Source organism: Streptomyces sp. NPDC079020 (assembly GCF_044542225.1).
Lineage (GTDB): Bacteria > Actinomycetota > Actinomycetes > Streptomycetales > Streptomycetaceae > Streptomyces.
Genome location: NZ_JBITUB010000011.1, coordinates 219,703 through 276,798, shown reverse-complemented (window position 1 = coordinate 276,798; position 57,096 = coordinate 219,703). Strand labels below are relative to the sequence as shown.

Here is a 57,096-nt window from a genome sequence, read left to right as displayed (position 1 = left end):
ACGGAATCCACCGAGGTGCCGCCGAGCACCAGGGTGCGCGGCTGGTCGCGGGTGGCGCTCTCCTCGGCCACGAACGCGGGCACCTGCACGGGGTCGCGCCGCTCCAGCGGACCGTCGGCGCCGCCGAACATCCAGCCGAAGGCGGCCAGTACGGGAGCCGCGGCGGCGGCCAGCGCGATCAGCGCGGCGACGGGCTGGCGCCAGCCGAAGCTGAGCGCGGCGACGCGCACCCGGGCACCGTCCGCCCCGAGCAGGGCGGCGGCGATCAGCGCGATGCCGTAGACGAGGGTGGCGGGTCCGGCCCAGCTGGAGCCGTTGGTGATGCCCGCGAAGAGCAGCGCGACGAGCGCGACGGCCCACGCGGTACGGATGGCGAACTGACGCTCCCCGCGCATCAGCGCGGCCAGCGCCGCCAGCACGATGCCGAGAAGCAGGATGCCGCCCGCGGCCTTGGGGCCGCCGGGGCTGATCCCGAGCAGGTCGAGCGCGGAGGCCGTGCCCGTACCGAGGTCCAGGCCCGCCTCCTTCAGGAAGGCGGACGGGCTGGTCAGCAGGGACAGCGACCAGGGGGCGAGGATCAGCATCGGCGTGCCGACCGCGGCGAGGAAGCGGAGCCCGTACGCCGTGATGTCCTTCCGGCGCAGCGCCAGCACACCGAGGCCGAGGACCACGGCGAGCGGCCAGACGACGGGCGTGAAGGCCATCGTGAAGGTGAGCAGCAGGGCGTAGGCCCAGGTGGCACGCCAGCTGCCGCGTGCGGGACCGCTGCCCGTGCCGGTGTCCGCGCGCATCCCGTGGGCGGCGACGGCGGCGCGGGCGATCAGCGGGAGCAGCACGGCCAGTACGGCGGTGCCGAGGCGGCCGGTGGCCAGTGCTCCGGTCGCGGCGGGCAGGAAGGCGTACGCGATGCTCGCCCAGGCCCGCAGCAGCCGCGATTCGAGCAGCGGCCGGGAGGCGAAGTAGGCGGTGAGTCCGGCCAGCGGGACGGAGCAGACCAGCAGCAGGGTGAGCGCGAAGCCGGTGGAGCCGAGGAACAGCGCGGACAGCGCCGAGATCACGGCGAGGTACGGCGGCGCGGACTCGGTGTTGCCGGTGCCGACCGGGTGCCAGCCGTCGGCGTACCGCCCCCAGAGGTCGGCGACGTCACCGGGCGCGGGCAGCAGTGCGCCGCCCGCGAGCGCGCCGCCGCTCAGCAGGCCGCGGCAGGCGATGAGGGAGACCACGAGCAGCAGCGCGAAGAGGACCGGGCCCGGCTTGCGGCCGACCTTCTTGAGCCGGGCGAACTGGTCGATCTCCAGGAAGTCGGCGTCGTCCCCGCCCGGTCCGGACTCCACGGCTCCGTGCCGGGAGCCGCCGGAGTCGGCGTCGGTGCGGCGGCCGAAGTTGCCCGCGACCTGATCGACGGTGGCGCGGACGGTGGCGCCCGGCGGCGGGAAGAGCGCGCGCAGTTCGGCGGCGTCCACCGTCCCCTTGCCCCGGCTCCGGCGCGCGGCGAGGATCCGTCCGGGCCGCAGCAGGGTGCCGAGGAGTCCGGCGACCTCGTCGACCGCCTGGCCGGGCACCTTGCCGACCAGGTAGGCGAGGGTGCGCAGCAGGGTGCCGACGACGAGCCGGAGCAGGACCCAGGGCAGGGTCTTGCCCGTGGCGTTGACGAGCATGGTGTAGGCCGCGCCCGCCTTGTCGACGCGGTGCGGGCTGGAGACCGAGCGGCCGGCGCAGTCGATGGGACGGCGTTCCCGAGCGGATGCCTCGGCGTGCCGCAGGACGGCGTCGGGGGCGACGAGCACCCGGTGTCCCGCCATGTGGGCGCGCCAGCAGAGGTCGACGTCGTCGCGCATCAGCGGGAGACCGCGGTCGAAACCGCCGAGTTCCTCCCACACATCACGGCGGATCAGCATGCCGGCGGAGGAGACGGAGAGCACGGTGCGGACCTGGTCGTGCTGGCCCTGGTCCTGTTCGCGGCGGTCGAGCCCGGTCCAGCGGCGCCCGCTGTTGGCGATGGAGACGCCGACTTCGAGGAGCTGCTTGCGGTCGTACCAGCCGCGCAGTTTGGGTCCGACGATCGCCGCGTGCCGGTCGGTGTCCACGACGCGCAGCATCGCGGCGAGCGCGTCGGGCGCGGGTGCGCAGTCGTCGTGCAGCAGCCAGAGCCACTGGACGGGTTCGCCGTGGGGCAGTTCCGGCAGGTCGTAGTTCTCGTCGACCCAGGTCCGGCTGACGGGGTCCCAGCCGCTGGGGCGCTTGAGGTACGGCAGGTCGTCGGGGGTGAGGACTCCGGCCGTGCGGGCCGCCTCGTCGACGGCGGTGCCGAAGCTCGTACGGCGTGCGAGGTGCAGGACGCGTTCGTCGCCGAGCGCCTCGGTGACCAGCCGCGCGGAGTCGTCGGCGCTGCCGGTGTCGGCGGCGACGGCGTTCTGTACGGGGCGTTCCTGCCCGAGCAGCCCGGAGAGCGCGTCGGGGAGCCAGCGTGCGCCGTCATGGGAGACGAGCACGGCGGTGACGACGTGCCGGGGGAACTCTGGGGCGGCGGCGACCGCGTTCGGCGCCGCCGAGTGGCTGTGCACGGACATCGGGGTACGGGCCCTCCGGCCGGGTCCGGGGGGCGTCCCCCCGGGGGCTGCATCGGTGTACACGCGCGCCCCGGCGGGGCGTTGGCGTGTCTCGGACGGGGCCCCACACTAACGGTACGGGTGGGTGGGGGTGTCGCCGAGCAGCGGAACGGGGGCGGACACACGGACGGCCCGGCGCCCGGACCCTGCGGAAGGATACGGAGGACGGGCCGTCGGCGTGGCCGGGTGCGGGCCCGGCCGGGGCAACGGGGACAACTGCCCCGACGGGGCCGCGGGCGGCGATCCGGGCGGGCCCTGTGGCGTCGGCCTCGGACAACCGCCCCGTCCGGCCGCGCCGCTGCGGCGGCCCTGTGTGCCGCCCTCATATGCCGTTCCCGGACGGTGCATCGGACGGCGCATCGGACGGTGCCTCAGGTGGCACCTCTAGATGGCGGCCTTCTTGAGGCGCCGTCGCTCCCGCTCGGAGAGCCCGCCCCAGATACCGAAACGTTCGTCGTTGGCAAGTGCGTACTCAAGGCATTCCGAACGGACTTCACAGGCGAGGCAGACCTTCTTCGCCTCGCGGGTGGATCCGCCCTTCTCGGGAAAGAAGGACTCGGGATCGGTCTGGGCGCACAGTGCGCGCTCCTGCCAGCCGAGTTCCTCGTCCGCGTCCTCGACCAGCAGTTGCTGGAACAGCTCGGTCATGTGCGCCCCTCGTCTGTCTCTTGCGTCCCGTGATGCGGCCGTTACTGATTGCGGCCGAACGACACGAGTGAAATTACAAGTGTGTAGCTCCGAGCCAGTCAAGCGAGGATCTGCTATTGGCCCAGGTATTCACTCTGCGGAACCAAGCCTATGCGGAAAGTGTGCAAATCACCAAAAACCTGACATGTGCCACAGGCCCCTGCCGCGACGCGCCTCACCAGGTGAGACGAGTAAGCGTCTCCCTGTGTTGCGATTCGATCACTGAAGCGATCAGGATCACAGCCAGGTCACGAGATCCCGGCGGCGTTTGAAGGCGCTCTCGATGCGCCACATCTCCGCCACCACAGGTGAACAAACGTTTCTTCACCCCTGGCAACCGGAAGGGGTGAAACATTACCCCCCAAATCGGTCAATGGGTTGACAGCGGGCGATCCGGCCGGTCTCCTTGATGCCATGCCAGCGACCTCAGCGATGCACGTCACCCACGTCCGTGGGTTCCGTACCGCTGTTCAGGCCCGCTGTTGCTGTCACAGCTGTTGAAGCCCTGACGCTCCAGCTCTGATCCAGCACGGATCTCCGCACCGCATCCCGTTTCCGACGGCCGCACCCCGGCCGTCCGCCGCTCTTCGCGGCTCCCCACACATGCACCCCCATGCCGAGGACCACCTCACCCATGAACAGCGACAGCGACCTCCAGATCGCCGGCGACATCCTCGAGGTCCAGCACCTTCTCCAGCCGGCCCGTGAACACCCCTCCACCGTGGCCGAGTTCGCCGGACTCGCGCGGTCCATCGCCGCCGACCGCGCGCAGTGGGCTCCGCTCGTGCGGTTCGACGCGGCCACCCGCTGGTACCACCGCCTGCGCACCGGCCCCGGGTACGAGGTCTGGCTGCTCAGCTGGGTTCCCGGACAGGGCAGCGGCCGGCACGACCACGGTCCGTCCTCCGGCGCGCTGACCGTGCTGGAGGGCGAGTTGACCGAGCACAGCGGGCGCGGCAGCCGCGTCCTGGGCTCCGGCGCGCAGCGGGTCTTCGCCCCCGGGTACGTCCACGAAGTGGTCAACGACTCGCTCGAACCCGCCGTCAGTCTGCACATCTACTACCCGGGTCTGACCGCGATGCCGATGCACTCCGCCCAATGCGCCCCGGCGGCCCTGGATGTCGTACCGGCCTGACAAACTGCTGTCCATGCGCATTGTGGTTCTGGCCGGCGGTATCGGTGGTGCTCGTTTCCTGCGTGGCCTCAAGCAGGCCTCGCCCGACGCGGACATCACGGTGATCGGCAACACGGGTGACGACATCCATCTGTTCGGGCTGAAGGTCTGTCCCGACCTCGACACCGTGATGTACACCCTCGGCGGTGGCATCGACGAGGAGCAGGGCTGGGGGCGTACGGACGAGAGCTTCCACGTCAAGGAGGAGCTGGCGGCCTACGGCGTGGGACCGGACTGGTTCGGGCTCGGCGACCGTGACTTCGCGACCCACATCGTCCGTACGCAGATGCTGGGCGCCGGCTATCCGCTGAGCGCGGTCACCGAGGCGCTCTGCGCGCGCTGGCAGCCGGGGGTCCGGCTGCTGCCGATGTCCGACGACCGGGTCGAGACGCATGTCGCGGTCGATATGGACGGCGAGAGCAGGGCGGTCCACTTCCAGGAGTACTGGGTGAAGCTGCGGGCCTCGGTCGAGGCGCGGGCGATCGTGCCGGTCGGCGCGGAGCAGGCCAAGCCGGCGCCGGGAGTGCTGGAGGCCATCGCCGCGGCCGATGTCATCGTCTTCCCGCCGTCCAACCCCGTGGTGTCGGTGGGGACGATCCTCGCCGTGCCGGGGATCCGGGAGGCCATCGCCGAGGCCGGGGTACCGGTCGTCGGCCTCTCCCCCATCGTCGGGGGCGCCCCCGTGCGGGGCATGGCGGACAAGGTGCTGGCGGCGGTGGGCGTGGAGTCGACGGCCGCGGCGGTGGCCCAGCACTACGGTTCGGGGCTGCTGGACGGCTGGCTGGTCGACACGGTGGACGCCGGGGCGGTCGGCGAGGTCGAGGCGGCGGGGATCCGCTGCCGCGCGGTGCCGCTGATGATGACGGACGTGGACGCGACGGCCGAGATGGCCCGCCAGGCGCTGGCCCTGGCCGAGGAGGTCCGGGCATGAGCGGGGCCGGGATGCCCTCGTTCCGGGTGTGGGCACTGCCCGGGATTCCCGAGGTGCGTGCGGGGGACGACCTCGCGAAGCTGATCGCCGCCGCGGAGCCGGGGCTGGTGGACGGTGATGTCCTGCTCGTCACCTCGAAGATCGTCTCCAAGGCGGAGGGCCGGATCGTCGAGGCGGCGGACCGGGAGGCGGCGATAGACGCCGAGACGGTACGCGTGGTGGCGCGGCGCGGACCCCTGCGGATCGTGGAGAACCGGCAGGGGCTGGTCATGGCCGCGGCCGGCGTCGACGCCTCGAACACCCCCGCCGGGACCGTGCTGCTGCTGCCCGAGGACTCCGACGCCTCGGCGCGGGCGATACGGGACGGGCTGCGGGACACGCTCGGGGTCGAGATCGGCGTGGTCGTCACGGACACCTTCGGGCGCCCCTGGCGCAACGGGCTGACCGATGTGGCGATCGGGGCGGCCGGGGTCCGGGTGCTGGACGATCTGCGCGGCGGGACGGACACGTACGGCAATCCGCTCAGCGCCACGGTCGTCGCGACCGCGGACGAGCTGGCCGCCGCGGGCGACCTGGTCAAGGGCAAGGCGGCGGGGCTGCCGGTCGCGGTCGTACGGGGGCTGCCGCATGTCGTGGGCGCACCCGGTGACGAGGATCCGGGGGCACGGGCCCTGGTGCGGGTCGCGGCCGACGACATGTTCCGGCTCGGGACCTCGGAAGCGGTGCGCGAGGCGGTCGGCCTGCGGCGCACGGTGCGCGAGTTCACGGACGAGCCGGTGGACCCGGGGGCGGTACGGCGTGCCGTGGACTCGGCGCTGACCGCTCCGGCGCCGCACCACACGACGCCGTGGCGGTTCGTCCTGCTGGAGTCCGCCGCGTCGCGGACCCGGCTGCTCGACGCGATGCGGGACGCGTGGACCGCGGATCTGCGGCGCGACGGCAAGGACGAGGAGTCGATCACGAAGCGGGTGCGGCGGGGCGATGTGCTGCGCGACGCGTCGTATCTCGCGGTGCCGTGCCTGGTGATGGACGGCTCCCACACCTATGGGGACGAGCGCCGGGACACGGCGGAGCGCGAGATGTTCGTGGTCGCCGCCGGGGCGGGCGTGCAGAACTTCCTGGTGGCGCTGGCGGGTGAGCGGCTGGGCTCGGCGTGGGTGTCCTCGACGATGTTCTGCCGGGACGTGGTGCGGGAGGTGCTGGAGCTTCCGGAGTCCTGGGATCCGTTGGGCGCGGTGGCGATCGGGCACGCGGCGGGTGCTCCCCGGGAGCGGGGCGTCCGGGAGGTGGCGGACTTCATCACCGTGCGGTGAGCGCGGACTTCATCACCGTGCGGTGAGCAGTGGCCGTGCGGTGAGGGGCGGGGCCGTGCGGTGAGGGCCGCGCGGTGAGGGGGGCGGGGGCCGGCCGCTGTCCGTCACAGGGGCGCGATATTGCCCGGGGTCATCCGGGGTGCGCGCCTCTTCGGGGTGTGGCCCGAGAGCAGGATCAGCCGGGTCGCCCGGTGGCGCTGCCCCTCGTACGGGGCGAGCAGGCTCAGCATGGCCGCGTCGTCCGCGTTCCTGTCGCCGGCGAGCGCGTGGCCGACGATGCCCGGGAGGTGGAGGTCGCCGACCGTGACCGCGTCCGGGGAGCCGTTCGAACGCTGAAGCGTTTCGGCCGAGGTCCAGGGGCCGATGCCGGGGATCAGTTCCAGACGGGCCTTCGCCTCGGGCAGTTCCATCCCGGCCGCCTCCTCCATCCGGCGGGCCACCCGGACCGCGCGCAGGATCGTCGCGGAACGCTTGCTGTCGACGCCCGCCCGGTGCCATTCCCAGGACGGGATCATCGACCAGGTGCGCGGGTCCGGCATGACGTGCAGGCCCAGGTCCGTGACCGGGCCGGGGGCCGGGGTCCCATGCGTCCGGACCAGGTATCGCCAGGCGCGGTACGCCTCGTCGGTGGTGACCTTCTGTTCCAGGACCGACGGGATCAGGGATTCCAGGACCAGGCCCGTGCGCAGCAGCCGCAGACCCGGGCGGTGGTGCCGGGTCAGGGCGAGCAGCCGGTGGCGCGGGACGAAGGCGTCCGGGTCGTCCGCCGCGCCCAGGAGATCCGGGAGCCCGTCCAGCAGCCAGGGGGCGCCCGGCCCCCAGGCCGCCGCCTCGATCCGGCCGCCGCGGGCCGCGACGCGGAGGGTTCCGGGTCCCCGGGGTGTGCGGGTGGCCCGCCAGAAGGTGCCGTCCGCGACCATGCGGAACGTGGGGTCGGCGGGGCCCCGGCGAAGCGGTCCCAGCACCAGGCGCAGGTCCAGGGGGCCCGGCGGGGTCCACTCCCTGGTCACCGCCTGCTCCGCCGGTCCGCCCGGGGCGGTGGTGGACGCGGCGGCCGGGGACGGGGCGGCGCCCGCCGGGGCGGCCTGATGCGGCACAGCCGCTCGCGCGGCGCGGGGTGCGAATCGTCCTGCCACTGATGAGGCCCTCGGTGTGGGTGGGTGTGGTGCTTATCGAGGGTACGGCCGGGCCGGTGTCACTGGTCCGAGGAGAAGCGGACCGACGCGGCCGGTATGACCGCTCCGCACCAGATCCGTACCCCGTCGCGCAGCTCGTTGTCGGCGCCCACCCGGGCCCCGTCACCGATCACCGCGCCCGCCAGCACCGTACGGCTGCCGATCCTGGCGCCGGCCCCGACCAGGGAGTCCGTGATGACCGCGCCCGGTTCCACGACCGCGCCGGGCAGGATCGTGGAGCCGTCGACACGGGCGCCCTCACCGATCAGGGCGCCGTCGCCGATGACCGTACCGCCGGTGAGTTTGGCATCGGGGGCCACGGAGGCGGTGGGCATGACGAGCCGGTCACCGCAGCGGCCGGGGACGGCGGGGGACGGCGCGCGGCCCAGCACCAGGTCGGCGGAGCCGCGGACGAACGCCTGCGGGGTGCCGAGGTCCAGCCAGTAGGTGGAGTCGACCATGCCCTGGAGGTGGGCGCCGGAGGCGAGCAGCCCGGGGAAGGTCTCGCGCTCCACGGAGACCGGGCGGCCGGCCGGGATGGTGTCGATGACCGACCTGCGGAAGATGTACGCCCCCGCGTTGACCTGGTCGGTGACGATCTCCTCGGGTGTCTGCGGCTTCTCCAGGAAGGCCGTCACCCGTCCGGTGCCGTCCGTCGGTACGAGGCCGAAGGCGCGCGGGTCCTCGACCCGGGTGAGGTGGAGGGAGACATCCGCGCCGGAGGTGGCGTGCGCGGTGACCAGGGCCCGGATGTCGAGTCCCGTCAGGATGTCGCCGTTGAAGATGAGGACCGGGTCGTCGGGGTCCGAGGTGAGCCGGGACGCCACATTGCGGATGGCACCGCCGGTCCCCAGCGGCTCGCGCTCGGTGACGTACTCGATGTGGAGTCCGAGCGCGGAACCGTCGCCGAAGTACGGCTCGAAGACCTCCGCGAGGTAGGACGTCGCGAGCACGATGTGCTCGACCCCGGCCGCCCGGGCGCGTGCCAGCTGGTGTGTGAGGAACGGGACGCCCGCCGCCGGGACCATCGGCTTCGGGGTGTGCACCGTGAGCGGGCGCAGCCTGGTGCCCTTGCCACCGACCAGAAGAATCGCTTCTTTTGCCTCTGTCACAGCACCGTCTCTGCTTCCTGCTGGGGCCTGGCCTCGTTTCGGCTGGCCAGTGTATGCAGACCGGTCGGATCGCCCCCGGTCAGCGGCCCTGCAGACGGGCGGAGCTGGTCCGTGCCGTGCCGAGCTTCTTGTAGAGACGCCCTCCGGGGCATTCGGTTGCGAATCCGTCCCGATGACCGGAAATGACGTTGAGTTTGACCTTCTTGCCCTTCTTGTACCGGTTGCCGCCGCCGGAGACGAGGGTGGTCTTGCCCTTGGGGTTGGCTCCGAACAGTCCGAGCTTCCAGGCGGTGAGTTTGGCGATGGCGTTCACCGCCGCGGCGGGCGGGTTCTTGGAGGTGAAGGTGCCCAGGACCGCGACCCCCATGCTGTTGGTGTTGAACCCGAGCGTGTGCGCCCCGAGGACTGCCTTCGTCACGCCCCCGGCGCGCCCCTCGTAGATGTTTCCGCACTTGTCGACGGCGAAGTTGTAGCCGAAGTCGCGCCAGCCGCTGCTCTGGACGTGGTAGCGGTAGATGCTGCGCAGGACCGCGGGCGCCTGGGAGCAGCGGTAGTTGTTGCCGGTGGCGCTGTGGTGCACGAAGGCGGCCTTGACCGACTTGGTGTAGGCGAACCGGCGCTCGCGGAGCTTCTCGTTCGCACCCCAGCCCTTCCGCGTGATGATGCGCGGCCGCGGGCCGATGTACGGCTTCGCACCCGCCGCGGCGAGGGCCTCCGTCCCGGAGTCGGCCTTCGTCGCCGCGGGGATCACCGCGCCGGTGCGGACGGCCCCGCGGGCGCGGCCGGCGGTGGGCTGCCGGGGGTCCTCGCCGGGGTCGACCAGTTCGAGGCGGAGACCTCCGGGGAGCTCGACGGGGGTGGCCGCGCGGTCCTGCGGACCGGGGGCCTCCGGGCTCACGCGGACCTCGATGCCGTCGGAGTCACCGACCCAGAGGGGGGACGTGGAGCCACGGACCGTACGCGCCTTCCCTTCGGCGCTGCCCGGGTCGGCGGCATGCTCGGAGTTGTGCGTCTCGACGCTCTGCCAGTCGGACCAATGGGTGGTGCCGGTGGCGCGGGTCCGGATCTGGACCGTGCCGTGGAGTTCGGTGTCCACGTCGTCCCAGACCACTCCGACCAGGGAGAAGGGCCGGGCGTCGCTCCGGGGCAGTCCCCGTACGGCGCTCCTGGCGGGTGAGCCGGTGGCGCGGGTGGCCGCCGAGGGGAGCGGCGACAGGGGCAGGGACTGCGTCGAGCCCGGCAGTTCGGCGGCGGGCCCGGCCGCGGCGGACGTGGTGGCGGCGGTGGAAGCGGGGCCGTGGGCGGCGGAGGCCCGGCCGGCGGCGGAATCTGACGTGGACGACGCGGGTGCGGCGAGCGGCAGGGTGAGTGCCGCCGCGCAGGTGACGCCGATCGAGGTTGCTAGAAGAGCACGCATACACATGATCCTGGCCATATACGCACAACTACGTCTACCCAGACATACGCCCCGAATTGATGACCCGTCTGCCGAACCGGTGTACGCGAAGCCCGTCGGACCTCCCCCGTCCACCACCGCCGCGTACCCTTGCGCGGATGAACTCCAGCGACCGCACCCCCGCCGACCTGCTGCGATCCGCACTGGCCTCGGACCCGGCCCGCCCACTGGTCACTTTCTACGACGACGCCACCGGAGAGCGCGTCGAACTGTCGGTGGCCACCTTCGCCAATTGGGTGGCCAAGACCGCCAACCTGCTCCAGGGAGACCTGGCCGCGGAGCCCGGCGACCGGCTCGCGCTGCTGCTCCCCGCGCACTGGCAGTCCGCGGTCTGGCTGCTCGCCTGCTCCTCGGTCGGAGTGGTCGCCGATGTACAGGGCGACCCCGCCGCGGCCGGCCTCGTCGTGACCGGCCCGGACACGCTGGAGCGCGCCCGCGCCTGTGGCGGTGAGCGGGTCGCGCTGGCGCTGCGCCCGCTGGGCGGCCGGTTCCCGCAGCCGCCGGAGGGGTTCACGGACTACGCGGTGGAAGTGCCCGGTCAGGGCGACCGCTTCGCTCCGTTCGCACCGGTGGACCCGGACGCCCCCGCGCTGACCGTGGGCGAAGTCGCGCTGACAGGGGCGCAGCTGGTCGCGAAGGCCCGTGAGGATGCCGCCGCCCTGGGGCTCACGCCCGGATCGCGGCTGCTCACAGGACATACGTACGACAGCTGGGAGGGGCTCAGCGCCGGACTCTTCGCGCCGCTGGCCGCCGGAGGCTCCGTGGTCCTGTGCCGGCACCTCGGACAGCTCGGCGAGGACGGCCTCGCCAAGCGCGTCGAGAGCGAGCGCGTCACCAACACCGCGGTATGACAAGCACCCTGAGTGTCACTCGTCCGGCCTACGGCGGGCCGAGTCCCCAGGATTGAGCGGACACTCAGGTACATGATCGGCGATACGGACCACTCTCCCCGGATGCACAACCAAGCGTGAGGTTCAGCCGTCTACTCCTGCGACCGGCGGCCTATCGCGCCGCCGAACGTGAAGGATGGACGCAGACGTGACCGACAGCGCTGGCACGCCGGCCGGCCCGGAGCACCCGGCCGAGGACAAACGGCAGGACGGGGCGCAGGAAGATTCCCGGGCCGCCGCCGCGCAGGACGAGGCGGACGGGACCGGACAGCCGGGCAGGGCCGACGGGAATCAAGAGCCGGGCACGGGGGACGGGGCGGGGACCGCGGGCCCGGACACCGGGGACAGCGGCCCCGGCGGTGCCCCGGGAAGCGGCGCCGCCGAGGACGGCGGCGTGCGGACCTGGGCCGACCGGCCCAAGGACGGCATCGCCGCCGGGCACCGGAGCCACTGGCTCCGCTGGACCGCACTCGCCGCCTCGTTCCTCGTGCTGATCGCCGCGGGAGCCGGCTGGTGGCTGTACAAGAAGCTCGACGGCAACATCAGGACCGACACGAGCGCCGCCGCCGAACTGAAGGCGTACGAGAAGGAACGCCCCACTCCGGTCGCTCAGGACGCCCAGAACATCCTGCTCATCGGGTCCGACAGCAGATCCGGCGACAACCGTGAGTACGGCCGCGACGACGGCGGCAGCCAGCGCTCCGACACCACGATCCTGCTGCACCTCGCGGCGGACCGGAAGAGCGCCACCGCGATGTCCGTCCCGCGTGACCTGATGGTGGAGATCCCGGGCTGCCGCACCGCGGACAAGAAGACCACCGGGGAGCAGTTCGCCCAGTTCAACTCGGCCTTCGAGCTCGGCGGCACGGCCTGCACGATCCGCACGGTGGAGCGGATGACCGGCATCCGCGTCGACCACCACATGGTCGTGGACTTCAACGGTTTCAAGGACATGGTCGACGCCGTGGACGGTGTCGAGATCTGCCTCAAGGAGCCGATCGACGACGCCGACGCGCACCTCAGGCTCCCCTCGGGGCGGCAGAAGCTGGACGGCGAGGAGGCGCTCGGATACGTACGGGTCCGCAAGTCCCTCGGCAACGGCAGCGACACCGAGCGGATGGACCGCCAGCAGCGATTCCTGGGCGCCCTGGTGAACAAGATGCAGAGCAACGGCGTCCTGCTCAACCCGACCCGCCTCTACCCGGTGCTGGACGCGGCGACCAAGTCGCTGACGACGGACCCGGGGCTGGACTCGCTGAGGGACCTGTACGACCTGGTGCGCGGCATGCGCAACGTACCGACGGACAAGGTGCAGTTCCTGACGGTCCCCCGGCAGCCGTACCGCCAGAACGCGAACCGGGACGAACTCGTCGAACCGGACGCCGGACGGCTGTTCAGGCAACTGCGCGAGGACCAGCCGGTCGCCGTGGTACCGGCCGATGAACTCAAGGAAAAGAACGAGGGCGTGGGCACCGGAGACGGTACGCGGGACGGGAAACCGGACGGCACGGGCTCGGGAAGCCCGACGCCCGAACCCACGTATTCGGGCTCGAATGCGGCCGACGACCTGTGTAAGCAGTAAAGCAATTCCCAAGTCACACACGGCAATCGACTCATAATGGGAAGAATGCCCGGTTGTAAGCGGCGTGGAATGTGTCACGCACGTCGCTGGACTCCGAACCGGGCGGATAGTGTGACGCGATCCGGTGCTTCCGGCCATTCGGTCGTGCACTGCTGGAGCGAAAGAACGAGCGCCTTGTCGGGGGAGGCGCCTCGCGTGGCACCGACGGAGGACTCAGGCAACCGTGGATGCGCAAAGCCGTGGGCGGGCGGACGAGATCGACCCCGCAGACCAGTGGGTACTCAACCCGCACACCGGCAACTACGAACTGCGACTGGACCGATCCGCAGAGGAGTCGTCCCGCGCACCAGGCGTGGCGGCCCCCCGCGGATCCGGCCGCGACAGCGGGTCCGGCCGCACCGCCTCCCCCTCCCCCGGCAGATCAGGACGCCCCGGACAGGACGCGGGCGACAGCCCCGACGCTGCGGACGCCCCGCGCCGTGAGGTGCCCGGACAGCGCAGCCGCCGTTCGGCACAGGGCCGCCGCGGTACGCCGGCCGCCGGCCCCGCACCCGCCGGCCGCCGCAAGCGCAAGCCCCCCAAGGCCCGCAAGAAGAAGGCGCTGCTGTGGACGGGCGGGGTGATGGCGTTCGTCGTCGTCGCCGGCTCGGCCGGGGCCTACGCCCTGTACCAGCACTTCAACGGGAACCTCAACACGATCGACGTGGGTGACGCGGGCAGCAAGAGCGTCACCGCCGACGGCCCGATGAACATCCTGATCATCGGCACCGACAAGCGCACCGGCAAGGGCAACGAGGGCTACGGCGACAAGGGCAGTACCGGCCATGCCGACACCAACATCCTCTTCCACGTCTCCGAGGACCGCACCAACGCCACGGCGATGAGCATCCCGCGCGACCTGAAGATCCCGATCCCGGACTGCGAGACGAAGCAGAAGGACGGCACGACCAAGGTCATCCAGGGCAGCGCGAACGACCGTTTCAACACGAGCCTCGGCCAGGAGGGCCGCGACCCGGGCTGCACCATGCGGACGGTGAAGCAGATCACCGGCATACAGGTCGACCACTTCATGATGGTCGACTTCAACGCGGTCAAGGAGCTGTCCACCGCGGTCGGCGGCGTCAAGGTCTGCATGGCCAAGCCGATCGACGACCCGAAGTCCCATCTGAAGCTGCCCAAGGGCGAGTCGACCGTGCAGGGCGAGGAAGCGCTCGCGCTGCTGCGCACCCGGCACAGCTTCGGCAACGAGAGCGACCTCGACCGGATCAAGGTGCAGCAGCAGTTCCTGGGCTCGATGATCCGGCAGATGAAGTCGGACGACACCCTGACCAGTGCCCCGAAGCTGTACAAGCTGGCCGACACGGCGACCAAGGCGCTCACGGTCGACTCCGGCATCGGCAGCGTGACGAAGCTGACGAGCCTCGCCCAGGAGATCGGCAAGGTCGACACGAAGAACATCACCTTCGTGACCCTGCCGGTGATCGACAACCCGGCCGAGCCGACCCCGATCACCGTCGTCCCGGCACCGGGGAAGGCCGAGCAGCTGTTCGCGATGATGCGCTCGGACACCTCGCTCACCGAGGTGAAGAAGAAGGAGAAGGCCGCCAAGAGCAAGCAGGCCAAGCTCCTCAAGGGTCCGAAGGCCGACGCGGCCGACGTACGCGTGGATGTCCTCAACGGCGGCGGCATCGCCGGCGCCGCGGGCGCCACCGTGACCTGGCTCCAGGTCGAGAAGGGCGTACTGAAGTCCACCAACAAGGCCAACGCCTCGAAGATCGACAAGACGACGCTGGCGTACGCGCCCAATCAGGCCGACCAGGCACGCACGCTCGCCGAAATGATGGGACTGCCCGCCACCGCGCTGAAGCAGGGCACCACCGACGCCGAAGGACTTGAGGCGATGGTGCTGACCCTGGGGGCGGACTTCAAGGGCGCGGGAACGCCCATCACCGGTCCGGCGAAGGCGCCGGCCGACATCCAGAGAGCAAGCGCCGACAAGGCGGAATGCGCCAAGTGACACCGGGTCACCGCGCTACAGCAAGAGACTGAGCAGCAGGGGGGATCCGGTGGGACGGAGCAGCACGCCCGGGGAGGGGACGCGACCACGCGTCCGGCAAGCCGATCAACTCGGCTGGGACGAGAGTCTCTACGAGGGTGACGGCGAGGGCGGTAGCGGGAGCGGGAGCAAGGAGAGGGGCCGAGGCCGGAACGCCGGCGGAGGCAACCATTCCGATTCGCCCGGGGGCGGGCACCGGCACGGCGGGCCCAACCGTCGCGGCCGACGCACGGCCAAACGCGGCAAACGGCGCATACTGCGCTGGGTCGCGTCCGTGCTCGCCCTGTTGATACTCGGTGCCGGTGGCGCCGGATACCTCTACTACGAGCACCTCAACGGCAACATCAAGAAGGAGGACCTGACCCTCGGCGACAAGAAGATGGCCGATCACAAGGCCAACGCCGCAGGTCAGACCCCGCTGAACATCCTGCTCATCGGCTCCGACGCGCGGGACTCCAAGGAGAACCAGAAGCTCGGCGGCGCGAAGGAGACCTTCGGCGCCCGGCCGCTCGCGGATGTGCAGATGCTGCTCCATCTCTCCGCGGACCGCAGCAATCTCTCGGTGGTCAGCATGCCGCGCGACACGATGCTGAAGATGCCCAAGTGCACCGACCCCAAGACGGACAAGGTGTATCCGGCCAGCACGGGCAACGTACAGACCAACGAGAGCCTGGGCCGCGGCGGCCCGGGCTGCACGGTGGCCACCTGGTACGAGCTCACCGGCATCACGATCGACCACTTCATGATGATCGACTTCGCGGGCGTGGTCTCGATGGCCGACGCGATCGGCGGGGTCCCCGTCTGTGTCGACGCCAACATCGAATCGCGCTCCAGCGACGGCAAGGGGTCCGGGCTGAAGCTGGAGAAGGGCACCACGCCCATCAAGGGCAAGCAGGCCCTCCAGTGGCTGCGCACCCGGTACGGCTTCGAGGACAACACCGACCTCGGCCGCGCCAAGGCCCAGCACCAGTACATGAACTCGATGGTCCGCGAGCTGCGCAAGGGCACCAAGCTGACCGACCCCACGAAGCTGATGAACCTCGCCGAGGCCGCCACCGACGCGCTGACGGTCGACAAGGGCCTCGACACGGTCAAGAAGCTGTACGACCTGGCCGAGGAGCTCAAGAAGGTCCCGACCAAGCGCATCACCATGTCGACCATGCCGAATGTGTACGGCACGGGCACGCTCAAGGGCCGGGTGTTCCCCAAGGCCGGTGAAGCCGAGCAGCTGTTCCGGATGGTGCGCGAGGACATCCCGCTGGACGGCAAGGCGTCCAAGCGCAAGGCGACGGTCACCAAGGACCCGTCCGCGCCGGTCGGCGAGATCGCGGTCAGCGTCCGCAACGCGACCCGCTCCGAGACCCTCGGTTCGGCCGGGGGGCGGGCCGCTGCGGTGGAGAAGATGCTGAAGGACGCCGGCTTCGCGAAGGCCACGGTCGACTGGCAGAACATGACCGGAGCGGCCCGGACCGGGATCCTGTTCCCGAGCGCCGATATGGAGGGCGATGCCCAGGCGGTCGCCAAGGCACTCGGCATCCCGGTCTCGCTGGTGAGGAAGTCGACCGATGTCTCGGGCATCTCGCTCGCGGTGGGAGCCGACTGGCGTGAGGACGGGGCCTACCCCGCGCCCAAGGGCCAGGAGAAGACCCCGGATTCGGCCGAGGCGCTCAACGGCGAGGAAGAGGCGTGCATGAAGGTCAACCCGAACTACATCTGGTCCTGACCGGCCGCGGCCGGACGGCCCGGCACCCGGCCGCCGCGACCGTACGAAGGGAGGGGCCCACCGCGAACGGTGGGCCCCTCCCTTCGTCGTACGTCGTTCGTCCTCCGGCGGCGCGGGGCCGGTCCGGCGTCAGACGGTCTGCCGGGGAGCCTCCGGGCGGCGGCTGGCGATGACCTTCCGCGCCAGGGAGCGCGGGCTGGTGAGGAAGCCGTACCCCCAGGACATGTGCATGGTGGCGAGGGCCACCGGGATCTGGGCACGGGCCTTCAGCGGCAGGCCCTTCCCCGCGGGCAGCGACCCGGCCGCGATGGCCGCGACGTAACCGGCCGGGACGACGAAGGCCCACGGGGTGACGGCGGCGCCCACCACGATGCCCGCCGCGATGGCGCAGACGGCGGTCGGCGGGGCCAGGTAGCGCAGGTTGATCGAGCCCGAGTGGTAGCGGGCGACGACATGGCGCCAACGGCCGTAGTCCTTGTACTGCTTGGCCAGCGCCCGCACGGAGGGGCGCGGGCGGTACTGGACCTTCAGCTCGGGCGAGAACCAGATCAGCCCGCCCGCCTCGCGGATGCGGAAGTTCAGCTCCCAGTCCTGGGCACGGATGAACTCCACGTTGTAGCCGCCCGCCCGCTCCAGGGCCTCGCGGCGGAAGACGCCCAGGTAGACCGTCTCGGCCGGGCCGGCCTGGCCGCCCGTGTGGAAGGCCGCGTTGCCGACACCGATCTTCGAGGTCATCGCGGCGGCGACGGCGTCCTCCCAGGCGTTCTCGCCCTCGGCGTGCATGATGCCGCCGACGTTCTGCGCCCCGGTCTCCTCCAGCAGCCGGACCGCCGTCGCGATGTAGTTCGGCGAGAGCATGCCGTGCCCGTCGACCCGTACCACGATCGGGTGACTGGAGGCCTCGATCGCGGCGTTGAGGGCGGCAGGGGTACGGCCGGTGGGATTGGGCACGGTGTGGACCCGGGGGTCCTCCGCGACGAGCTCCGCGGCGATCTCGTCGGTCCGGTCCGTGGAGGGGCCGAGCGCGATGACGATCTCCATCTCACCTGCGTACTCCTGCTCCAGGATGTGCCGGACCGAGTTCCTGAGATGGCGCTCCTCGTTGAGTACCGGCATGATCACGGAGACGGAGGGGTGCTGCGCGGCAGACATGTGGTCCTCGGGTGGTCCTCGGGGGCGCCAGGGGTTTCCCACCCCGCAAGGCGTCGTTATTCGGCCGCCACGTTACCGCGAATGGGGGACAGGGGCGCGCGCCGCCGGGTCATGGCCCGTTGTGCAGATCGTATGGGCCTACGGTGCGAACGGTCCCCCTTGCACCGCGGAGGTGTCCCCCCGTGCCCACGCCTCACCGACCGTCCCGACCACCGCGCCCCCGCGCCACTCCCCCGCAGCGCAGACCACCGCGGCACCCGGGTCCCCGCACCCGGAGCCGCAGGCAGGACGAGCGGCCCCGCTGGGGCATGCGGGTGGCCACCGGCCTCTCCGTGCTCGTGCTGGGCGCCGGGGGCATCGGCCATGCCATGGTCAGCAGCCTGGAGACAGGGATCAACCGCGTCGACCCGTTCAAGGACATGAAGAACCGCCCCGCCGGGGGCCACGGCATGAATCTGCTGCTGGTCGGGACCGACGGCCGCGACAGGATCACCAAGGACGAGAAGAAGAAGTACCGGCTGGGCGGCGCCCCCTGCCACTGCACCGACACGATCATGCTGGTGCATCTGTCGGCCGACAAGGAGCGGGCGAGCGTCGTCAGCCTCCCCCGCGACAGCTACGCCGAGGTCCCCGAGCACACCGACCGGAACACGGGCAAGCACCACGCCACCCACCCGGTGAAACTGAACGCGGCGTACGCGGAGGGCGGGCCGACCCTGACCGTGCGGACCGTCGAGCACATGACCGGCGTCAAGATCGACCACTATCTGGAGGTCGACTTCACCAGCTTCATGAAGACGGTCGACACCCTCGGCGGGGTGAAGATCTGCACGGCCGGACCGATGAAGGACTCGTACACCGGGCTCGATCTGGCGGCCGGCACCCATGAGCTGGACGGCGGCCAGGCCCTTCAGTACGTACGGTCCCGGCATATCGACGGGGCCTCCGACCTGGGCCGGATGCAGCGCCAGCAGAAGTTCATGGCGGCGCTGATCAAGCAGGCCACCAGCAGCGGGGTACTGCTGAACCCGGTGAGGTTCCAGCAGGTCTCCTCGTCCGTGCTCAGCTCGCTGCGGGCCGACAAGGAGTTCGGTACGGAGCAGATGCTGGCACTCGGCAAGGCGATGCGCGGCTTCAGCCCGGCGTCCTCCGAGTTCACCTCCGTACCGGTCGGGAACGTCAGCTTCCCCGTCCAGGGCATCGGCTCCACGGTGCAGTGGGACGCGAAGAAGTCGAAGAAGCTGTTCCGGGCGCTGCGCGACGACAAGCCGCTCGCCCCGCACAAGCCGGGCAGGCCACAGCTGCCGAAGGCGACACCGGTCGATGTGGCACCGCAGCAGATCCGGGTGCAGGTCTACAACGGGACCTTGAAGGACGGCCTCGGCAAGGAGGTGGACGCGGCACTGCGCGCCACCGGGTTCAACACCTCGGGCGCCCCGCTGAACGGGGAGCCGCGCGATCTGAAGCGGACGCTGGTGACGTACGACCCCCGGTGGGACCGGTCGGCGAAGTCCCTCGCCACCGCGCTGCCCGGGAGCGAACTGAGGGCGGTGAAGGGGCAGGGCGGCACGATGAAGGTGACGGCGGGCGCGGACTTCGGCACGGTGCAGCGGGTGCGGTCGGAGAACCCGGAGCAGGGGCAGTTCGGCACGGTGACGGGAGACCAGGTGGTCTGCCCGTGACCGTGCCCGCGGGGACCTCGGCGCCGACGCCGGTGCCGACGGTCGGCCCGTCCGGGACCGCTCCCGACGGTCCGACCGTCCGGGGCGGCCCGCCCGGGACCGCTCAGTCGTCGATGCCGTCGGCCACGCGCCGCTCGCGCAGTTCCTTGATCGCGCGGCGCCGGGCCAGCCGGTGCGTGCGCCGGATCTGGGCCTCCTGGTAGCGCCGCTTGTCGCGCTCCGTCTCCGGGATCACGTGCGGTACGGCGCGCGGCTTGCCGTCCCCGTCGACGGCGGCGAACACCAGATAGGCGCTGCCGACCTGCTGGGCGGGGGTCGACTCGTTCCAGCGCTCGGCCATCACGCGGACGCCGACCTCCATGGAGGAGCGGCCGGTCCAGTTCACCTGGGCACGCACATGGACGAGGTCACCGACGCGCACCGGCTCCAGGAAGACCATCTCGTCCATCGACGCGGTCACGGCCGGTCCCCCGGAGTGCCGGCCGGCCACGGCGCCCGCGGCGTCGTCGACCAGCTTCATGATCACGCCGCCGTGCACCGTACCCAGCAGGTTGGTGTCGTTTCCGGTCATGATGTGGCTGAGGGTGGTGCGGGAAGCGGCGGTCGGCTTGCCCGGAATCTCACCCTCCGGGTGCGGGGCCTGATCTGTCATGCCCTCCACCTTATGCGCGGTCTTGTGTCCCGCAGAATGCATCAGCTTGGCAACAGCACTGGACCGATTTCCCTTGCACCCTGTAATAACGATGCGCCCGGACGGCACACTGGTCGACATGAACGATTGGCCCGATCGACGGACCGGTGACCGCAGCAACCGCTACGGGCAGGGAAGTGCGAGCCCCCAGCCCGAAAGCGCCCGCGCGATGCCGCACATCCAGCGTCGACCGGCCCCGCCGCGGCCGCAGGTACCGCCGCAGGGCCAGGGGTACGACGACCGCTACGGCGGCCGCGAAGGTGATTCCGCCTACGACAGCGGTTACAGCACGGGCCAGGTCTACGGCGGCGGCTCCGGCCACAGCGGTGGCGGCGGCCGACGCGGGGGCGGTGGAGGCGACGGCGGCGGTTACGTCCAGGGCGGCCCCGCTCCCGACTGGCGCCGCCGGATCAAGGTGGGCGCGCTGGCCCTGGTGGTCGTCGTGCTCGCCGTCTCCATCTCCACCTACTTCTGGGCCGACTCCAAGCTCAAGCGCGAGGTCGACCTCTCCAAGGTCATCGAGCGGCCCGAGGGCGGCGACGGCACGAACTACCTGATCGTCGGCTCCGACAGCCGGGCCGGCATGACGGCCGAGGACAAGAAGAAGCTCCACACCGGTTCCGCCGAGGGCAAGCGGACCGACTCGATGATGATCCTGCACGACGGATCCAACGGCCCGACGCTGGTCTCCCTGCCGCGCGACTCGAATGTCGAGATCCCCTCGTTCGTGGGCTCGGAGTCGGGCAAGAAGTACGAGGGCCGGGGCCGGACCGTCAAGCTGAACGCGGCGTACGCCGAGGACGGCCCCGAACTGCTGGTCCGGACCGTCGAGTTCAACACCGGGCTGCGCATCGACCACTACGTCGAGATCGGCTTCGGCGGCTTCGCCCAGATCGTGGACGCGATCGGCGGGGTGGAGCTGGACATCCCCAAGGCGTTCAAGGACAAGAAGTCCGGCGCCGACTTCCAGGCGGGCAAGCAGACGCTGAACGGCGAGCAGTCCCTCGCCTTCGTCCGTACCCGGTACGCGTTCGCGGGCAGCGACCTCGACCGTACGAAGAACCAGCAGAAGTTCCTCGCGGCGCTGGCGAGCCAGACGGCGACGGCGTCCACGATCCTCAACCCGTTCAAGCTGTACCCGACGATGGGCGCGGGCCTGGACACCCTGATCGTGGACAAGGACATGTCGCTCTGGTCGCTGAGCCAGATGTTCTTCGCCATGAAGGGCGTCACGGGCGGCGACGGCACGTCGATGAACATGCCGATCTCGGGCAGCGTCGGCGGGAACCTGGTCTGGGACAAGGAAAAGGTCAAGCAGCTCGTCCAGCAGCTCAAGAACGACGAGAAGGTCACCGTCACCGGAAACTGACGGCAGGTAGCGCGTACGGCCCCCGGCATCATGCCGGGGGCCGTACTTCTTGTGCGGTCCAGACGCGGTCCGGGGCCGGCTCCGAGCCCGGATCCGGAACCCCGCTACGGCAGGTTGCGGGCCATGACGATGCGCTGGACCTGATTCGTGCCTTCATAAATCTGCGTGATCTTCGCGTCGCGCATCATCCGCTCCACCGGGTAGTCCCGCGTGTAGCCGTAGCCGCCGAGCAGCTGGACCGCGTCCGTGGTGACCTCCATCGCCACGTCGGAGGCGAAGCACTTGGCCGCGGCGCCGAAGAAGGTGAGGTCGCCGTCGAGGCGCTCGGACTTGGCGGCTGCCGCGTAGGTGAGCTGGCGGGCGGCCTCCAGCTTCATCGCCATGTCGGCCAGCATGAACTGGATGCCCTGGAAGTCGGCGATCGGCTTGCCGAACTGCTTGCGCTCCTGGACGTAGCCCTTGGCGTAGTCCAGGGCGCCCTGGGCGATGCCGATGGCCTGGGCCGCGATCGTGATGCGGGTGTGGTCCAGGGTCTTCATCGCGGTGGCGAAGCCGGTGCCCTCCTCGCCGATCATGCGGTCGGCGGGGATACGGACGTTGTCGAGGTAGACCTCGCGGGTCGGGGAGCCCTTGATACCGAGCTTCTTCTCCGGGGCGCCGAAGGAGACACCCTCGTCCGACTTCTCGACGACGAACGCCGAGATGCCCTTGGAGCGCTTGGTCGGGTCGGTGACGGCCATGACCGTGTAGTACTCGGAGACGCCCGCGTTGGTGATCCAGCGCTTCACCCCGTTGAGGACCCAGAAGTCACCGTCGCGGACGGCCTTGGTCTTCATGCCCGCCGCGTCCGATCCTGCGTCCGGCTCGGAGAGCGCGTACGAGAACATCGCGTCGCCCTTGGCGAGCGGGCCCAGGTACTTCTTCTTCAGCGCCTCGGACCCGGAGAGGATCACCGGGAGCGAGCCCAGCTTGTTCACGGCGGGGATGAGGGAGGAGGACGCGCAGGCGCGGGCCACCTCCTCGATCACGATGACCGTGGCCAGTGCGTCGGCACCCGCGCCGCCGTACTCCTCCGGGACGTGGACGGCGTGCAGGTCCGAGGCGACCAGGGCGTCCAGTGCCTCCTGCGGGAAGCGGCCCTCCTCGTCCACCGCGGCGGCGAACGGAGCGATCTTCGCCTCGGCGAGGGAACGGATCGTCTCGCGGAGCATGTCGTGCTCCTCCGCCGGACGGTACAGGTCGAAATCGGTCGAACCCGCCAAGACGCTCACTCCCCAGGGTGCTAACTACCGTTAAGTAACCCAATTTTAGTGGCCCGGCCGCGCGATGGCCTACGAGAACGGCGAGTGAGCTTCGCGACAGGGGTGGGGCATAAGGGGCACCCAGGGCAAATAGAGAGGGAAATTCCCGTGACGGGGGGCCCGACTATGCTCGGCTCCGCACGTCCGTCCGCATCTTCCAGGAGCACTCCATGGCCCTCAGGATCACCGTGATCGGCACCGGCTACCTCGGCGCCACCCATGCCGCGGCCATGGCGGAGCTGGGCTTCGAAGTCCTCGGGCTGGACGTCGTGCCGGAGAAGATCGCGCTGCTCTCGGCCGGCAGAGTGCCGATGTACGAACCGGGGCTGGAGGAGATCCTCCAGAAGCATGTCGAGGGCATCGAGGGCTCCACCGGCCGGCTGCGGTTCACCACCTCCTGGGAGGAGGTGGGCGCCTTCGGCGACGTCCACTTCGTCTGTGTGAACACACCGCAGAAGCACGGCGAGTACGCCTGCGACATGAGCTACGTGGACAGCGCCTTCGAGTCGCTCGCACCGCACCTCACCCGGCCCGCCCTCGTCGTCGGGAAGTCGACCGTGCCCGTGGGCTCCGCCGCCCGGCTGGCGGCCCGGCTCGCGGAGCTGGCGCCCGCGGGCGAGGCCGCCGAGCTGGCCTGGAACCCGGAGTTCCTGCGCGAGGGCTTCGCCGTGCGGGACACCCTGCACCCGGACCGGCTCGTCGTCGGCGTGGCGAGCGAGGGGGCCGAGAAGCTGCTGCGCGAGGTGTACGCGACGCCGATCGCCGAGGGGTCGCCGTTCGTGGTGACCGACTTCCCGACCGCCGAGCTGGTGAAGACCTCCGCCAACTCGTTCCTCGCGACCAAGATCTCGTTCATCAACGCCATGGCCGAGGTCTGCGAGGCCGCCGACGGCGATGTGGTGAAGCTGGCCGAGGCCATCGGGCACGACGAGCGGATCGGGAAGAAGTTCCTGCGGGCCGGGATCGGCTTCGGGGGCGGCTGCCTGCCCAAGGACATCCGGGCGTTCATGGCGCGCGCCGGTGAGCTGGGCGCGGACCAGGCGCTGACCTTCCTCCGCGAGGTCGACTCCATCAACATGCGGCGCCGCGGCCACATGGTGGAGCTCGCCCGGGAGGCCGTGGGCGGCAGTTCCTTCCTGGGCAGGCGGGTGGCGGTGCTGGGCGCGACGTTCAAGCCGGACTCCGACGACGTACGGGACTCGCCCGCCCTGAACGTGGCCGGTCAGATCCACCTCCAGGGCGGCCAGGTCACGGTCTTCGACCCGAAGGGCATGGACAACGCCCGGCGGCTGTTCCCGACGCTCGGCTACGCGGACTCGGCGCTGGACGCCGTGCGCGGCGCGGATGTGGTGCTGCACCTCACGGAGTGGCGCGAGTTCCGTGAGCTGGACCCGGCGGCGCTGGGCGAGGCCGTGTCCCACCGGATCATCCTGGACGGCCGCAATGCGCTGGACGGCTCGGTGTGGCGCGAGGCCGGCTGGACGTACCGGGCGATGGGCCGCCCGAAGGCCTGAGGACGCCGCGGGCCGGGCTCTTCCGGCCGGAGTGACGGGCCACGGCCCGCCCGGCCGCGCCCGTCACCCCGGCGGGCGCCCGGCGGCGGGTGCCCGACGGCACAGCGCGCGGTTGCCCTCAGCCGCGCCTGGCCCGGTACGCACGCATCTTGGCGCGGGCGCCGCACACGGACATGGAGCACCAGCGGCGCCGCCCCGCCGGGCTGCGGTCGTAGTAGGCCCAGCGGCAGCTCTCCGCCTCGCAGGCCTTGAGCCTCGGCCAGGTCCCGTCGGCCGCCGCGGCGGCGATGACCTCGGCGACCCGTGCGGTGAGGGCCGCGGTGCCGGTGGCCCCGGCGGCGGCGGTGACGGGCCGGAGCGACGCCGCGCCCGCCGCGTCCACCGATACGCGCAGCGGCGCGGCGGCCAGCAGTTCGTCGAGCGGGGGCGGCGCCGGGGCGCCCGCGGGGGTCCGGTGGCCCGCGTGGGCCAGACAGGCGGCGCGCAGCGCCTCGCGGAGGTCGCGGGCGCCGGGCACCCCGTCCGCGGTGAGGCCGAACGCCGCGCGGCCGTCCGCCGTGTCCAGGGCATCCGCACCGGTCTCGATGTCCAGCGTGTTCACCAGGTCCTCGATCAGTACGAGTGCTCCGGGTGCGGCGGCCCTCTCATTCATGGTTGCGACGTTACCTCCGATACGGGAGCATGGGGTAACGGTTACCCCATGCCCCGGGTATACAGGTAACCGTGTCGACGCTCGGTTCCGACCCTGGAGGAGACGCATCATGGCCATCGCCACCTTGGGCACCGTCGTACTGGACTGCCCCGATCCCGTCGCACTCGCCGGTTTCTACGCCGCCGTGCTGGGCGGCACCGTCGAGAGGGCCGAGGACTACGGGGACAGCTGGGTGGAGCTCTCCGGGGGCACGGGCACTCCGCTCGCGTTCCAGGCCGCGCCCGGCTTCGTACCGCCGAGCTGGCCACGCGCGGACGGCTCCCAGCAGTTCCACCTGGACCTGACGGTGCCGGATCTGGACACGGCGGAGAGCGAGGTGCTCGCGCTGGGTGCGCGGGTGCTGGACGCGGCGGACCGGGAGCGGTCGTTCCGGGTCTACGCGGACCCCGCCGGTCACCCGTTCTGTCTCTGCGCGGGCTGACGGCCGGACGGTTCGGCCGCTCGGCCGCCTGACGGCCGTCGCCTGACGGCCGGCCGCCATACGTGTGCGGGGACCGGGTCCGGCCCGGACCCGGTCCCCGCGACAACGGGTCAGACGACCGGACCGTCCAGCACGTCGATCGTGGCGTGCGACGGGCCGCGGCGGGTCTGGATGTCCCGGGCGACGGCCTCCGCGTCCCGCAGCACCCGTACGGCGTTCCGCCAGGTCAGCTTGGCCAGGTCGGTCTCCGACCAGCCTCGGGCGAGGAGTTCGGCGATCAGGCGCGGGTAGCCGGAGACATCCTCCAGACCCCGCGGGAGGAACGCCGTGCCGTCGAAGTCGCCGCCGATGCCGATGTGGTCGATACCGGCGACCGCGCGCATGTGGTCGAGGTGGTCGGCGATGGTCGCCACGGTGGCCACCGGGCGGGGGTAGGCCGCCTCGAAGTCCTCGTGGACACGCATGGCCTGCGGGGTGGTGTCCAAGTGGTGCAGGCCGTGCTCACGCATGTTCCGGTCGGCGGCCAGCGTCCAGGCACCGGCCGCGGGCAGCACGAACTTCGGGACGAACGTCGCCATCGCGACACCGCCGTTGGCCCGCAGCGCGCCCAGCACGTCGTCCGGGATGTTGCGCGGGTGGTCGCAGACCGCACGGGCGGAGGAGTGCGAGAAGATCACCGGCGCGGTGCTGGTGGCGAGCGCGTCCCGCATCGTGGTGGCCGCGACATGGGAGAGGTCGACCAGCATGCCGATGCGGTTCATCTCCCGTACGACCTCGCGGCCGAACTTCGAGAGGCCACCGAGGCGCGGGGAGTCGGTCGCCGAGTCCGCCCAGTCGATGTTGTCGTTGTGGGTCAGCGTCATGTAGCGGACGCCGAGCCGGTACAGGCCGCGCAGGGTGCCCAGCGAGTTGTTGATGGAGTGGCCGCCCTCGGCACCCATCAGGGAGGCGATCCGGCCCTCGGAGCGGGCGCGCTCCATGTCGTCGGCGCTCCGCGCACGCCGCAGGTACTGGGGGTGGCGGGCCAGCAGCTCGACGACCACGTCGATCTGTTCGAGGGTGGCACTGACGGCTTCGTCGCCACGCATGTCCGAACGCACGTAGACCGACCAGAACTGCGCGCCGACGCCGCCGGCCCGCAGCCGGGGGATGTCGGTGTGCAGGAGGCCGGTCTGATCAGTGGCGATGTCGCGTGCGTCGAGGTCGTAGCCGACCTGTTCGCGCAGCGCCCACGGCAGGTCGTTGTGGCCGTCGACGACGGGGTGGGCGGCGAGGAGCTCCCGGGCCCGGTCCAGGTGGTCCACCGGGCGCCTACTTTCCGAAGCCGAAGGAGTCCGAACCCTCTACCTTGGACCGCAGTCTTCTGCCCTTCTCGGTCGCCTGGTCGTTGAGCTCCTGAAGGAAGTCCTCCATCCGGGTCCGGAGCTCGCTGTCATGGGCGGCGAGGATGCGCGCGGCGAGCAGGCCCGCGTTGCGCGCTCCGCCGACCGAGACGGTGGCGACGGGAATCCCCGCGGGCATCTGCACGATGGAGAGCAGGCTGTCCATGCCGTCCAGGTACTTCAGCGGGACCGGGACACCGATGACGGGCAGCGGGGTGACGGAGGCCAGCATGCCGGGCAGGTGGGCCGCGCCGCCCGCGCCCGCGATGATCGCCCTCAGCCCGCGGCCGGCCGCCTGCTCGCCGTACGCGATCATTTCGCGCGGCATGCGGTGCGCGGAGACGACGTCGACCTCGTACGGGATCTCGAACTCGTCGAGCGCCTTCGCGGCCGCTTCCATCACGGGCCAGTCGGAGTCCGAGCCCATGACGATGCCGATGACGGGGCCGGTGGCGGGCGAGGTGCCCGCGGGGGTGCCGGTGGCGGTGCCGGGGGAAGTCATTCGGTGATCGTTCCTCGCAGGTAGTCGGCCGCGTGCCGGGCGCGCTCCCGCACGTCCGCCAGATCGTCGCCGTAGGTGTTGACATGTCCGACCTTGCGGCCGGGCTTCACGTCCTTGCCGTACATATGGATCTTGAGCTGCGGATCGCGGGCCATGCAGTGCAGATACGCCTGGTACATGTCCGGGTAGTCGCCGCCCAGGACGTTGCACATGACCGTCCAGGGGGCGCGCGGGCGCGGGTCGCCCAGCGGCAGGTCCAGCACGGCCCGTACGTGGTTGGCGAACTGCGAGGTGATCGCGCCGTCCTGGGTCCAGTGCCCGGAGTTGTGCGGGCGCATCGCCAGTTCGTTGACCAGGATGCCGGGCTTGCCGTCGGGCCCCCGGGTCTCGAACAGCTCCACCGCGAGGTGGCCGACGACGCCGAGCTCGGCCGCGATGCGCAGGGCGAGCTGCTGGGCCTCTCCGGCCAGCGTCTCGTCGAGCCCGGGTGCCGGGGCGATGACCGTGTCGCAGACGCCGTCGGTCTGGATCGACTCGACGACCGGGTAGGCGACGGCCTGGCCGTGCGGCGAGCGGACGATGTTGGCCGCCAGCTCCCGTACGAAGTCGACCTTCTCCTCCGCCAGGACCGGGACCCCGGCCCGGAACGGGTCGGCGGCGTCGGCCTCGGAGCGGACCACCCACACGCCCTTGCCGTCGTAGCCGCCGCGCACGGTCTTGAGGACGACGGGGAAGCCCCCGACCTCCTCGGCGAACGCCGCGGCGTCGGCCGGGTCGCTCACGATGCGGTGGCGGGGGCAGGGCACGCCGATCTCCGTGAGCTTGGCACGCATCACCCCCTTGTCCTGGGCGTGCACCAGGGCCTCGGGGCCGGGGCGCACGGGGATGCCGTCCGCCTCCAGGGCACGCAGATGCTCGGTCGGGACGTGTTCGTGATCGAAGGTGATCACGTCACAGCCCTGAGCGAAGGCACGCAGCGTGTCCAGGTCGCGATAGTCGCCGATGACGACCTCGCTCACCACCTGGGCGGCCGAGTCCTGGGGAGTGTCACTGAGGAGCTTGAATTTCAGGCCGAGGGGGATGCCCGCCTCGTGGGTCATACGGGCGAGCTGACCGCCGCCGACCATGCCGACTACCGGGAACGTCACGCTCCCAGGGTATCCGCCGTGCCGGAGCTCCCCCGCCGCTGTCCGGATCGTCCCCCGCTCACAGGCATCACACAGGCATCTTCGCCGCTCACACGCATCACAGGGGCATCACACGGGAGTGCTGGATAGCATGACGGGGTTGACGGGACCTACGGACGGGGCTGAGCGATCACCATGAGCGAACGGGGCGCACTGCGGACCCGGCTTGATCTGCTGGCCCGGGAGGTCGCCAAGTTCGGCGCGGTCGGCGCGTTCGGCCTCGTGGTCAATATCGCCGTCTCCAACCTGATCTGGCGCACCACGGACATTCCGGTGGTGCGGGCCGGTCTGATGGCGACCTGTGTCGCCATCCTCTTCAATTACGTGGGCTTCCGTCACTGGACCTACCGGGACCGTGACAAGACCGGCCGGACCCGCGAACTGATGCTGTTCCTGCTGTTCAGCGCGGTGGGCGCGGTCATCGAGACGGGTGTGCTGTACGTGGCGACGTACGGCTTCGGCTGGAACAGCCCGGTCCAGAGCAATGTCTTCAAGATCCTCGGTATCGGGATCGCGACGCTGTTCCGCTTCTGGTCCTACCGCACCTGGGTGTTCAAGGCGCTGCCCGCCGAGGAGGCCGTGCTCAGCGCGGAGAGGTTTCTGGAACAGCGAGGACCCTCCGACCCGATGACCCCGGACACCGCCGCGCCGGACCCCGTACGCCACTGAACCCGTACGCCACCGACGCCGTGAGCCACTGACCGCGTACGCCACTGCCGTCGGCTGTGGGCGTTCAGCGGACCGGGCGCTCCGGGTCCTTGCGGTTGAGGGCGACCCGGCTGAGGAAGAGCGCGAAGACCGCCGGCTGCTGCTGGAGCAGTTCGAGCCGCCCGCCGTCCGCCTCCGCGAGATCCCTGGCGACGGCCAGGCCGATTCCCGTGGAGTTGCGGCCGCTGATGGTGCGCTCGAAGATCCGTGCCCCGAGGTCGGCGGGGACGCCGGGACCCTCGTCCGTCACCTCGATGACCGCCTGGTTGCCGGTGACCCGGGTCCGCAGGGCGACGGTGCCGCCGCCGTGCATCAGGGAGTTCTCGATCAGCGCCGCCAGGACCTGGGCGACCGCGCCGGGGGTGCCGACGGCCCGCATCCCGTGCTTGCCCGAGCAGACGATGGCCCGGCCCGCGCTGCGGTAGGCCGGGCGCCACTCCTCGATCTGCTGCTTGACGACCTCGTCCAGATCGAAGACGACGGCGGAGCCCGTACGCGGGTCCCGGGAGTTGGTCAGCAGCCGCTCCACCACGTCGGTGAGCCGCTCGACCTGGGTGAGGGCGATGTTCGCCTCCTCCTTCACCGTGTCCGGATCGTCGGTGACGGAGATCTCCTCGATCCTCATGGAGAGCGCGGTGAGCGGGGTGCGCAGCTGGTGCGAGGCGTCGGCGGCGAGCCGCCGCTCGGCCGTCAGCATCCGGGCGATCCGCTCGGCCGAGGAGTCCAGCACATCGGCGACCCGGTCCAGCTCCGGCACCCCGTAGCGCTTGTGGCGGGGGCGTGGGTCGCCCGAGCCGAGGCGTTCGGCGGTCTCGGCGAGGTCGGTGAGGGGCGAGGCCAGCCTGTTGGCCTGGCGTACGGCGAGGAGCACCGCGGAGACGATCGCGAGCAGCGCCACCGCGCCGATGATCAGCAGGGTCCGGCCGACCTCACGGGTGACGGCCGAGCGGGACTCCTCGACGGTGACCTTCTCGCCCTGCTCACCCCGCTCCGAGCTGCGGATGACACTCCCGGAGGGGCGCTCCCCGACCTCGATGGGGTCGCGGCCGGGGATCTCGACCAGCGCGTAGCGGCTGGAGTCGACCTGCTCGGCCAGCACCCGGGGGTTGATCCGCTCCTCCCCCAGCAGCCGGCTCTCGACGACGCTGATCAGCCGCAGCGCCTCGGTGTCCACGCTCTCCTGGGCGCCCGCGCTGATGGTGCGGGTCTCCACGATGACCAGGGAGACGCCGAAGACGGCGATCACGACGAGCACCACGGCGAGCGTGGAATTGATCAGTCGACGGCGCATGGGGGCTTCGCCTCGTCAGCTCTTTCTCGGAACGACTCTCGGATCCCGGACTTCCCGCTCCGGCTCTTCCCGGACCGGCTCCTCCGCGCGGACCGGCTCCTCCGCGCGGACCGGCTCTTCCCGGACAGGCTCTGCCCGGGTCAGCTCTTCTCGAACCGGAAGCCGACGCCCCGGACGGTCGCGATGTAGCGCGGGTTGGCCGCGTCGTCGCCGAGCTTCTTGCGGAGCCAGGAGATGTGCATGTCGAGCGTCTTGGTGGAGGACCACCACGTGGTGTCCCAGACCTCGCGCATCAGCTGGTCGCGGGTGACGACCCGGCCGGCGTCCCGGACCAGGACCCGCAGCAGGTCGAACTCCTTCGCCGTGAGCTGGAGCTCCTCCTCGCCCATCCAGGCCCGGTGGGACTCGACGTCGATCCTGACCCCGTGGGTGGCGGGCTGCGGGGCGGGCTCGGTGGCGCCGCGGCGCAGCAGGGCGCGGACCCGGGCCAGCAGTTCGGCGAGGCGGAACGGCTTGGTGACGTAGTCGTCGGCCCCCGCGTCCAGGCCGACCACCGTGTCGACCTCGTCGGCGCGGGCGGTCAGCACCAGGATCGGCACGGTGTGACCATCGGCACGGAGCCTGCGGGCGACTTCGAGGCCGTCCATCCCGGGCAGGCCCAGGTCGAGGACGACCAGGTCGACACCGCCCTGGAGTCCGGCGTCGAGCGCGGTCGGACCGTCCTGACGGACCTCGACCTCGTAACCCTCCCGACGCAGTGCGCGGGCCAGCGGCTCCGAGATGGATGCGTCGTCCTCGGCGAGCAGTACACGGGTCATGTGGTGATGGTAGACCGCACGGGCCGCCGGGGGTGAGGCGCTCGCCAAGGCCTGCGGGTCAGACCTGTAAGGCGGTGTGAACCTTCGAATGGACGACTGCCATCCCACTCACACCTGTGATCCACATCTCATGTCCTTCCATATCGGGGCGTGGCGTGTCGTATGGTGTCTCGACGCCTGTTGCACTACTCAAAGACCTTTGGGCAGCTTTAAGCGCCAAAGGTCTTTTTTGTATGCGGGCCGGCCGAGCGCCGGTCCTGACCTGAGTGAATGACCTGTGGGCCGGGCCCGGAGCGCGAGAACGCGCGCCGGGCGTGGATCCCGACGCGGTTCTTCCCCCGCCCACGGCGCCGGACTCTCCCCAACGGAGTCCGGTGCACGGGGCGAATCCCCCTTGCAGGCGCGGGGACGGGGCTCGCCGTGCCGGTGCCGGCCACCCCCCACCGGGCGCGTAACGCAGACCAGGCGACGCGTCCCGACCAGCAAGGATCGACCATGGCGTCCAGCCTGACGAAGGATTCGGCCAGTACTACCGGCGGAAAGACCTTCTTCGGCCACCCCCGCGGCCTGGCCACTCTCTTCATGACCGAGATGTGGGAGCGCTTCAGCTTCTACGGCATGCGGGCCCTGCTCCCGCTCTACCTCGTCTCCAGCTCCGGGCTGGACATGAACGTGGCCACCGCCACCGCGATCTACTCCATCTACATGGCGATGGTCTACCTGCTCGCCATGCCCGGCGGCTGGTTCGGCGACCGCGTCTGGGGGCCGCGCAAGACGGTCACCGTCTCGGCCTCGGTCATCATGCTCGGCCATCTGACGCTGGCCCTGCCCGGCACCGGGACCTTCTTCGCCGGTCTGGGACTGGTCGCGCTCGGTTCCGGGCTGCTGAAGGCCAACATCTCGACGATGGTCGGCCACCTCTACTCCGGCCCGGACGACCCGCGCCGCGACGGCGGCTTCACCGTCTTCTACATGGGCATCAACCTCGGTGCCTTCGCCGCCCCGCTGGTCATCGGCACGATCGGCGAGAAGGTGAACTGGCACCTCGGCTTCGCCATCGCCGCGCTCGGCATGGCGCTGGGACTGGCCCAGTTCCTCATCGGTACGCGGCACCTGGACGCGCGCTCCAGCGTCGTCCCGAAGCCGCTGTCGGACCAGGAACGCCGCTCCACCCTGCGCAAGGGTCTGCTGTGGCTGATCGCCGCCGTCGTCTTCTACGGCGTCCTGGTGGCCACGGATGTCTACACGCTGAACTGGGCACTCGTCCCGATCACCGTCGCCGGTCTGGTCATTCCGGTCGCCGTGCTGGCGCGGATCAAGCGGGACAAGGACCTCTCCGCCACCGAGCAGTCGAAGATGTCCGGATACATCTGGTTCTTCGTGGCGGCGGCCGTCTTCTGGATGATCTACGACCAGGGCGGCTCGACGCTGTCGCTGTTCGGCGAGTCCTCGACCACGAACAGCCTGTTCGGCCTGGACTTCCCGACCTCCTGGTACCAGTCGGTGAACCCGGTCTTCATCATGGCGCTGGCTCCGGTGGTGGCCTGGATCTGGCTGGCGCTCAACCGGCGCGGCAAGGAGCCGAGCACGGTCGTCAAGTTCGGCTCGGGCCTGTTCCTGGTCGGTGTGTCCTTCCTCGTCTTCATGATGCCGCTGACGCTGACCTCGGACGGCGACAAGGTCAGCCCGATGTGGCTGGTCTCGATCTACTTCCTCCAGACCGTCGGTGAGCTGTGCCTCTCCCCCGTCGGCCTCTCGGTCACCACGAAGATGGCTCCGGCGAAGTACGGCAGCCAGATGATGGGTGTCTGGTTCCTGGCCGTCACCGCGGGCGACTGCACCACCAGCCTGCTCTCGCTGGCCGGGGTGGACCTGAACAGGACCGGGATGGTGGGGCTGGAAGCGGCGCTCGCGATCCTGGCCGGGTTCGCGATCTGGATGTACCGCAAGAAGGTCACCGCCCTCATGGGCGATGTGCGCTGACGCGTACCGGCCCGCACTGACGCGTACCGGCCCGTACGAGGCATCTGGCCTGTACGGGGATGTCTGAGGGGTACGGGGACGTCCGAGGCGTACGGAAACGCCGAGCCGTACGGGGAAGGGCCGCCGCACCGGGAGACCGGTGCGGCGGCCCTTCGTCGTGTGCTGCCTCAGCGGGTCCCGCGGAGCCTGCGCCACGGGGTGAACGTGAACACCGCGCCGCCCAGCAGGATCGCCGTACCGGCGACCAGGCCGAGTGCCCGCAGGGCGCCGTCGCTCTCGGCCCCGGTGTCGGCCAGACCGCCGCCCGAGTCCGTACCGCCTCCGGATGCCCCGGCGCCGCCGGAGCCCGCCGTGTCACCGCCGGACGCGCCGCCCGGCTGGGCGGAGGTGTCCAGTTCCAGCGAGACCGCGACCCCGGAGGGCGGGGTGCAGGTCGTCGTCGTACCGGCGGCCATCACGGTCAGGACACCGGGGCTGAGCGTGGACTTCCCGCTCGCGCCCGGCTTGTACGTACCGGTGAGATCGGGGATGTCAATCGGTGCGCCGGTCTTGATGACCTCCTTGTTCAGGGGGCCCTCGACATGGACGGTCCCCTTGTCCGCGCCGCCGAGCCTGACCTCCATCGAGGGCTTCACCTGGTTCGCCGGGATGTCGATCGGGCTGTCCATCACCGACTTGCTGAACTTCACGGTGAGGGCGTAACTGCCGCCGCTCTTCTTGGCGCTGATCTTCACCGGGGAGGTCGCGTTCTTGTCGCCGATGGGCGTCTTGCACGCGTACGCGACGGACACCTCCTTGCCGGGGAAGTCCGACTCGCCACCGCCGCCCCCGGTGGAACCGCCGGACGCGGTGGAGCCCCCGGAGTCCGTACCGCCGGCCGCCGTACCGCCGGAGGTCGTCCCTCCGGCGTTCGTACCGCCGTCCGTCGTACCGCCGTCCGTGGTGCCACCATTCGTTGTGCCGCCGTCGGACGTGCCGCCGGTGGTGGTGCCGCCGCCCTCCGTCACCTTGATCGTGGCCCCGGGCCGGACGGCCTCCTTCGGGGCGCACTTGGTGTCCGTGGAGATCGGCTTGGACACGTTGATGCTGTACGCGTCCGGAGTCAGCGTGATCTCGCCGGCCTTGTCCAGCTTCAGCGTGCCCTTCATGTCCGGCAGCAGCATGGCGCTGTTCTTCGGGATCGGCGGGTTCTGCCGCGGCCCCTCCATCTTCAGGTCACCGCTCGCCGCGCCGCCCACCTTGACGGTGCCGGTCGGCTTCACCGTGTTCTCGTCCAGGTCGAGGATGTCGGGGTTCTTGGAAGCGGCCGCCACCGTCTTCCAGACGACCTCGATCTCGTCGCCCACCTTGGCTTCGGCGGGCGCGGTCAGCTGCACCTCGGTGGTGCCCTGCACGGCGGGCAGTCCCGAAATGGGCGGCGGAATGCACTCCGTCGCGTACGAGACGTCAGCGGCCTGGACCGGACTCGCGGCCAGCAGTATGCCCGCGCCGCCGAGCATCAGCGCGACTCCGGCCGCGCTCATCCTCCGTTGCGTACTCACGAATGTCCCTTCGTCGTGGGTCTGTTGTCTGACGGTGCGGAATCCCGGGTGAACCACGGCAGCGCGGCCGTGGTCGTGGTCGTGGCTGCCGGGTCCGCGGCGGACGGCCGCGCGGGCGCGGTGCCGTCCCCGCGGCGCAGGCCGGGCAGTCTCGCGGTCACCTCGGACAGCTGCGGATGGCGGTGGCGTCCCGTCCTGGCCCCCGCCCCGTCCGGGCGGGGCCGTACCTTGTCCACGACCGCCATGCCGATACGGAAGACGGCGGCCGGCACAACGGCACAGAGCAGGGTCCAGAAGAGCGGGACGCCCCAGGGGCGGCCCACTCCCCAGGGCTGCTCGGCCAGCACCTTCGTGCCGTACTTCAGCGAGATCCGGTAGTCGCCGTGCGCTCCGGCGGCCAGTTCGACGGGGAGCTCGATCCGCGCCTTGCGGCCGGGCGCGACGGTGCCGCGCCACTGGTGTTCCTCCCACTGCGGGGCGTACACACCGTGGGAGGTGCCGACCTGGAACACGGGGTCCTCGACCGGAGCGGAGCCGAGGTTGCCGACGGTGAGGACCAGCCGCCGGGAGGCCGGGGCGCCGAACCAGGTGAGGAGCGAGCTGTCCCCTTCCAGGCGGGTGGTGGCCAGCACCGCGAGCTTCCCGCCGTCCGGTTTCGGCAACGGTGCCGTCGGGTGCCCGGCGACCGTGAACACCGCCTCGGTCAGGGCCTGTTCCCCGGTGACCGTGGCGACATGCACCACGCACGGGCAGGGTTTCGGCGGCTCGGAGACCGGCATCTTCTTGCTGAAAGCACCCGACTTGTCGGTGGTGACGGCCCGCCCCTCGGCGTTGGCGCAGGAGTTGGTGCCGCCGATCACCCCCCTGTCCGGTGTGGACTGCCCGCAGATCAGGAGCGTCAGCAGTGTGTCGGCGCGCCAGCCGCTGCCCCTGACGGTGATCTCACCGCCCTTGCCCGCCTCGTCCTTGGAGAGGGTGACCTTCGGTTCACCGTCCGCCGCGCGGGCACCGGAGGAACCCAGGAGCAGCAGCACGGGGAGCAGGGGGACGAGCAGCAGCGTGGCGAGCAGCGCGGGCAGCGCGGGCAGCGGTGCGAAGCCTCCGCGACGGCCGATCCGTGCCGGGCGGGACGGCCCGGCCGGCTCCCTCATGCCCCTCATGCCTCCCACACCTCCCGCACCCCCCGCACACCGCATGTCCGTCTCATCCCTCACGTCTCATCCCTCACGTCTCCGCTCCCGCCTTCGCCACGTGCCTGTCGTCGGAGTCCTGTTCATGCCCGGAGGCCGTCTCGTCCCCCGTACCGCCGTCCGGCGCGGGATGTCTCCGCCCGCGTCCGGGCCGGGGACGAAGCCGGAGCCCGCGCCCGGGTCGGCGCCCGCGCCGGTACGCGCCCGCGGCGGCGAGGAGGGCGAGGACCAGCAGCGCGCCGCCGGCCAGCGGGGCCGGGGAGAGGTACGTCGCGGAGGCCGACGCCTCGCCGTGCGCGCCGCCCGCGGCCGTCGCCCGCAGCCGGACGGTGACGGAGTCGAGGGCGGGGGCGTCCCGCCAGGGCTCGGTGAGCTTCACCCGCTCTCCGGGCAGCAGTTCCCTCGGCAGCGTGCGGGCCTCACGGCGCAGCAGCGCGCCGAACATCCCGTCGGCGCTCACCGACAGACGAGGGGTCAGGGCCGCGTTGCCACGGTTGACCAGCGTGTAGCGGATGGTCCGCCCGGACACCGCGACGTCCTCCACACTGAGCGCCGCCAGTGTCGGGCCGCTGACCCGCAGATGGACCCGGACGCCCACCGCACGGCCCCCGCTCTCCGCCAGGATCGCCCCGGGATGGTCGCCGGGCTCCGTGTCCGGCGGCACGGTCAGGGCGAACGGCACCTCGGCGCGGGTCCGGGCGGGCACGGTCACCTTCCGCGAGGCGAAACGCAGCCACGCCCCGGCGCCCGCGCCCTTCCCCGCATCCCGTACGACCGGCTCCCCGTCCCCGTCCCGCCCCCGGTCCGCGTCGGCCCCCCGCAGCCGTACGGTGAGCGGGGACCGGCCGGGATTGGTCACCGTGAGCCGGTCCTGGAGGACCGTTCCGGGCGCGCCCTCCAGGTAGAAGTAGGGCCGCCCGCCCTCGCCCGTACGAGTGGTCCCGGACGTCGGCCGCGCCTCCCAGGCGGACGGCGCGGAGGAACGCGGAGCGCTGTCGGCCGCCGTCGCCGGGGCCACGGAGAGGGCGCACAGCAGTACGGTGAGCGCCACTCGGGCGGCGTACGAGGTCAACGGCGGCATGGACGACTCCCGCTCCCTTGGCGCTTGTGGTGCTCCCCGGCTGCGTGCGTGCTCCCTGACTGCGCGCGTACTTCCCGGCTCCGTACGCGCTCCCCGGCCGCGCGTGCGCTCCGGCTTCCGCGCGTGCGCTCCGGCGTCGGGCGTGCGCTCCGGCTCCGCCCGCTCACCGGGGCTTCCGCCCGTACCGCTCGGCTCAGCCCGCGGCGCGCTGACCCCTCCGGGTCAGCCACAGCACCCCGGCCGCCCCGGTCAGCAGCACGGTGCCGCCGAGAGTGCCGAGTGCGGCGGCCGAGTCGAGCGGACCGGTCTTGGGCAGCTCACCGCCGCCCGACGTGGACGCGTTCCCGCCCGAGTCCCCCGAACCGCCCGAATCCCCTGAACCGCCCGACCCGCCCGAGCCCTGGACATCGAGTTCCAGCGACGGGCCGGGACTGTTCTTGGGCGTGCAGGTGGTGGTCGTACCGAGTGCCTTGATGGTGAGCACCCCGGCGGTGAAGGTGACCTTGCCGCTCTTCTTCGGTGTGTACGTACCCGACAAGTCACTGATCCTGATGGGAGTGTTGGCCGGGATCGCCTCCGCGTTCGCCGGCCCCGTGACCTGGACCTGCCCCTTCTCCGCGCCACCGAGCCCGATGACCGCGCTCGGCTTCATGGCGCCCTTGCCGAGTTCGAGCGGGCTGGAGGAGACCCCCTTCTGGAAGGACATGGTGAGCTGGTACCCGTCGCCGCTCTTGACGCCCTTGATGTCGATGGGCGACACCGCCCCTTTGGGCCCGATGGGCGTCTGGCACTGGTAGTTGACGTCCACGACCTCGGCGTGCGCGGCGGGGGCGGCCATCAGCACCACCGAGCCCGCCAGCGCAGACGCCAGCGCGAGAGCTGTCCGCTTCTGGTTCGACACCTCGTGTTCCCCTCATGCCGGACGTCGCCACGCGCCACGGTCCGTACCGGCGCACGTTACTGACGACACATCAGATTGGGCGCTCAAGGTACGCCCGGGGCCTTGTGGAGGGAAGACAAAGAGCGCGCCGATCCGGCGCGCTCCTGGGTGCCCATGGATATGGACGGGTGGGACGGGTGTACGGGTACGGGGCGGGAGGGGGCGCGGCGGCGCCGGGCATTCACCCCGGCGCGTCCGGCCCTCGGCGGCCGGCCGGCCGCGTCCGCCCCGGTACGGCTACCCGGGGGCGGCCAGCTCCGCCCAGACGATCTTGCCCGGCTCGTCGGGCGTACGCTGCACGCCCCAGTCCAGGCAGAGCCGCTGCACGATGAACATGCCGTGCCCGCCGGGCCGGCCCGCCCGGTGCGGGGTGCGCGGCGCGGGCTGACCGGCTCCGCGGTCGACGACCTCCACCCGCAGCACCTTGGCCGTGCGGCCGATACGGAGCTCCTCGGGGCCTTCCGCGTGCAGGCAGGCGTTGGTGACCAGTTCGGAGACGACCAGCAGGACATCCTCGGCGGCGGCACGCCGGTCGGCACCGGCCGCCGGGAGCCAGCCCCAGTCGTGGAGCGCCTGTCGGGCGAAGTCGCGGGCCATCGGCACGATGCCGCTGGCCTGCCCCAGTGCGAGCGTGCGCCACTGCCGCTCCGCCGGGACGGACGAGGCAGCGCCCTCGTCGTCCGGCTCGCGGCCGAGGTCGCCCGGCGGATGCTGCCGGGTGGTGCTCATCAGCGCTTCACCTCACCGATTCACCATGTCGCCATGTCGCCATCGAACAGAAACTGATCAGATACTGAGTGTGCGGGCCACCGAGGACGCCGCCGGGGTGTCTCCTGCCCGGCCGAATCGTGACAACACCCACTTCATCCACGCGATCGCGTGACACGGGTGACACTCGTGGCTCCCGGGGCCGCGGACCGGGGCGCGGGTCAGGTGTCCAGGGCCTCCGCGAGAGTGGCGTGGACGGTGAAAACCGCCTCGGCCCCGGTGATCTCGAAGACCCTCGCCACGACGGGCAGCATGCCTGCCAAATGGACCCCTCCCCCGGCCGCCTCCGCCTTGAGGCGGGCACCGAGCAGCACATTGAGCCCGGTGGAATCACAGAATTCGAGGCGCGAGCAGTCGACCACCAGGCGCGCACGCCCTTGCTCGACCGCGCTCTCCAAGGGTTCGCGCAGCAGATCGGCGGTGTGGTGATCGAGCTCGCCCACCGGCGTCACAATCTCGCTGCGCCCCTCGGTCCGGGCCTCGACCTGAAGCCGCCCCCGGTTCGCACTGCCGACCGTCCCGCGGTCCATGCCCGTCCCTCTTCGCCGCTCGTCACTGTGCGCGTCACTGCCTGTGCGGCTGTATGCGTAGCTGCCGCCGACGTCCGTAAAACAGTACGCGTTCCGTACGCCACGCGGTAGTCGAAGAACTCAACAAACCGGACATATTGCAGTATTTGGCGCTTGTAAGTGCCCGTACGAACCGGGTAAGGGTAGAGGGACACCAGAAACACGGCCGGCTTTGGAGGCGCCGCTTCACCGCAGGAACACGTATGGGCATCGGCAGCCATATGCCGAGAACGATGGAGGAGAAGCATGTCACCCCGGCTCGACGATCCGCGTACCCACAACGCGCCGTCGGCATGTCCTCAGGGACCGACCGATTCCGACTCCCCTGCCGCGGCCGCCATTCCCGGCCCGCGCACCAGCACCACCCCAGGCACCACCCGCACCGCGGACACCGCCACGGACCGCACCGCGGACACCGGCGGCGAGGGACTCGAAGGACTTCCCGAGATCCCGCCCTACGCGGAGGTCGGGGCACTGGACGCCAGAGCCCTGTCGAAGACGCTCTTCGAACGGCTCGAATCCCTCGAAGAGGGCACCCACGAGTACTCCTACGTCCGTAACACCCTGGTCGAACTCAACCTGGCCCTGGTCAAGTTCGCCGCCTCCCGGTTCCGCTCCCGCAGCGAACCGATGGAGGACATCGTCCAGGTCGGCACCATCGGCCTGATCAAGGCGATCGACCGGTTCGAGCTGAGCCGCGGCGTCGAATTCCCGACGTTCGCGATGCCGACCATCGTCGGTGAGATCAAGCGCTTCTTCCGGGATACCAGCTGGTCCGTCCGCGTACCGCGACGGCTCCAGGAGCTGCGGCTCGACCTGGCCAAGGCGGGCGACGAGCTGGCCCAGCGGCTGGACCGCTCGCCCACCGTGTCCGAGCTGGCCGAGTGCCTCGGCATCACCCCCGACGAGGTCGTCGAGGGCATGGCCGCGAGCAACGCGTACACCGCGAGTTCGCTGGACGCCAAGCCCGAGGAGGACGAGCACGAGGGCGCCCTCGCGGACCGCATCGGCTACGAGGACCACGGGCTCGAAGGCATCGAGTACGTCGAGTCCCTGAAGCCGCTCATCGCCGCGCTGCCCTCACGGGACCGCATGATCCTCTCGCTCCGGTTCGTCTCCAATCTGACCCAGTCGGAGATCGGCGAAGAGCTGGGCATCTCACAGATGCATGTGTCCAGGCTGCTCTCCCGGACCCTGGTCAGACTCCGGAAGGGCCTGACCCTGGAGGAATGACCGGCCCGCCCCGGCACCGGAGATCCCTGGATCTGCGGATCGCCGGATCTGCGGATCGCCGGATCACCGGATCGGTGGATCGCCGGATCACTTGCGGAAGGACCTGCCCCAGCGATGGGCGCGGGTCCTTCCGCATGTACGGCCCCGCGGCACGACGGTCAGAGGGCGCGCTCGCCGCGCTGCCATACGGCGCTGACCAGCGGGACTCCCGGCCGGTAGGCGAGGTGGACATGGCTGGGCGCGTCGAGGAGTACGAGGTCGGCGCGGGCGCCGGGCGCGATGCGGCCGATGTCCGTACGGCGCAGCGCGGCGGCGCCGCCCGCGGTGGCGGACCAGAGCGCCTCGTCGGGGGTCATGCCCATGTCCCGGACGGCGAGCGCGACACAGAACGGCATCGAGGACGTGAACGAGGACCCCGGGTTGCAGTCCGTGGAGAGCGCGACGGTCGCGCCCGCGTCGAGGATACGGCGGGCGTCGGGCCAGTTCGCGCGGGTGGAGAACTCGGCGCCCGGGAGCAGCGTGGCGACCGTGCTGCCCTGGCCGAGGGCGTCGACGTCGGCGTCGGTGAGGTGGGTGCAGTGGTCGGCGGAGGCGGCGTCGAGCTCGACGGCGAGCTGGACCCCGGGGCCGTACGTCAGCTGATTGGCGTGGATGCGGGGGTGGAGGCCGGCGGCCCTGCCCGCCGTGAGGATCGCGCGGGCCTGGTCGCCGTCGAAGGCACCCTTCTCGCAGAAGACGTCGATCCAACGGGCGTGCGGGGCACAGGCGTTCAGCATCGGGCCGGTGACGAGGTCGACGTAGCCGGCCGGGTCGTCGGCGTGATCGGCGGGCACGACATGGGCGCCGAGATAGGTCACCTCGTCGGTGTGGCGCGCGGCGATGCGCAGGGCACGGGCCTCGTCCTCGACGGTGAGGCCGTAGCCGGACTTGGTCTCGAACGTGGTGGTGCCCTGGCGCAGGGCCTCGGCGAGGTAGCGGGCGACGTTGGCGGAGAGCTCGTCGTCTGAGGCCGCCCGGGTGGCGGCGACCGTGGTCCGGATGCCGCCCGCGGAGTAGGGGCGGCCGGACATCCGGGCGTTGAACTCCTGGGTGCGGTCGCCCGCGAAGAGGAGGTGGGAGTGGGAGTCGACGAAGCCGGGGATCACGGCCCGGCCGCCCGCGTCGACGGCGTTGTCAGTGGCGGGTGCTTTGCTTGATTCACCGGTCCAGACGATGCGGTCGCCCTCGATGACGACGGCCGCGTCCTGGATCAGGCCCAGGGGGGTCCCGTTTCCGAGGGAGGGGTCATTGGTGACCAGGCTGGCGATGTTGGTGATGGCGGTCGTCGTCATCTGGAGACTGTTCTCCTCGGGTTCGGACAGGTCGGGCGGATCGGGCAGGTCGGACAGGTCGCACGGCCGGAGCGCCCCGGCCGGCGGCCCGGACCGTTCTGCCGGCGGCCCGGACCGCTGCGGTGTCAGCTGTGCAGGGCGGCGACGGCCGCGGCGAGTGCTCCCGGGACGTCCTCGATCCGTGCGTGCAGGCCGTCCCGGACGATGTGCCGTCCGCCCACGACCGTATGCCGCACATCAGCCGCGGAGGCGGCGAATACGGCCGCTTCGGCGCCCAGCCGGGGCACCGGCCCGGCTGTTCTGACGGAGTCCAGGGCCACGGTGGTGAGGTCGGCGGGCGCACCGGGTTCCAGGGTGCCCGCGTCGGGCCGGCCGAGTGCGGCGTGCCCGTCCGCGGAGGCGGCGCGCAGCAGGGCGGCGGCCGTCCAGTGGCCGCGGCGATGGGTGCGCAGGCGCTCGTTGAGCTCCATCGCGCGGGCCTCTTCGAAGAGGTCGATGACGGCGTGGCTGTCGCTGCCGAGCGAGAGCGGCGAGCCCGCCCGCTGAAGGGCAGCGGCGGGTCCGATGCCGTCGGCGAGGTCGCGTTCGGTGGTGGGGCACATACAGGTGCCGGTGGCGGAGGAGCCGATCAGCTCGATGTCCTCCGCGGTGAGGTGCGTGTTGTGGATGCCGGTGGTGCGCGGGCCGAGGACGCCGTGGTCGGCGAGGAGCCGGGTGGGGGTGCGGCCGTGCGCGGTGCGGCAGGCGTCGTTCTCCGCGGTCTGCTCGGAGAGGTGGACATGGAGCGGTGCCCGCCGTTCCTCGGCCCATTGCGCGACGGTGGCCAGCTGCGCGGCCGGGACGGCCCGTACGGAATGGATGGCGGCGCCGATCAGCGTGTGGTCGTCGCCCTTGAGGAGGGAGGCGCGCTCGGCCCAGGCGTCGGCCGTGCGGTCGGAGAAGCGGAGCTGGTGCCGGTTGGGCTTCTCGCCGAATCCGGCGGCGAGATAGGCGGTGTCCAGCAGGGTGATGCGGATACCCGCTTCGGCGGCGGCGGCGATGAGTGCCTCGCCCATCGCGTTCGGGTTGTCGTAGGGCGTGCCGCCGGGCGCGTGATGCAGATAGTGGAATTCACCGACGGAGGTGATGCCGGCCAGGGCCATTTCGGCGTACGTGGCGCGGGCGAGGTCGAAGTAGGTGTCGGGGGTGAGCCGGGAGGCCGCCTGGTACATCAGCTCGCGCCAGGTCCAGAAGGTGCCGGAGCCCACCTGGACGGTGGAGCGCAGGGCCCGGTGGAAGGCGTGCGAGTGGGTGTTGGCCAGCCCGGGGAGGGTCAGGCCGTGCAGGGCCGTGGCGCCGGGCGGCGGTGTGCCGACACCGGTGCGGACCCCGGCGATGCGGTCACCGGCGACGTCCAGGGTGACGCCCGGCTCGACATGGGTGCCGAGCCAGGCGTGGGACATCCAGTACGTGGCGGTGACGGGCCTGCCGGTGGGCTCCGTTGTCAGCTGCACGCGAGTCCTTCCAGTACGTCGGCGAGTGCGATCACCCCGGTCACACAGTCGTCCTCGGCGGCGTGCTCGGCCGGCGAGTGCGAGATTCCGGTGGGGTTCCGTACGAACAGCATGGCGGTAGGCACCGAAGCGGACAAAATACCCGCGTCATGGCCCGCGCCGGTGCCGAGGACGGGCACGGCGCGCCCCGTGTCGCCGGTGCCGCCTCCCGCTCCCCGGCCGCCTTCGAGGATCTTGGCGAGCTCGTCGCGCAGGGCGTGCTCGAACTCCACCACGGGGGTGAAGGACTCCCGTACGACATCCAGATCGATCCCGGCCCGTTCGGCGTGCTCCCGGGCGGCGCGCTCGATCCCGGTGACGACGGCGTCGAGTGTGGCCTGGTCGGCGGCGCGGGAGTCGAGCCAGCCGCGTACGAGGGAGGGGATGGCGTTGACCCCGTTCGGCTCGACCGCGATCTTGCCGAAGGTGGCGAGGGCGCCGGTCAGTTCGGCCTCGCGGCGGGCGGCGAGCACCGTTTCGGCGTACGTGAGCATGGGGTCGCGCCGGTCGGCCAGGCGCGTGGTGCCCGCGTGGTTGGCCTCCCCCCGGAAGTCGAACCGCCAGCGGCCGTGGGGCCAGATGGCGGAGGCGATCCCGACCGGGTCACCGCTGAGGTCGAGGGCGCGGCCCTGCTCCACATGGAGTTCGACGAACGCGCCGATCCCGGCGAGGCGTTCCGGATCGGGGCCGATGGCGTCGGGGTCGTATCCGGCGGCCTCCATGGCCGCGGGGAGGCTGATCCCGTCGGCGTCGCGCAGTCGGTGGGCGTCCCCCGCGGTCAGCTGTCCGGAGGCGAGCCGGGAGCCGACGCAGGCGACACCGAAGCGGGCACCCTCCTCGTCACCGAAGTTGGTGATGGCCAGCGGCCGGGTGAACTCCACTCCCCTGCGGCGGAGTTCATCGAGCGCGGCGAAGGAGGACACCACACCGAGGGGGCCGTCGAAGGCACCGCCGTCCGGTACGGAGTCGAGGTGCGATCCGGTGACCACGGCGTCGCCGGCCAGGGGGTCGCCGAGCCAGGCCCACTGGTTGCCGTTCCGGTCGACCTCATGGGTGAGCCCGCGCGACTCGGCCTGCTCCCGGAACCAGGCCCGGCAGTCGGCGTCGGCCCCCGACCAGGCGTACCGCCGGTATCCACCGCTGCCGGCATGCCGCCCGACGGGCGCGAGGTCGCGCCACATGGAGAGGAACGACGATGCCGTGCCCGGGGCGCCCGGGGCGGACGGCGCCGCCCCGGGAATGGGTTCGGGTGCTCCGGGGGTGGGTGCCGTCCGCCCGCCGCTGTCCGTCGACATCACTGCTCGCCCTCCGCCATCGGCACGCGTACGCCCTTGTCGGAGGCGACGGACTCCGCGATGTCGTATCCGGCGTCGACATGCCGGATGACGCCCATGGCCGGGTCGTTCGTCAGGACCCGGCGGATCTTCTCGCCCGCCAGCTTCGTCCCGTCGGCGACGGTGACCTGTCCCGCGTGGATGGAGCGCCCCATGCCCACGCCGCCCCCGTGGTGGAGGGAGACCCAGGACGCTCCGGAGGCCACGTTGACCATGGCGTTCAGCAGCGGCCAGTCGGCGATGGCGTCGGACCCGTCGAGCATGGCCTCGGTCTCGCGGTACGGCGAGGCGACCGAGCCGCAGTCGAGGTGGTCACGGCCGATGGCCAGCGGGGCCGCGAGTTCACCGCTCGCCACCATGTCGTTGAAGCGCTCCCCCGCCTTGTCGCGCTCGCCGTAGCCGAGCCAGCAGATCCGGGCGGGCAGCCCCTGGAAGTGGACCCGCTCGCCCGCCATCCTGATCCAGCGGTGCAGGGACTCGTTCTCCGGGAAGAGCTCCAGGATCGCCTTGTCCGTCTTGTGGATGTCGGACGCCTCGCCCGACAGCGCCGCCCAGCGGAACGGCCCCCTGCCCTCGCAGAAGAGCGGCCGGATATACGCGGGTACGAAGCCCGGGAAGTCGAAGGCCCGCGCGTATCCGGCGAGTTGGGCCTCGCCCCGGATGGAGTTGCCGTAGTCGAAGACCTCCGCCCCGGCGTCCATGAAGCCGACCATCGCCTCGACGTGCGCGGCCATCGACTCCCGCGCCCGTACGGTGAAGTCGGCGGGCTTCTCGGCGGCGTACGAGGCCATGTCGTCGAAGTCGACGCCGAGTGGCAGATAGGCCAGCGGGTCGTGCGCGCTGGTCTGGTCGGTGACGATGTCGACCGGGGCGCCCTCGGCGAGCATGCGGGGCAGCAGCTCCGCCGCGTTGCCGAGCAGGCCGATGGAGAGCGGACGCCGGGCGTCGCGCGCCTCGACGGCGAGCTGGAGGGCGTGCTCCAGGCTGTCGGCCCTCACGTCGAGGAAGCGGTGCTCGATCCGGCGCTCGATGGCGCGGGGGTCGCAGTCGATGCAGATCGCGACGCCGTCGTTCATCGTGACGGCGAGCGGCTGGGCGCCGCCCATGCCGCCGAGCCCGGCCGTCAGCGTGATCGTCCCGGCGAGCGTCCCGCCGAACTTCTTCGCGGCCACGGCGGCGAACGTCTCGTACGTGCCCTGGAGGATGCCCTGGGTGCCGATGTAGATCCAGGACCCGGCGGTCATCTGGCCGTACATGGTGAGTCCGAGCGCCTCCAGGCGGCGGAACTCCTCCCAGTTCGCCCAGTCCCCCACCAGGTTGGAGTTGGCGATCAGGACGCGCGGGGCCCACTCATGGGTCTGCATGACGCCGACCGGCCGCCCGGACTGGACGAGCATCGTCTCGTCCTGCTTGAGCGTCCGCAGCGTACGGACCATGGCGTCGAACGAGCGCCAGTCGCGGGCCGCCTTCCCCGTACCGCCGTAGACGACGAGCTTGTCGGGGTGCTCGGCGACCTCGGGGTCGAGGTTGTTCTGCAGCATGCGCAGGGCGGCTTCCTGCTGCCATCCCAGGGCGGTCAGTGCGGTACCGCGCGGCGCCCGTACGGGGCGGGGTCCTGACATGGCAATGCCTCCTCGCGACTGTGAATCCTCTATTCATATCCTGGAGGCCTGAATACTTGTAGTCAACAGGTGCGTGCCGCTCCGGGACCGGGCAGACCTCTCCCATCACACCCCCGGGGAGGCTCCCGTGACCGCTCCAGGCGCACCCGCGGCACCGGCCGCACCCGGCCCGCCGGAGAACCCGGCCCTGAAGCGGGCCATCGGGCCCAGGCTGCTGATCCTCTTCGTGATCGGCGACATCCTGGGCACCGGTATCTACGCCACCACCGGCAAGGTGGCCGGCAAGGTCGGGGGCGCGCTCTGGCTGCCGTTCCTGATCGGCTTCGTCGTCGCGATCCTGACGGCCGCCTCGTACGTCGAGCTCGTGGGCAAGTATCCGAAGGCGGCCGGAGCCGCGCTGTACACGCAGAAGGCGTTCAGGGTTCCGTTCCTGACCTTCGTCGTGGCCTTCATGGTGATGTGCTCGGGCCTGTCGTCCGCGCGCGCGGCGGCCCGCGCCTTCAGCGGTGACTACCTCGCCGAGTTCACCTCCGCCGTGCCGCCCACCCCTGGTCGCGATCCTGTTCATCCTGATCCTGGCCGCGCTCAGTCTGCGCGGCGTGGCCGAGTCCGTGAAGGCGAACGTCGTCCTGACGGTGGTCGAGGTGACCGGCCTGCTCGTGATCCTCTCGATCGGCGCGTACGCGGTCCTGAACGGCGACGGCGAGCCCGCCCGGCTGACCGGGTTCGAGGCGAGCGGTACGGGATACGCCCTGATCACCGGGGTGCTCGGCGCCACCGCTCTCGGCTTCTTCGCCTTCGTCGGCTTCGAGGACTCGGTGAACATGGCCGAGGAGACCCAGGACCCGGTCCGCACCTTCCCGCGTGCCCTGTTCACCGGTGTGGCCGTGACGGGCACCATCTACGTCCTGGTCGCCCTGGTCTCCTCGCTGCTGGTCGACCACCGGACCCTGGAGAGGTCGAGCGGACCGCTGCTCGAAGTGGTGAAGGCGGGCGGCGTCGGCTTCCCGCCCGGACTGTTCGCGCTGATCGCCCTGTTCGCCGTGACCAACTCCGCGCTGATCAACATCATGATGGCCTCACGGCTCTGTTACGGCATGGCGAACGAACGCGTCCTGCCGCGCGCCCTGGGCCGTGTCCTGCCCGGCCGGCGCACCCCCTGGGTGGGCATCGTCCTCGTCTCGCTGCTCGCCGTCGGACTGGTCTCCACCGGTGAGATCGAGGGGCTCGGCGACACGACCTCGCTCCTGCTGCTCTGTGTCTTCGCGGTCGTCAACATCGCCGTACTCGTGCTGCGCAAGGACCCTGTGGAGCACCGGCACTTCCGAACGCCGACGGCGCTGCCCGTGCTCGGCGCGGTCACGGCCCTGCTCCTGGCGAGCCCGCTCGCCGACCGGGACGCGGAGGTCTACGTCCGGGCCGGGGTGCTGCTGCTGATCGGCATCGGCCTGTGGGTGGTCAACAAGGCGGTGATGACCACCCGCGGGGGGAGCGCCCAGGACCTTCCGGACGACCGCCACGCGTAGCCGTGCCCCGGGCCCATACACGCTGCGGCGCATGTACCACCGGGAAATGCCAAACCTCCACCTGCCGCGAGCACGTTGCGTAGCCTCGGGGTCACAGCCGAACGCCATGTCGGGAGGGGAGCGCGCGTGCCCGGAATCGACGAGTGCCTGCTCGAAGTCATGAGGCTGCCCGGCGCCCGCGGCGCCTCGGTGGTCGACTGGACGAGCGGTCTCGCTCTAGGCACCATCGGGGACTCGCCCAACGGCGACCATGAGGCCACCGCGGCCGAGACCGCCGAGGTGGCGAGGATGGCGGCCGAGCAGCCGGCCTTCGCCCTCCCCCCGCCGCCGGACGGCCACAAGCTGCCCGCGGACGGCCACGAGCGGCCCGCGGACCGGCCGAACGCACCGGACCGGCCGTGCTCACCGCCCCCGGCGCACCCGCCGAGCACGCTGAGCACGCCGGTCGAGGACGTCATCGTCACCACCCGCACCGGCTACCACATCCTCCGGTTCGTCGAGACGGCCTTCGACAGCAGCGTCTTCCTGCACCTCTGGCTGGACCGCACCCAGGGCAACCTCGCTCTCGCCCGGATCCGGCTCGGTGAGACGGCCGAGCGGCTGGTCCTGTGATGAGCGCCCGAACACCCGACCCCGGCATCACGGCCTTACCCGGCCCCGGCGGGGAATCCCCCGGGCACCCCGTGCTCTCCCCGATGCTCCAGCGCCTCGCCGCCGAACGTGCCACCGGCGCCCTGATGCGGGACCGGGGCACGCTCTACCTCGCCGACGGCCGGGTGGTGCACGCCGAGAGCCCCGCCACCCCCGGCATCGACGTCCTGCTCACGACGGGCGGCGCGCTGCGGCACGAGGGCTGGTGGGACGCGGTCGCGCAGGCGGGGGCCGGACAGCGGGTCGGGCGCTACCTGGTGGAGAGCGGTCATGTGCCCGGCGGCGCACTGGAGTTGTGCCATCTGGGCGCGCTGTACGACGCGGCGTTCTTCGTCCTCGGCCCGACCGGCACCCCGGCCAGATTCCGTTACGGGGTGTCGCACTGGATCGGCCCCGTACGCCCCGTGGCGGTGGCGGCCGTACAGCGCGAGACGCTCCGGCGCCGGGAGCTGCTGGACCGGATCTGGCCCGACGCGGTGACCGACAGCGCCCCGCTCGCCAGGACGGCGCACCCCGTCGACACCCCGCTGCCGGACCGCCGGCGCCGGGCCCTGGGCCTGGTCGACGGCGTACGTACGGCCTCGGACATCGCACGGGAGCTGGGCCGTTCGGCGTTCCACCTCCTGGTCGACCTGCGGCGGCTCGCGGCTGCCGGACTGGTCGAGGCGGCCCGGCCGGCCGCGAGCGGGGCCGGGGCGGCCGCGGACCGGTTCGCGCTGCCCGAGGTCACGGCCGATCCCGATGTCGCCCTGCTGCGCCGGCTCAGAGACGCACTGGAGGCCCTGTGATACGCGCGCTCAGACAGCGTGCCGGGAGGAGACAGCTGATGGTGCCCGAGGCCGAAGCGCGGGATGTCCTCGACGAACTCCAGCGGTTACGGGCCCGGGTGCCGCTCCTGACCGGTGCCCTGGCGGCCAGCACCGACGGCCTGGTCCTGGCCCATGACACCCCCGGCGTCGAGGCCGAAGGTGTCGCCGCACTGACCGCCGCCGCGCTCGGCGTCGCGATCCGGATGACCGACGCGACCTCCCGGGGCGGCTTCCGCGAACTCCTGGTGCGCGGCGAGAACGGGTACGTCGCCACCTACGCGGCGGGCCCCTCCGCCGTACTCACCCTGCTGGCCGCGGACCGCGTCAACGTCGGACGGCTCCATCTGGAGGGCCGCCGGGCGGGCGCCCGCATCGGCGAACTCGTCGAAGCCGCCCTGTCCCGGGAGCGCCCCGACCGCGCCGCCCGCACCGCGCCCCCGAGGGCGCGCACCCCGCAACCACCCGCCGACCGCCCCCGCGGGCTGCCGCAGCGCCCCACGTAGCGGCCCCGCCGCAGCCACCGGGACACGGACCCACCACACACAAAGGCACCGGTCATCCCGACCGGCCAGGGAAAGGGAACAGTACTCATGGCCAACACCGAAGCGGCACTCAAGGAAGCGATGACGTCCATCGAGGGAGCCCTCGGCGTCGCCCTCGTCGACTACACCAGCGGCATGGCTCTGGGCACCCTCGGCGGCAGCAAGGACTTCAACCTGGAGGTCGCGGCGGCGGGCAACACCGATGTCGTCCGCTCCAAGCTCCGCACCATGGATCACCTGGGCATCAAGGACGAGATCGAGGACATCCTGATCACCCTGGGCACGCAGTACCACCTGATCCGGCTGCTCGGGGCCCGCGGCGGCAACGGCCTCTTCCTCTATCTGGTGCTGGACTCCGGCCGTGCCAATCTGGCGATGGCCCGCCACCAGCTGAAGCGGATCGAGGCGGACCTGGAGGTCTGAGCCCGGCGCCCGTCCCGGCACCGCCGCGCCCGGCCTCAGCGGCGACGCCGCGCCCCGCCCGGCGCGGCGTCCCCCGCCACCGGCCCCGTCGTCCGGTACGCCTTCACCCGCTTGCCCGTGGGCCGCCCGCGCTCCACCCAGTCGGTGCGCACCCAGTACAGGACGTCGTCCCGGCGCTCGCGCTGCCCGATCCGTACGGCCTTGAGCCAGAGCCCCGCGCCCGCACCGGCGAGCAGCAGCCCACCCGCCCCGGGCAGTACGAGCCCCGCCGCGAGCGCCGCCACGAACGCGCCGATCAGCCACCACCGGTGCGCCCGACGCCAGTTGCGTACGGTCACGGCGCGGTCCTGGAGGAAGTCGGTGCGCCCCGCCCGGGTGGCCCCCCGCGCCAGTTCCGCGTACCGGCCGCCGCGCGCCAGGGCGACCACGGCCAGGGTGACGAGGAACAGCGCGGCCCCGGCCAGCAGACCGATGCGCCGCCCGGTGAGCCCCGGCAGCAGCGCGCCCACCGCGGCGGCCAGCAGACCGGGCCACCACAGCGGTGCGGCCCCGGCCCGTACGATCACGGCCACCCGTGCCAATGACTGCGCTCCGCGCCCCACGTCCGTACCCCTCTCCGCGACTGTGTGCTTCTCGGCGCGGAGATTAATCGGCGCAGATGAGCGGCGTCTGAGAAATCGGGAGGAACCCGAGCGGCCCGTCCCGCACCACCCGTCCCGCACCACCCGTCCCCCACCGCCCGCCGCTCCCCGCCCGCTATTCCACGAACAGCCCGCGCGCCGCCGCACGCGCGTCGAACTCCTCCAGCCGCGCCTGCGCCTCCGGCAGCCCGTCGCACATCGCCTCCAGCAGCACCCGCCCCAGCAGCATCGGCGCGCACACGGTGTCGAAGGCGAGCCCGGAACCGACCGCCGCCGGGATCAGCAGATCGCTGTGTCCGGCCACCGGGGCGAACGCCGAGTCCGCGACGGTCACCACGGTCAGCCCCACGCCCTGGGCGTACGCGAGCGCGTCCACGACCTCCTTCGGATGGCGCGGCAGCGCGAAGCACATCAGCGCGGAGGCCCCCGCCCGGCGGGCGGCGTCGATCCGGTCGTGCAGCATGCTGCCGCCCTCGTCGAGCACCCGGACGTCGGGGTGCACCTTGGCGGCGAAGTACCCGAAGCCCCGGGCCTGCGAGGACGCGGCCCGCAGCCCGAGCACCGGCAACGGGCAGGACCCGGCCAGCAGTTGGCCCGCCCGCTCCACCGGCCCGGGGTCGGCGAGCAGTTCGGACAGCTGCCGCAGGTTCTCGATCTCGGCCCGGACTGCCTGCTGGTACTCGTTGTACGTGTCCTCGGCGGCGGGCCCGCCCGTATCGGCGGGCGCGACCTCACGAAGGTGCCGGCGCAGTGCCGGATAGCCGTCGAACCCGAGCGCGACCGCGAACCGGGTGACGGAGGGCTGGCTGACCCCGGCCAGCTCGGCCAGCTCGACGCTGGAGAGGAAGGGGGCGTCGGCGGCCCGGCGCACCATGCAGTGCGCGATGCGCCGCTGGGTGGGCGTGAGCCGGCGCCCCTCGAAGAGCCGCTGCAACCGCGCGGCGGGGCTGCTCCCGCTCATGGTGTCCCCTCCGGAATCCGTCACCGACGCGTCCATTCAGCCAGCCGACGGCCTGCATGTCCATATACAGTCCGCCGGGCGGAACGCCCAACAGGGGGGTTAGCCCCACTGCGCGGGCCCCTCCGGCTTCATACGGTGAACACCATGGAAGCCCGTGACCATGAGCTCAAGAAGGAGCTCGACGCCACCCTCCAGGCCCGCGGTGAGCTGGGGGCGGAGTACGAGTCCGCGCTCATCGACTCGTTCCTGGAGAAGGTCGAGCAGCGCCTCGACACCACACTCGACCGTCGCGTCCGGCGCCACCTCGCCGAACAGCGGATGACCGTCGCCCGGGACTCGCGTACGCCCCAGCCCCTGGGGAGCTTCGGGGAGCGCTTCGGCTTCGGGGTGGTCTCGCTGATCCTGGCCGTCCCGCTCTCCGCGATCGGCGCCGCCAACGCGGGCGCCAAGGGACTCGTCGTGGCCTGGCTCGGGATCGTCGGCGTGAACGCTCTGCAGGCGGCACGGGGCGGATGGCTGTTCGGCCGGCGCAACCGCTCCGGGTCCGACGACTGCTGGGAGGACTGAGCCGACGCGGGCCGGACGGGCACCCGGGCGGGCACCGGGCGGGGCATGGCGCGGGGACCGCCGCACCCCCGGTTGCCCGGGGGGCGGGACGACGGCGGTCCCCGCGAGGGACGCGGTCCGGGTCAGGGCCGGGTTCCCGCGTCCTGGCGACGGTGGAGGTCCGGGAGCCGCTCCGTAGTCCAGGTCGCCGCAGGTGGGGCCGGCGGGTTTCCCCGCCGACACCCACCAATGTGCCGGAGCCGTGTTAAGCGGGTGCTGCGCGCACGTGACACGCTCGTACCGTTTGCGCGAAGCCCCCGGCCCACCGTGTGACGCCTCCTCCGTGCCGGCGCCCACGGCCTGCCCGCGGCTCGGCGACCGCGCACCGCCCGCGGCCGTTCGACCGCGCGCCTTCCCTACGGCTCGACCGCGGCCCTCCCTACGGCTCGGCGGCCGCGCGCCTTCCCTACGGCTTCGTGACCGCGTCCTTCGCCAGGAACGCCAGCAGGTCCTGCCGGCTCACGACGCCCGTCGGCTTCCCCTCGACCAGCACGATCGCCGCGTCGGCGCCGTCCGCACCGCTGAGCGCGGCCATCAGGTCCTCGACCGGCTCACCCGAGCCGACCTGCGGGAGCGGGGCCGACATGTGCTTCTCCAGCGGGTCGGTGAGCGCGGCGCGCTGGGTGAACAGGGCGTCCAGCAGCTGCCGTTCCACGACGGAGCCGATGACCTCGGCGGCCATCACGTCCGGGTGACCGGCGCCCGGCTTCACGATCGGCATCTGGGAGACGCCGTACTCGCGCAGCACCTCGATCGCCTCACCGACCGTCTCCTCCGGGTGCATGTGGACGAGGGTGGGCAGCGGGCCGTCCTTGTGGTCCAGGACCTCGCTGACGCGGGCGGAGGTGCCCGTGTCGTCCAGGAAGCCGTAGTCGGCCATCCACTCGTCGTTGAAGATCTTGCTCAGGTAGCCGCGGCCGCTGTCGGGCAGCAGCACCACCACGACGTCGTCCGGGCCCAGCCGCCGTGCGACCTCCAGCGCCGCCACGACCGCCATCCCGCAGGAGCCGCCGACCAGCAGGCCTTCCTCCTTGGCGAGGCGGCGGGTCATCTGGAAGGAGTCCTTGTCGGACACCGCGACGATCTCGTCGGTGACGGTGCGGTCGTACGCCGTCGGCCAGAAGTCCTCGCCGACGCCCTCGACCAGATACGGGCGTCCCGAGCCGCCGGAGTAGACCGAGCCCTCCGGGTCCGCGCCGACGACCGTGACCGCGCCGTCGCTGATCTCCTTGAGGTAGCGCCCGGTGCCGCTGATCGTGCCGCCCGTGCCGACGCCCGCGACGAAGTGGGTGATCCTCCCCTCCGTCTGCTCCCACAGCTCCGGACCGGTGGTCTCGTAGTGCGAGCGCGGGTTGTTGGGGTTGGAGTACTGGTCGGGCTTCCAGGCCCCCGGCGTCTCGCGGACCAGGCGGTCGGAGACGTTGTAGTACGAGTCCGGGTGATCGGGGTCAACGGCCGTGGGGCAGACGACGACCTCCGCCCCGTACGCGCGCAGCACATTGATCTTGTCCGTGGACACCTTGTCCGGGCAGACGAAGATGCACTTGTACCCCTTCTGCTGGGCGACGATGGCGAGGCCGACGCCCGTGTTGCCGCTGGTCGGCTCGACGATCGTGCCGCCGGGCAGCAGCTGCCCGCTCTCCTCGGCCGCCTCGATCATGCGCAGCGCGATGCGGTCCTTCACCGATCCGCCGGGGTTGAAGTACTCGACCTTCGCCAGGACCGTCGCCTGGATGTCCGTCGTGACATTGCGCAGCCTCACCAGCGGGGTGTTGCCGACAAGGCTGATCATCGAATCGTGGAATTGCACCGTGTACTCCGGGGTCTCCGAGATGGTCCGGCCCAGGGTATGCGTACGGGGGCGGGATTGGGCGAAGCGATTGGAGGCCACCCTCCACGGGGCAGGTAGGTACGTGTACGGCGTGACTGCGAGGAGGAGGTGGACCGGACTGTGTCAAGAGCGAGGGTGGCACGGCGGATCGCGGCGGGCGCGGCCTACGGCGGCGGCAGCATCGGGCTGATCGGAGCGGCGACCGTGGGCGTGGTGCTGGCCGAGGTGCAGCTTGCCAAGCGCCAGGTCGGCGGCGGTACGGCACCGGTCCCACCGAGCGCGGACGGGCGGTACGGGGTGGCCTTCGCCGGACCCGCGGACCCGTTGCTGCTCGCGCTGCTCGGGGATTCGACAGCGGCCGGGCAGGGGGTGCGCCGGGCCGGGCAGACCCCGGGGGCGCTGCTCGCCTCGGGGCTCGCGGCGGTGGCCGAGCGGCCGGTGGATCTGCGGAACGTGGCACTGCCGGGGGCCAGGTCCGACGATCTGGAGCGGCAGGTCTCTCTGCTGCTGGCCGACCAGGCCCGGACACCGGACGTCTGCGTGATCATGATCGGGGCGAACGACGTCACCCACCGGATGCCGGCCACCCGGTCGGTGCGCTGTCTGACCACCGCCGTGCGCAGGCTGCGCACGGCGGGTGCGGAGGTGGTGGTCGGGACCTGCCCGGACCTGGGCACGATCGAACCGGTCTACCAGCCGCTGCGCTGGCTGGCCCGGCGGGTGAGCAGACAGCTGGCCGCCGCGCAGACCATCGGCTCGGTGGAGCAGGGCGGGCGCACGGTGTCCCTGGGGGACCTGCTGGGCCCGGAGTTCGAGGCGAACCCGCGGGAGCTGTTCGGCCCGGACAACTACCACCCCTCGGCGGAGGGGTACGCGACGGCGGCGATGGCGGTCCTCCCCACCCTGTGCGCGGTGCTGGGACTGTGGCCGGAGACCGATCACCTCGACGGGTCGCGGCGCGAGGACATGCTTCCGGTGGCCAAGGCGGCCTCCCAGGCGGCCCGGGAGGCCGGTACGGAGGTCACGGGTGCCCGCGCCCCCTGGGCGCTCCTCAAGCACCGCAGGCGGCGGCGTCTGCCCGCGGCCACGGAACCGGCCCCGCACCCTCCGCATCCCCCGCACCCGCACCCGGACGCCGCGCACCGGCGCGCCTGACCGGCGGCGGAGCATCCGGCCGGCCGGACCCGGTGCGCGCCGGGCCCGACCGGCCTGAGCGGGCGCTTAGAAAAGAGTCCCGCATCACATGGCCTGCCGGGTGACCCCGGCGATACGTCCGGGTAACTTCCAAGACAGTTCTGCCAGTCCAGCCAGCCTTCCAGCCCTCATGGAGCCGCGTGATGCCCGAAGCCGTGATCGTCTCTGCTGCCCGTTCGCCGATCGGCCGGGCCTTCAAGGGGTCCCTGAAGGACCTGCGCGCGGACGACCTGACCGCCACGATCATCCAGACCGCGCTGGCCAAGGTGCCCGAGCTGGACCCGAAGGACATCGACGACCTGATGCTGGGCTGCGGCCTGCCCGGCGGGGAGCAGGGCAACAACCTCGGCCGGATCATCGCCGTCCAGATGGGGATGGACCACCTTCCCGGCTGTACGGTCACCCGCTACTGCTCGTCCTCGCTCCAGACCAGCCGGATGGCGCTGCACGCCATCAAGGCGGGCGAGGGCGACGTCTTCATCTCGGCGGGCGTCGAGATGGTGTCCCGCTTCGTGAAGGGCAACTCCGACAGCCTGCCGGACACGCACAACCCGGTCTTCGCCGAGGCCGAGGCCCGCACGGCGGCCCGCGCCGAGGAGTCCGGCGCGACCTGGCAGGACCCGCGCGAGGAGGGCCTGGTCCCGGACGCGTACATCGCGATGGGGCAGACCGCGGAGAACCTGGCCCGGCTCAAGGGCATCACGCGCCAGGACATGGACGAGTTCGGCGTACGGTCGCAGAACCTCGCCGAGGAAGCGCTGAAGAACGGCTTCTGGGAGCGGGAGATCACCCCGGTGACCACCCCCGACGGCACCGTCGTCGCCAAGGACGACGGCCCGCGCGCGGGCGTCACGATGGAGGGCGTACAGGGCCTCAAGCCGGTCTTCCGCCCCGACGGCCTGGTCACCGCGGCCAACTGCTGCCCGCTGAACGACGGCGCCGCCGCCCTCGTGATCATGTCCGACACCAAGGCGCGCGAGCTGGGCCTGACCCCGCTGGCCCGGATCGTGTCGACCGGCGTCTCCGCCCTCTCCCCCGAGATCATGGGATACGGCCCGGTCGAGGCCAGCAAGCAGGCGCTGAAGCGGGCCGGGCTGACCATCGACGACATCGACCTGGCGGAGATCAACGAGGCCTTCGCCGCCCAGGTCATCCCGTCCTACCGCGACCTCGGCCTGCCGCTGGACAAGGTCAACGTCAACGGCGGCGCCATCGCCGTCGGCCACCCCTTCGGCATGACCGGCGCCCGGATCACCGGCACGCTCATCAACAGCCTCCAGTTCCACGACAAGCAGTTCGGCCTGGAGACGATGTGCGTGGGCGGCGGCCAGGGCATGGCGATGGTGATCG

The 57,096-nt window shown here is 71.5% G+C and carries 48 protein-coding genes and 1 pseudogene (1 of these 49 only partly in view); 22 read left to right on the top strand and 27 right to left on the bottom strand.

Annotated features, from left to right (window positions below):
* Positions 1–2,570, bottom strand: the 5' portion of a protein-coding gene (locus tag ACIGJO_RS24145) for a glycosyltransferase (RefSeq protein ID WP_399961224.1). It extends 1,372 nt beyond the left edge of the window; only the first 2,570 of its 3,942 coding nucleotides appear in the window; it begins with the start codon at positions 2,568–2,570; its stop codon lies off the left edge, out of view.
* A 423-nt stretch (positions 2,571–2,993) separates the two neighbouring features.
* Positions 2,994–3,257: a WhiB family transcriptional regulator gene (locus ACIGJO_RS24140; protein ID WP_014046372.1), complete on the bottom strand. Its 264-nt coding sequence runs from the start codon at positions 3,255–3,257 to the stop codon at positions 2,994–2,996.
* A gap of 673 nt (positions 3,258–3,930) precedes the next feature.
* Between ACIGJO_RS24140 and ACIGJO_RS24135 the strand changes: the two genes are divergently transcribed.
* The 3 genes from ACIGJO_RS24135 to ACIGJO_RS24125 are packed head-to-tail and all read left to right on the top strand — an operon-like array spanning position 3,931 to position 6,714.
* Positions 3,931–4,431 carry a cysteine dioxygenase gene (locus ACIGJO_RS24135; protein ID WP_399961222.1) on the top strand — a complete coding sequence of 167 codons (501 nt, stop codon included), beginning with the start codon at positions 3,931–3,933 and terminating at the stop codon, positions 4,429–4,431.
* A 13-nt stretch (positions 4,432–4,444) separates the two neighbouring features.
* Positions 4,445–5,401, top strand: a complete 957-nt coding sequence (gene cofD / locus ACIGJO_RS24130; protein ID WP_399961220.1) for a 2-phospho-L-lactate transferase — start codon at positions 4,445–4,447, stop codon at positions 5,399–5,401.
* On the top strand, positions 5,398–6,714 hold the full coding sequence (locus ACIGJO_RS24125; RefSeq protein ID WP_399961218.1) for a coenzyme F420-0:L-glutamate ligase: 1,317 nt from the start codon (positions 5,398–5,400) through the stop codon (positions 6,712–6,714). The genes cofD and ACIGJO_RS24125 overlap by 4 nt, the downstream gene beginning before the upstream one ends.
* 104 nt (positions 6,715–6,818) lie before the next feature.
* Here the strand turns inward: ACIGJO_RS24125 and ACIGJO_RS24120 are convergent, their stop codons facing one another.
* The 3 genes from ACIGJO_RS24120 to ACIGJO_RS24110 form a co-directional block, all read right to left on the bottom strand.
* Positions 6,819–7,850, bottom strand: a complete 1,032-nt coding sequence (locus tag ACIGJO_RS24120; RefSeq protein WP_399961216.1) for a DNA-3-methyladenine glycosylase family protein — start codon at positions 7,848–7,850, stop codon at positions 6,819–6,821.
* A 59-nt stretch (positions 7,851–7,909) separates the two neighbouring features.
* Positions 7,910–9,001, bottom strand: coding sequence for a sugar phosphate nucleotidyltransferase (locus ACIGJO_RS24115; RefSeq protein ID WP_399961214.1), 1,092 nt, complete (start codon positions 8,999–9,001; stop codon positions 7,910–7,912).
* A 79-nt stretch (positions 9,002–9,080) separates the two neighbouring features.
* Positions 9,081–10,418, bottom strand: coding sequence for a peptidoglycan recognition protein (locus ACIGJO_RS24110; RefSeq protein WP_399961212.1), 1,338 nt, complete (start codon positions 10,416–10,418; stop codon positions 9,081–9,083).
* Positions 10,419–10,555: 137 nt separating this feature from the next.
* On the opposite strand from ACIGJO_RS24110, the gene ACIGJO_RS24105 reads away from it, so the two are divergent.
* From ACIGJO_RS24105 to ACIGJO_RS24090, 4 genes are all read left to right on the top strand, one after another.
* On the top strand, positions 10,556–11,308 hold the full coding sequence (locus ACIGJO_RS24105; protein ID WP_399961210.1) for a TIGR03089 family protein: 753 nt from the start codon (positions 10,556–10,558) through the stop codon (positions 11,306–11,308).
* Between the two features lie 175 nt (positions 11,309–11,483).
* On the top strand, positions 11,484–12,929 hold the full coding sequence (locus tag ACIGJO_RS24100; protein WP_399961208.1) for an LCP family protein: 1,446 nt from the start codon (positions 11,484–11,486) through the stop codon (positions 12,927–12,929).
* A gap of 223 nt (positions 12,930–13,152) precedes the next feature.
* A complete protein-coding gene (locus tag ACIGJO_RS24095; RefSeq protein ID WP_399961206.1) occupies positions 13,153–14,946 on the top strand; it encodes an LCP family protein in 1,794 nt (597 codons plus the stop codon).
* Positions 14,947–14,995: 49 nt separating this feature from the next.
* A complete protein-coding gene (locus ACIGJO_RS24090) occupies positions 14,996–16,708 on the top strand; it encodes an LCP family protein (protein WP_399961204.1) in 1,713 nt (570 codons plus the stop codon).
* A 129-nt stretch (positions 16,709–16,837) separates the two neighbouring features.
* Here the strand turns inward: ACIGJO_RS24090 and ACIGJO_RS24085 are convergent, their stop codons facing one another.
* Positions 16,838–17,860, bottom strand: coding sequence for a glycosyltransferase family 2 protein (locus ACIGJO_RS24085; protein WP_399961202.1), 1,023 nt, complete (start codon positions 17,858–17,860; stop codon positions 16,838–16,840).
* A gap of 308 nt (positions 17,861–18,168) precedes the next feature.
* Between ACIGJO_RS24085 and ACIGJO_RS24080 the strand changes: the two genes are divergently transcribed.
* Positions 18,169–19,542: an LCP family protein gene (locus ACIGJO_RS24080; protein WP_399961199.1), complete on the top strand. Its 1,374-nt coding sequence runs from the start codon at positions 18,169–18,171 to the stop codon at positions 19,540–19,542.
* A 103-nt stretch (positions 19,543–19,645) separates the two neighbouring features.
* Here ACIGJO_RS24080 and ACIGJO_RS24075 read toward each other — a convergent pair whose 3' ends face one another.
* The gene (locus ACIGJO_RS24075) at positions 19,646–20,194 is read right to left on the bottom strand and encodes an acyl-CoA thioesterase (RefSeq protein ID WP_399961197.1); all 549 of its coding nucleotides are present in this window, start codon (positions 20,192–20,194) and stop codon (positions 19,646–19,648) included.
* A 118-nt stretch (positions 20,195–20,312) separates the two neighbouring features.
* On the opposite strand from ACIGJO_RS24075, the gene ACIGJO_RS24070 reads away from it, so the two are divergent.
* A complete protein-coding gene (locus tag ACIGJO_RS24070; protein WP_399961195.1) occupies positions 20,313–21,602 on the top strand; it encodes an LCP family protein in 1,290 nt (429 codons plus the stop codon).
* Between the two features lie 104 nt (positions 21,603–21,706).
* Here ACIGJO_RS24070 and ACIGJO_RS24065 read toward each other — a convergent pair whose 3' ends face one another.
* Positions 21,707–22,864 carry an acyl-CoA dehydrogenase family protein gene (locus ACIGJO_RS24065; RefSeq protein WP_329943923.1) on the bottom strand — a complete coding sequence of 386 codons (1,158 nt, stop codon included), beginning with the start codon at positions 22,862–22,864 and terminating at the stop codon, positions 21,707–21,709.
* A 209-nt stretch (positions 22,865–23,073) separates the two neighbouring features.
* Between ACIGJO_RS24065 and ACIGJO_RS24060 the strand changes: the two genes are divergently transcribed.
* Positions 23,074–24,417, top strand: a complete 1,344-nt coding sequence (locus ACIGJO_RS24060; protein ID WP_399961193.1) for a UDP-glucose dehydrogenase family protein — start codon at positions 23,074–23,076, stop codon at positions 24,415–24,417.
* A gap of 118 nt (positions 24,418–24,535) precedes the next feature.
* Here the strand turns inward: ACIGJO_RS24060 and ACIGJO_RS24055 are convergent, their stop codons facing one another.
* Complete coding sequence (locus ACIGJO_RS24055; RefSeq protein ID WP_399961191.1) at positions 24,536–25,069, bottom strand: CGNR zinc finger domain-containing protein; 534 nt, start codon at positions 25,067–25,069, stop codon at positions 24,536–24,538.
* A gap of 109 nt (positions 25,070–25,178) precedes the next feature.
* Here ACIGJO_RS24055 and ACIGJO_RS24050 point away from each other — a divergent pair, with 109 nt between their 5' ends.
* Positions 25,179–25,550, top strand: a complete 372-nt coding sequence (locus ACIGJO_RS24050; protein ID WP_399961189.1) for a VOC family protein — start codon at positions 25,179–25,181, stop codon at positions 25,548–25,550.
* Positions 25,551–25,660: 110 nt separating this feature from the next.
* Here ACIGJO_RS24050 and ACIGJO_RS24045 read toward each other — a convergent pair whose 3' ends face one another.
* From ACIGJO_RS24045 to ACIGJO_RS24035, 3 genes are read right to left on the bottom strand one after another with little or no spacing between them, the layout of a single operon-like run.
* Complete coding sequence (locus ACIGJO_RS24045) at positions 25,661–26,854, bottom strand: dipeptidase (RefSeq protein ID WP_399961187.1); 1,194 nt, start codon at positions 26,852–26,854, stop codon at positions 25,661–25,663.
* Positions 26,855–26,861: 7 nt separating this feature from the next.
* A complete protein-coding gene (gene purE / locus ACIGJO_RS24040) occupies positions 26,862–27,434 on the bottom strand; it encodes a 5-(carboxyamino)imidazole ribonucleotide mutase (protein ID WP_399961185.1) in 573 nt (190 codons plus the stop codon).
* The gene (locus ACIGJO_RS24035; RefSeq protein WP_399961282.1) at positions 27,431–28,630 is read right to left on the bottom strand and encodes a 5-(carboxyamino)imidazole ribonucleotide synthase; all 1,200 of its coding nucleotides are present in this window, start codon (positions 28,628–28,630) and stop codon (positions 27,431–27,433) included. Before ACIGJO_RS24035 ends, purE begins: the two co-directional genes overlap by 4 nt.
* A 126-nt stretch (positions 28,631–28,756) precedes the next feature.
* Between ACIGJO_RS24035 and ACIGJO_RS24030 the strand changes: the two genes are divergently transcribed.
* Positions 28,757–29,290 carry a GtrA family protein gene (locus ACIGJO_RS24030; protein WP_399961183.1) on the top strand — a complete coding sequence of 178 codons (534 nt, stop codon included), beginning with the start codon at positions 28,757–28,759 and terminating at the stop codon, positions 29,288–29,290.
* A 64-nt stretch (positions 29,291–29,354) separates the two neighbouring features.
* Here the strand turns inward: ACIGJO_RS24030 and ACIGJO_RS24025 are convergent, their stop codons facing one another.
* Together ACIGJO_RS24025 and ACIGJO_RS24020 are read right to left on the bottom strand one after the other, a co-directional pair.
* Positions 29,355–30,620: an ATP-binding protein gene (locus ACIGJO_RS24025; protein WP_399961181.1), complete on the bottom strand. Its 1,266-nt coding sequence runs from the start codon at positions 30,618–30,620 to the stop codon at positions 29,355–29,357.
* Positions 30,621–30,760: 140 nt separating this feature from the next.
* Positions 30,761–31,438 carry a response regulator transcription factor gene (locus ACIGJO_RS24020; RefSeq protein WP_073726400.1) on the bottom strand — a complete coding sequence of 226 codons (678 nt, stop codon included), beginning with the start codon at positions 31,436–31,438 and terminating at the stop codon, positions 30,761–30,763.
* Between the two features lie 495 nt (positions 31,439–31,933).
* On the opposite strand from ACIGJO_RS24020, the gene ACIGJO_RS24015 reads away from it, so the two are divergent.
* The gene (locus tag ACIGJO_RS24015) at positions 31,934–33,421 is read left to right on the top strand and encodes a peptide MFS transporter (protein WP_399961179.1); all 1,488 of its coding nucleotides are present in this window, start codon (positions 31,934–31,936) and stop codon (positions 33,419–33,421) included.
* A gap of 167 nt (positions 33,422–33,588) precedes the next feature.
* Here ACIGJO_RS24015 and ACIGJO_RS24010 read toward each other — a convergent pair whose 3' ends face one another.
* The 6 genes from ACIGJO_RS24010 to ACIGJO_RS23985 all read right to left on the bottom strand — a co-directional run bounded on the left by ACIGJO_RS24010 (position 33,589) and on the right by ACIGJO_RS23985 (position 39,471).
* Positions 33,589–34,944 (bottom strand): hypothetical protein, encoded by a 1,356-nt coding sequence (locus ACIGJO_RS24010; protein ID WP_399961177.1) that lies wholly within the window; start codon positions 34,942–34,944, stop codon positions 33,589–33,591.
* Between the two features lie 14 nt (positions 34,945–34,958).
* On the bottom strand, positions 34,959–36,113 hold the full coding sequence (locus ACIGJO_RS24005) for a hypothetical protein (protein WP_399961280.1): 1,155 nt from the start codon (positions 36,111–36,113) through the stop codon (positions 34,959–34,961).
* A 73-nt stretch (positions 36,114–36,186) separates the two neighbouring features.
* Complete coding sequence (locus ACIGJO_RS24000) at positions 36,187–37,233, bottom strand: hypothetical protein (RefSeq protein ID WP_399961175.1); 1,047 nt, start codon at positions 37,231–37,233, stop codon at positions 36,187–36,189.
* A gap of 193 nt (positions 37,234–37,426) precedes the next feature.
* Entirely contained in the window at positions 37,427–38,134 is a 708-nt protein-coding gene (locus ACIGJO_RS23995) for a peptidase (protein ID WP_399961173.1), read from the bottom strand.
* Positions 38,135–38,410: 276 nt separating this feature from the next.
* The gene (locus tag ACIGJO_RS23990) at positions 38,411–38,902 is read right to left on the bottom strand and encodes an ATP-binding protein (RefSeq protein ID WP_399961171.1); all 492 of its coding nucleotides are present in this window, start codon (positions 38,900–38,902) and stop codon (positions 38,411–38,413) included.
* A 200-nt stretch (positions 38,903–39,102) separates the two neighbouring features.
* Entirely contained in the window at positions 39,103–39,471 is a 369-nt protein-coding gene (locus ACIGJO_RS23985) for an STAS domain-containing protein (protein WP_266931650.1), read from the bottom strand.
* A gap of 285 nt (positions 39,472–39,756) precedes the next feature.
* Here ACIGJO_RS23985 and ACIGJO_RS23980 point away from each other — a divergent pair, with 285 nt between their 5' ends.
* Positions 39,757–40,743 carry an RNA polymerase sigma factor SigF gene (locus ACIGJO_RS23980; protein ID WP_399961168.1) on the top strand — a complete coding sequence of 329 codons (987 nt, stop codon included), beginning with the start codon at positions 39,757–39,759 and terminating at the stop codon, positions 40,741–40,743.
* A 158-nt stretch (positions 40,744–40,901) separates the two neighbouring features.
* On the opposite strand, the gene hutI is transcribed toward ACIGJO_RS23980, so the two are convergent.
* The 4 genes from hutI to hutU form a co-directional block, all read right to left on the bottom strand.
* Positions 40,902–42,074, bottom strand: coding sequence for an imidazolonepropionase (gene hutI / locus ACIGJO_RS23975; protein WP_399961166.1), 1,173 nt, complete (start codon positions 42,072–42,074; stop codon positions 40,902–40,904).
* A 125-nt stretch (positions 42,075–42,199) separates the two neighbouring features.
* Entirely contained in the window at positions 42,200–43,567 is a 1,368-nt protein-coding gene (locus ACIGJO_RS23970; RefSeq protein WP_399961164.1) for a formimidoylglutamate deiminase, read from the bottom strand.
* Positions 43,558–44,901 (bottom strand): allantoate amidohydrolase, encoded by a 1,344-nt coding sequence (locus tag ACIGJO_RS23965; RefSeq protein ID WP_399961162.1) that lies wholly within the window; start codon positions 44,899–44,901, stop codon positions 43,558–43,560. Before ACIGJO_RS23965 ends, ACIGJO_RS23970 begins: the two co-directional genes overlap by 10 nt.
* Positions 44,901–46,562, bottom strand: coding sequence for a urocanate hydratase (hutU, locus tag ACIGJO_RS23960; protein ID WP_399961160.1), 1,662 nt, complete (start codon positions 46,560–46,562; stop codon positions 44,901–44,903). Before hutU ends, ACIGJO_RS23965 begins: the two co-directional genes overlap by 1 nt.
* A 127-nt stretch (positions 46,563–46,689) precedes the next feature.
* Here hutU and ACIGJO_RS23955 point away from each other — a divergent pair.
* The 5 genes and pseudogenes from ACIGJO_RS23955 to ACIGJO_RS23935 all read left to right on the top strand — a co-directional run bounded on the left by ACIGJO_RS23955 (position 46,690) and on the right by ACIGJO_RS23935 (position 50,513).
* A pseudogene (locus ACIGJO_RS23955) lies at positions 46,690–48,088 on the top strand (APC family permease).
* Between the two features lie 126 nt (positions 48,089–48,214).
* Positions 48,215–48,700, top strand: coding sequence for a hypothetical protein (locus ACIGJO_RS23950; protein WP_399961158.1), 486 nt, complete (start codon positions 48,215–48,217; stop codon positions 48,698–48,700).
* Positions 48,700–49,527: a transcriptional regulator gene (locus ACIGJO_RS23945; protein ID WP_399961156.1), complete on the top strand. Its 828-nt coding sequence runs from the start codon at positions 48,700–48,702 to the stop codon at positions 49,525–49,527. The genes ACIGJO_RS23950 and ACIGJO_RS23945 overlap by 1 nt, the downstream gene beginning before the upstream one ends.
* Positions 49,528–49,565: 38 nt before the next feature.
* Entirely contained in the window at positions 49,566–50,051 is a 486-nt protein-coding gene (locus tag ACIGJO_RS23940; RefSeq protein WP_399961154.1) for a roadblock/LC7 domain-containing protein, read from the top strand.
* An 87-nt stretch (positions 50,052–50,138) separates the two neighbouring features.
* A complete protein-coding gene (locus tag ACIGJO_RS23935) occupies positions 50,139–50,513 on the top strand; it encodes a hypothetical protein (protein WP_399961152.1) in 375 nt (124 codons plus the stop codon).
* 35 nt (positions 50,514–50,548) lie between these two features.
* Here ACIGJO_RS23935 and ACIGJO_RS23930 read toward each other — a convergent pair whose 3' ends face one another.
* Positions 50,549–51,085, bottom strand: coding sequence for a hypothetical protein (locus ACIGJO_RS23930; RefSeq protein ID WP_399961277.1), 537 nt, complete (start codon positions 51,083–51,085; stop codon positions 50,549–50,551).
* Between the two features lie 184 nt (positions 51,086–51,269).
* Positions 51,270–52,088: a MurR/RpiR family transcriptional regulator gene (locus ACIGJO_RS23925; protein ID WP_399961275.1), complete on the bottom strand. Its 819-nt coding sequence runs from the start codon at positions 52,086–52,088 to the stop codon at positions 51,270–51,272.
* A 171-nt stretch (positions 52,089–52,259) separates the two neighbouring features.
* On the opposite strand from ACIGJO_RS23925, the gene ACIGJO_RS23920 reads away from it, so the two are divergent.
* Positions 52,260–52,682 carry a hypothetical protein gene (locus tag ACIGJO_RS23920; protein ID WP_399961150.1) on the top strand — a complete coding sequence of 141 codons (423 nt, stop codon included), beginning with the start codon at positions 52,260–52,262 and terminating at the stop codon, positions 52,680–52,682.
* Positions 52,683–53,127: 445 nt separating this feature from the next.
* Here the strand turns inward: ACIGJO_RS23920 and ACIGJO_RS23915 are convergent, their stop codons facing one another.
* On the bottom strand, positions 53,128–54,531 hold the full coding sequence (locus ACIGJO_RS23915; RefSeq protein ID WP_399961148.1) for a cystathionine beta-synthase: 1,404 nt from the start codon (positions 54,529–54,531) through the stop codon (positions 53,128–53,130).
* Between the two features lie 156 nt (positions 54,532–54,687).
* On the opposite strand from ACIGJO_RS23915, the gene ACIGJO_RS23910 reads away from it, so the two are divergent.
* Together ACIGJO_RS23910 and ACIGJO_RS23905 are read left to right on the top strand one after the other, a co-directional pair.
* On the top strand, positions 54,688–55,707 hold the full coding sequence (locus ACIGJO_RS23910) for an SGNH/GDSL hydrolase family protein (protein ID WP_399961273.1): 1,020 nt from the start codon (positions 54,688–54,690) through the stop codon (positions 55,705–55,707).
* A gap of 182 nt (positions 55,708–55,889) precedes the next feature.
* A partial coding sequence (locus tag ACIGJO_RS23905) for an acetyl-CoA C-acetyltransferase (RefSeq protein WP_399961146.1) occupies positions 55,890–57,096 on the top strand: 1,207 nt, incomplete at its 3' end.

Excerpts from the sequence above, each read along its gene's own strand:
- ACIGJO_RS24070 (WP_399961195.1), top strand. The coding sequence starts at position 20,313 with ATGAACGATTGGCCCGATCGACGGACCGGTGACCGCAGCAACCGCTAC.
- ACIGJO_RS24010 (WP_399961177.1), bottom strand. The coding sequence starts at position 34,944 with ATGAGCGCGGCCGGAGTCGCGCTGATGCTCGGCGGCGCGGGCATACTG.
- ACIGJO_RS24060 (WP_399961193.1), top strand. The coding sequence starts at position 23,074 with ATGGCCCTCAGGATCACCGTGATCGGCACCGGCTACCTCGGCGCCACC.
- ACIGJO_RS23940 (WP_399961154.1), top strand. The coding sequence starts at position 49,566 with ATGGTGCCCGAGGCCGAAGCGCGGGATGTCCTCGACGAACTCCAGCGG.
- ACIGJO_RS24020 (WP_073726400.1), bottom strand. The coding sequence starts at position 31,438 with ATGACCCGTGTACTGCTCGCCGAGGACGACGCATCCATCTCGGAGCCG.
- purE (WP_399961185.1), bottom strand. The coding sequence starts at position 27,434 with ATGACTTCCCCCGGCACCGCCACCGGCACCCCCGCGGGCACCTCGCCC.
- ACIGJO_RS24015 (WP_399961179.1), top strand. The coding sequence starts at position 31,934 with ATGGCGTCCAGCCTGACGAAGGATTCGGCCAGTACTACCGGCGGAAAG.
- ACIGJO_RS23990 (WP_399961171.1), bottom strand. The coding sequence starts at position 38,902 with ATGAGCACCACCCGGCAGCATCCGCCGGGCGACCTCGGCCGCGAGCCG.
- ACIGJO_RS23945 (WP_399961156.1), top strand. The coding sequence starts at position 48,700 with ATGAGCGCCCGAACACCCGACCCCGGCATCACGGCCTTACCCGGCCCC.
- ACIGJO_RS24005 (WP_399961280.1), bottom strand. The coding sequence starts at position 36,113 with ATGAGGGAGCCGGCCGGGCCGTCCCGCCCGGCACGGATCGGCCGTCGC.
- ACIGJO_RS24080 (WP_399961199.1), top strand. The coding sequence starts at position 18,169 with ATGCGGGTGGCCACCGGCCTCTCCGTGCTCGTGCTGGGCGCCGGGGGC.
- ACIGJO_RS24100 (WP_399961208.1), top strand. The coding sequence starts at position 11,484 with ATGGACGCAGACGTGACCGACAGCGCTGGCACGCCGGCCGGCCCGGAG.
- ACIGJO_RS24030 (WP_399961183.1), top strand. The coding sequence starts at position 28,757 with ATGAGCGAACGGGGCGCACTGCGGACCCGGCTTGATCTGCTGGCCCGG.
- ACIGJO_RS23920 (WP_399961150.1), top strand. The coding sequence starts at position 52,260 with ATGGAAGCCCGTGACCATGAGCTCAAGAAGGAGCTCGACGCCACCCTC.
- ACIGJO_RS24125 (WP_399961218.1), top strand. The coding sequence starts at position 5,398 with ATGAGCGGGGCCGGGATGCCCTCGTTCCGGGTGTGGGCACTGCCCGGG.
- ACIGJO_RS23980 (WP_399961168.1), top strand. The coding sequence starts at position 39,757 with ATGTCACCCCGGCTCGACGATCCGCGTACCCACAACGCGCCGTCGGCA.
- ACIGJO_RS23965 (WP_399961162.1), bottom strand. The coding sequence starts at position 44,901 with ATGTCGACGGACAGCGGCGGGCGGACGGCACCCACCCCCGGAGCACCC.
- hutU (WP_399961160.1), bottom strand. The coding sequence starts at position 46,562 with ATGTCAGGACCCCGCCCCGTACGGGCGCCGCGCGGTACCGCACTGACC.
- ACIGJO_RS24050 (WP_399961189.1), top strand. The coding sequence starts at position 25,179 with ATGGCCATCGCCACCTTGGGCACCGTCGTACTGGACTGCCCCGATCCC.
- hutI (WP_399961166.1), bottom strand. The coding sequence starts at position 42,074 with ATGACGACGACCGCCATCACCAACATCGCCAGCCTGGTCACCAATGAC.
- ACIGJO_RS24105 (WP_399961210.1), top strand. The coding sequence starts at position 10,556 with ATGAACTCCAGCGACCGCACCCCCGCCGACCTGCTGCGATCCGCACTG.
- ACIGJO_RS23985 (WP_266931650.1), bottom strand. The coding sequence starts at position 39,471 with ATGGACCGCGGGACGGTCGGCAGTGCGAACCGGGGGCGGCTTCAGGTC.
- ACIGJO_RS24025 (WP_399961181.1), bottom strand. The coding sequence starts at position 30,620 with ATGCGCCGTCGACTGATCAATTCCACGCTCGCCGTGGTGCTCGTCGTG.
- ACIGJO_RS24000 (WP_399961175.1), bottom strand. The coding sequence starts at position 37,233 with ATGCCGCCGTTGACCTCGTACGCCGCCCGAGTGGCGCTCACCGTACTG.
- ACIGJO_RS24055 (WP_399961191.1), bottom strand. The coding sequence starts at position 25,069 with ATGAATGAGAGGGCCGCCGCACCCGGAGCACTCGTACTGATCGAGGAC.
- ACIGJO_RS24075 (WP_399961197.1), bottom strand. The coding sequence starts at position 20,194 with ATGACAGATCAGGCCCCGCACCCGGAGGGTGAGATTCCGGGCAAGCCG.
- ACIGJO_RS23935 (WP_399961152.1), top strand. The coding sequence starts at position 50,139 with ATGGCCAACACCGAAGCGGCACTCAAGGAAGCGATGACGTCCATCGAG.
- ACIGJO_RS24110 (WP_399961212.1), bottom strand. The coding sequence starts at position 10,418 with ATGCGTGCTCTTCTAGCAACCTCGATCGGCGTCACCTGCGCGGCGGCA.
- ACIGJO_RS24085 (WP_399961202.1), bottom strand. The coding sequence starts at position 17,860 with ATGTCTGCCGCGCAGCACCCCTCCGTCTCCGTGATCATGCCGGTACTC.
- ACIGJO_RS24135 (WP_399961222.1), top strand. The coding sequence starts at position 3,931 with ATGAACAGCGACAGCGACCTCCAGATCGCCGGCGACATCCTCGAGGTC.
- cofD (WP_399961220.1), top strand. The coding sequence starts at position 4,445 with ATGCGCATTGTGGTTCTGGCCGGCGGTATCGGTGGTGCTCGTTTCCTG.
- ACIGJO_RS24140 (WP_014046372.1), bottom strand. The coding sequence starts at position 3,257 with ATGACCGAGCTGTTCCAGCAACTGCTGGTCGAGGACGCGGACGAGGAA.